This window comes from Ruminococcus sp. BSD2780120874_150323_B10 (assembly GCF_015553695.1).
Classification (GTDB): Bacteria; Bacillota; Clostridia; order Oscillospirales; family Acutalibacteraceae; genus Ruminococcoides; species Ruminococcoides intestinale_A.
The window spans coordinates 57,672-115,342 of sequence record NZ_JADNHD010000002.1; the positions used below are offsets into that span (position 1 = coordinate 57,672).

Annotated in this window: 57 protein-coding genes and 3 tRNA genes (2 of these 60 cut by a window edge); 9 read left to right on the top strand and 51 right to left on the bottom strand. The window is 39.0% G+C overall.

The genetic code is table 11. From position 1 onward, the window contains the following. From I2E21_RS01805 to infC, 44 genes are all read right to left on the bottom strand, one after another. Positions 1-454 carry the start of a membrane dipeptidase gene (locus I2E21_RS01805; RefSeq protein WP_195410236.1) on the bottom strand. 464 nt of this gene lie to the left of the window's left edge, so the window shows 454 of its 918 coding nt (coding positions 1-454); the start codon lies at positions 452-454; the stop codon falls past the left edge of the window. Then, positions 441-830 carry a YraN family protein gene (locus tag I2E21_RS01810; RefSeq protein ID WP_022234931.1) on the bottom strand — a complete coding sequence of 130 codons (390 nt, stop codon included), beginning with the start codon at positions 828-830 and terminating at the stop codon, positions 441-443. Before I2E21_RS01810 ends, I2E21_RS01805 begins: the two co-directional genes overlap by 14 nt. A 2-nt stretch (positions 831-832) precedes the next feature. After that, positions 833-1,432, bottom strand: a complete 600-nt coding sequence (locus tag I2E21_RS01815; protein ID WP_022234930.1) for a ribonuclease HII — start codon at positions 1,430-1,432, stop codon at positions 833-835. Positions 1,433-1,443: 11 nt separating this feature from the next. Then, on the bottom strand, positions 1,444-2,313 hold the full coding sequence (gene ylqF, locus I2E21_RS01820; RefSeq protein ID WP_022234929.1) for a ribosome biogenesis GTPase YlqF: 870 nt from the start codon (positions 2,311-2,313) through the stop codon (positions 1,444-1,446). A gap of 33 nt (positions 2,314-2,346) precedes the next feature. Continuing rightward, a complete protein-coding gene (gene lepB, locus I2E21_RS01825) occupies positions 2,347-2,922 on the bottom strand; it encodes a signal peptidase I (protein ID WP_195410237.1) in 576 nt (191 codons plus the stop codon). 77 nt (positions 2,923-2,999) lie between these two features. After that, entirely contained in the window at positions 3,000-3,701 is a 702-nt protein-coding gene (gene lepB, locus I2E21_RS01830; protein ID WP_195410238.1) for a signal peptidase I, read from the bottom strand. Positions 3,702-3,770: 69 nt separating this feature from the next. Next, positions 3,771-4,118 carry a 50S ribosomal protein L19 gene (rplS, locus tag I2E21_RS01835; protein WP_022234926.1) on the bottom strand — a complete coding sequence of 116 codons (348 nt, stop codon included), beginning with the start codon at positions 4,116-4,118 and terminating at the stop codon, positions 3,771-3,773. A gap of 176 nt (positions 4,119-4,294) precedes the next feature. Beyond that, positions 4,295-5,212: an RluA family pseudouridine synthase gene (locus I2E21_RS01840; protein WP_195410239.1), complete on the bottom strand. Its 918-nt coding sequence runs from the start codon at positions 5,210-5,212 to the stop codon at positions 4,295-4,297. Next, positions 5,199-5,675: a signal peptidase II gene (gene lspA / locus I2E21_RS01845; RefSeq protein WP_186934788.1), complete on the bottom strand. Its 477-nt coding sequence runs from the start codon at positions 5,673-5,675 to the stop codon at positions 5,199-5,201. Before lspA ends, I2E21_RS01840 begins: the two co-directional genes overlap by 14 nt. A gap of 69 nt (positions 5,676-5,744) precedes the next feature. Next, on the bottom strand, positions 5,745-8,510 hold the full coding sequence (gene ileS / locus I2E21_RS01850) for an isoleucine--tRNA ligase (protein ID WP_195410240.1): 2,766 nt from the start codon (positions 8,508-8,510) through the stop codon (positions 5,745-5,747). A gap of 56 nt (positions 8,511-8,566) precedes the next feature. Next, complete coding sequence (locus I2E21_RS01855) at positions 8,567-9,286, bottom strand: DivIVA domain-containing protein (RefSeq protein ID WP_195410241.1); 720 nt, start codon at positions 9,284-9,286, stop codon at positions 8,567-8,569. Positions 9,287-9,297: 11 nt separating this feature from the next. Next, positions 9,298-10,047, bottom strand: a complete 750-nt coding sequence (locus I2E21_RS01860; protein ID WP_195410242.1) for a YlmH/Sll1252 family protein — start codon at positions 10,045-10,047, stop codon at positions 9,298-9,300. Continuing rightward, complete coding sequence (locus tag I2E21_RS01865; RefSeq protein ID WP_022234920.1) at positions 10,034-10,501, bottom strand: cell division protein SepF; 468 nt, start codon at positions 10,499-10,501, stop codon at positions 10,034-10,036. The genes I2E21_RS01860 and I2E21_RS01865 overlap by 14 nt, the downstream gene beginning before the upstream one ends. Positions 10,502-10,521: 20 nt before the next feature. Further along, entirely contained in the window at positions 10,522-11,238 is a 717-nt protein-coding gene (locus I2E21_RS01870) for a YggS family pyridoxal phosphate-dependent enzyme (RefSeq protein WP_186934792.1), read from the bottom strand. After that, positions 11,216-12,499, bottom strand: a complete 1,284-nt coding sequence (locus I2E21_RS01875; protein WP_195410243.1) for an HlyD family efflux transporter periplasmic adaptor subunit — start codon at positions 12,497-12,499, stop codon at positions 11,216-11,218. Before I2E21_RS01875 ends, I2E21_RS01870 begins: the two co-directional genes overlap by 23 nt. Positions 12,500-12,502: 3 nt before the next feature. Then, complete coding sequence (miaA, locus tag I2E21_RS01880) at positions 12,503-13,444, bottom strand: tRNA (adenosine(37)-N6)-dimethylallyltransferase MiaA (protein ID WP_195410244.1); 942 nt, start codon at positions 13,442-13,444, stop codon at positions 12,503-12,505. A 4-nt stretch (positions 13,445-13,448) separates the two neighbouring features. After that, positions 13,449-15,560, bottom strand: a complete 2,112-nt coding sequence (mutL, locus tag I2E21_RS01885; RefSeq protein WP_195410245.1) for a DNA mismatch repair endonuclease MutL — start codon at positions 15,558-15,560, stop codon at positions 13,449-13,451. A gap of 30 nt (positions 15,561-15,590) precedes the next feature. Next, positions 15,591-18,173 (bottom strand): DNA mismatch repair protein MutS, encoded by a 2,583-nt coding sequence (gene mutS / locus I2E21_RS01890; RefSeq protein WP_195410246.1) that lies wholly within the window; start codon positions 18,171-18,173, stop codon positions 15,591-15,593. Positions 18,174-18,202: 29 nt separating this feature from the next. Further along, positions 18,203-18,610 (bottom strand): YlbF family regulator, encoded by a 408-nt coding sequence (locus I2E21_RS01895; RefSeq protein ID WP_022234914.1) that lies wholly within the window; start codon positions 18,608-18,610, stop codon positions 18,203-18,205. Between the two features lie 15 nt (positions 18,611-18,625). Next, positions 18,626-20,050 carry a tRNA (N6-isopentenyl adenosine(37)-C2)-methylthiotransferase MiaB gene (gene miaB / locus I2E21_RS01900; RefSeq protein ID WP_022234913.1) on the bottom strand — a complete coding sequence of 475 codons (1,425 nt, stop codon included), beginning with the start codon at positions 20,048-20,050 and terminating at the stop codon, positions 18,626-18,628. A gap of 99 nt (positions 20,051-20,149) precedes the next feature. After that, positions 20,150-20,797 (bottom strand): sporulation protein YunB, encoded by a 648-nt coding sequence (gene yunB, locus I2E21_RS01905; protein ID WP_022234912.1) that lies wholly within the window; start codon positions 20,795-20,797, stop codon positions 20,150-20,152. Between the two features lie 48 nt (positions 20,798-20,845). After that, complete coding sequence (locus tag I2E21_RS01910; protein WP_195410247.1) at positions 20,846-21,319, bottom strand: CD1247 N-terminal domain-containing protein; 474 nt, start codon at positions 21,317-21,319, stop codon at positions 20,846-20,848. 21 nt (positions 21,320-21,340) lie between these two features. Beyond that, entirely contained in the window at positions 21,341-21,898 is a 558-nt protein-coding gene (efp, locus tag I2E21_RS01915; RefSeq protein ID WP_195410248.1) for an elongation factor P, read from the bottom strand. Positions 21,899-21,998: 100 nt separating this feature from the next. Beyond that, complete coding sequence (locus I2E21_RS01920; protein ID WP_195410249.1) at positions 21,999-23,078, bottom strand: aminopeptidase P family protein; 1,080 nt, start codon at positions 23,076-23,078, stop codon at positions 21,999-22,001. Then, the gene (gene aroQ, locus I2E21_RS01925; RefSeq protein WP_195410250.1) at positions 23,078-23,512 is read right to left on the bottom strand and encodes a type II 3-dehydroquinate dehydratase; all 435 of its coding nucleotides are present in this window, start codon (positions 23,510-23,512) and stop codon (positions 23,078-23,080) included. The genes I2E21_RS01920 and aroQ overlap by 1 nt, the downstream gene beginning before the upstream one ends. Positions 23,513-23,579: 67 nt before the next feature. Continuing rightward, positions 23,580-23,756 carry a 30S ribosomal protein S21 gene (gene rpsU / locus I2E21_RS01930; protein WP_022234907.1) on the bottom strand — a complete coding sequence of 59 codons (177 nt, stop codon included), beginning with the start codon at positions 23,754-23,756 and terminating at the stop codon, positions 23,580-23,582. Between the two features lie 139 nt (positions 23,757-23,895). Continuing rightward, on the bottom strand, positions 23,896-26,307 hold the full coding sequence (gene leuS / locus I2E21_RS01935; RefSeq protein ID WP_195410251.1) for a leucine--tRNA ligase: 2,412 nt from the start codon (positions 26,305-26,307) through the stop codon (positions 23,896-23,898). Between the two features lie 23 nt (positions 26,308-26,330). Continuing rightward, complete coding sequence (rsfS, locus tag I2E21_RS01940; protein ID WP_022234905.1) at positions 26,331-26,684, bottom strand: ribosome silencing factor; 354 nt, start codon at positions 26,682-26,684, stop codon at positions 26,331-26,333. Next, a complete protein-coding gene (gene yqeK / locus I2E21_RS01945) occupies positions 26,681-27,265 on the bottom strand; it encodes a bis(5'-nucleosyl)-tetraphosphatase (symmetrical) YqeK (protein ID WP_186934803.1) in 585 nt (194 codons plus the stop codon). Before yqeK ends, rsfS begins: the two co-directional genes overlap by 4 nt. A gap of 4 nt (positions 27,266-27,269) precedes the next feature. Then, positions 27,270-27,875 (bottom strand): nicotinate (nicotinamide) nucleotide adenylyltransferase, encoded by a 606-nt coding sequence (gene nadD, locus I2E21_RS01950; RefSeq protein ID WP_195410252.1) that lies wholly within the window; start codon positions 27,873-27,875, stop codon positions 27,270-27,272. Continuing rightward, complete coding sequence (gene yhbY / locus I2E21_RS01955; protein WP_022234902.1) at positions 27,872-28,177, bottom strand: ribosome assembly RNA-binding protein YhbY; 306 nt, start codon at positions 28,175-28,177, stop codon at positions 27,872-27,874. Before yhbY ends, nadD begins: the two co-directional genes overlap by 4 nt. Before the next feature lie 30 nt (positions 28,178-28,207). Continuing rightward, positions 28,208-28,801 carry an RdgB/HAM1 family non-canonical purine NTP pyrophosphatase gene (gene rdgB / locus I2E21_RS01960; protein WP_186934805.1) on the bottom strand — a complete coding sequence of 198 codons (594 nt, stop codon included), beginning with the start codon at positions 28,799-28,801 and terminating at the stop codon, positions 28,208-28,210. A gap of 10 nt (positions 28,802-28,811) precedes the next feature. Further along, complete coding sequence (ftsY, locus tag I2E21_RS01965) at positions 28,812-29,723, bottom strand: signal recognition particle-docking protein FtsY (protein WP_195410253.1); 912 nt, start codon at positions 29,721-29,723, stop codon at positions 28,812-28,814. A gap of 15 nt (positions 29,724-29,738) precedes the next feature. Next, the gene (gene smc / locus I2E21_RS01970) at positions 29,739-33,314 is read right to left on the bottom strand and encodes a chromosome segregation protein SMC (RefSeq protein WP_195410254.1); all 3,576 of its coding nucleotides are present in this window, start codon (positions 33,312-33,314) and stop codon (positions 29,739-29,741) included. A 3-nt stretch (positions 33,315-33,317) separates the two neighbouring features. Beyond that, positions 33,318-34,304, bottom strand: coding sequence for a radical SAM protein (locus I2E21_RS12510; RefSeq protein WP_195410255.1), 987 nt, complete (start codon positions 34,302-34,304; stop codon positions 33,318-33,320). 10 nt (positions 34,305-34,314) lie between these two features. Next, the gene (rnc, locus tag I2E21_RS01980; protein WP_186934809.1) at positions 34,315-34,992 is read right to left on the bottom strand and encodes a ribonuclease III; all 678 of its coding nucleotides are present in this window, start codon (positions 34,990-34,992) and stop codon (positions 34,315-34,317) included. 5 nt (positions 34,993-34,997) lie between these two features. Further along, positions 34,998-35,993: a phosphate acyltransferase PlsX gene (plsX, locus tag I2E21_RS01985; protein ID WP_195410256.1), complete on the bottom strand. Its 996-nt coding sequence runs from the start codon at positions 35,991-35,993 to the stop codon at positions 34,998-35,000. A 2-nt stretch (positions 35,994-35,995) separates the two neighbouring features. Then, positions 35,996-37,324 carry a methylenetetrahydrofolate--tRNA-(uracil(54)-C(5))-methyltransferase (FADH(2)-oxidizing) TrmFO gene (gene trmFO, locus I2E21_RS01990; protein WP_195410257.1) on the bottom strand — a complete coding sequence of 443 codons (1,329 nt, stop codon included), beginning with the start codon at positions 37,322-37,324 and terminating at the stop codon, positions 35,996-35,998. A gap of 31 nt (positions 37,325-37,355) precedes the next feature. Beyond that, complete coding sequence (gene topA / locus I2E21_RS01995) at positions 37,356-39,449, bottom strand: type I DNA topoisomerase (protein WP_195410258.1); 2,094 nt, start codon at positions 39,447-39,449, stop codon at positions 37,356-37,358. A 13-nt stretch (positions 39,450-39,462) separates the two neighbouring features. Beyond that, positions 39,463-40,812 carry a DNA-processing protein DprA gene (gene dprA, locus I2E21_RS02000; protein WP_195410259.1) on the bottom strand — a complete coding sequence of 450 codons (1,350 nt, stop codon included), beginning with the start codon at positions 40,810-40,812 and terminating at the stop codon, positions 39,463-39,465. After that, a complete protein-coding gene (locus I2E21_RS02005) occupies positions 40,809-41,591 on the bottom strand; it encodes an RNA methyltransferase (protein ID WP_022234892.1) in 783 nt (260 codons plus the stop codon). The genes dprA and I2E21_RS02005 overlap by 4 nt, the downstream gene beginning before the upstream one ends. 60 nt (positions 41,592-41,651) lie before the next feature. After that, on the bottom strand, positions 41,652-42,002 hold the full coding sequence (rplT, locus tag I2E21_RS02010; protein ID WP_195410260.1) for a 50S ribosomal protein L20: 351 nt from the start codon (positions 42,000-42,002) through the stop codon (positions 41,652-41,654). A gap of 51 nt (positions 42,003-42,053) precedes the next feature. Further along, the gene (gene rpmI, locus I2E21_RS02015) at positions 42,054-42,251 is read right to left on the bottom strand and encodes a 50S ribosomal protein L35 (RefSeq protein ID WP_022234890.1); all 198 of its coding nucleotides are present in this window, start codon (positions 42,249-42,251) and stop codon (positions 42,054-42,056) included. A 24-nt stretch (positions 42,252-42,275) separates the two neighbouring features. After that, on the bottom strand, positions 42,276-42,848 hold the full coding sequence (infC, locus tag I2E21_RS02020) for a translation initiation factor IF-3 (protein ID WP_347708273.1): 573 nt from the start codon (positions 42,846-42,848) through the stop codon (positions 42,276-42,278). A 223-nt stretch (positions 42,849-43,071) separates the two neighbouring features. On the opposite strand from infC, the gene I2E21_RS02025 reads away from it, so the two are divergent. Continuing rightward, positions 43,072-44,145, top strand: a complete 1,074-nt coding sequence (locus I2E21_RS02025; RefSeq protein WP_195410261.1) for a type II CAAX endopeptidase family protein — start codon at positions 43,072-43,074, stop codon at positions 44,143-44,145. Then, the gene (locus tag I2E21_RS02030) at positions 44,142-44,591 is read left to right on the top strand and encodes a nucleoside deaminase (protein WP_195410262.1); all 450 of its coding nucleotides are present in this window, start codon (positions 44,142-44,144) and stop codon (positions 44,589-44,591) included. The genes I2E21_RS02025 and I2E21_RS02030 overlap by 4 nt, the downstream gene beginning before the upstream one ends. Positions 44,592-44,723: 132 nt before the next feature. Here the strand turns inward: I2E21_RS02030 and I2E21_RS02035 are convergent, their stop codons facing one another. Then, the gene (locus tag I2E21_RS02035; protein WP_195410263.1) at positions 44,724-45,479 is read right to left on the bottom strand and encodes a carboxymuconolactone decarboxylase family protein; all 756 of its coding nucleotides are present in this window, start codon (positions 45,477-45,479) and stop codon (positions 44,724-44,726) included. 673 nt (positions 45,480-46,152) lie between these two features. Beyond that, the gene (locus I2E21_RS02040) at positions 46,153-49,272 is read right to left on the bottom strand and encodes an alpha-amylase family glycosyl hydrolase (protein ID WP_195410264.1); all 3,120 of its coding nucleotides are present in this window, start codon (positions 49,270-49,272) and stop codon (positions 46,153-46,155) included. Between the two features lie 850 nt (positions 49,273-50,122). Here I2E21_RS02040 and I2E21_RS02045 point away from each other — a divergent pair. From I2E21_RS02045 to I2E21_RS02075, 7 genes are all read left to right on the top strand, one after another. After that, positions 50,123-51,190 (top strand): hypothetical protein, encoded by a 1,068-nt coding sequence (locus I2E21_RS02045; RefSeq protein ID WP_195410265.1) that lies wholly within the window; start codon positions 50,123-50,125, stop codon positions 51,188-51,190. A gap of 105 nt (positions 51,191-51,295) precedes the next feature. Further along, entirely contained in the window at positions 51,296-51,841 is a 546-nt protein-coding gene (locus I2E21_RS02050) for a hypothetical protein (protein WP_195410266.1), read from the top strand. Positions 51,842-51,874: 33 nt separating this feature from the next. Next, a complete protein-coding gene (locus I2E21_RS02055) occupies positions 51,875-52,204 on the top strand; it encodes a hypothetical protein (protein WP_195410267.1) in 330 nt (109 codons plus the stop codon). Positions 52,205-52,772: 568 nt separating this feature from the next. After that, entirely contained in the window at positions 52,773-53,075 is a 303-nt protein-coding gene (locus I2E21_RS12515; protein ID WP_195410268.1) for an RHS repeat-associated core domain-containing protein, read from the top strand. Between the two features lie 30 nt (positions 53,076-53,105). Further along, on the top strand, positions 53,106-53,615 hold the full coding sequence (locus tag I2E21_RS02065; RefSeq protein WP_195410269.1) for a hypothetical protein: 510 nt from the start codon (positions 53,106-53,108) through the stop codon (positions 53,613-53,615). A 302-nt stretch (positions 53,616-53,917) separates the two neighbouring features. Next, positions 53,918-54,982 (top strand): hypothetical protein, encoded by a 1,065-nt coding sequence (locus tag I2E21_RS02070; RefSeq protein WP_195410270.1) that lies wholly within the window; start codon positions 53,918-53,920, stop codon positions 54,980-54,982. Between the two features lie 177 nt (positions 54,983-55,159). Further along, positions 55,160-55,693, top strand: a complete 534-nt coding sequence (locus I2E21_RS02075) for a hypothetical protein (RefSeq protein ID WP_195410271.1) — start codon at positions 55,160-55,162, stop codon at positions 55,691-55,693. 467 nt (positions 55,694-56,160) lie between these two features. Here the strand turns inward: I2E21_RS02075 and I2E21_RS02080 are convergent. The 5 genes from I2E21_RS02080 to I2E21_RS02100 all read right to left on the bottom strand — a co-directional run. After that, positions 56,161-56,250: transfer RNA gene (locus I2E21_RS02080), tRNA-Ser, on the bottom strand. A gap of 32 nt (positions 56,251-56,282) precedes the next feature. Next, a tRNA-Ser gene (locus I2E21_RS02085) sits at positions 56,283-56,371 on the bottom strand. Positions 56,372-56,504: 133 nt separating this feature from the next. Beyond that, positions 56,505-56,593, bottom strand: a tRNA-Ser gene (locus tag I2E21_RS02090). A gap of 122 nt (positions 56,594-56,715) precedes the next feature. Continuing rightward, positions 56,716-57,324, bottom strand: coding sequence for an epoxyqueuosine reductase QueH (locus tag I2E21_RS02095; RefSeq protein WP_195410272.1), 609 nt, complete (start codon positions 57,322-57,324; stop codon positions 56,716-56,718). Between the two features lie 9 nt (positions 57,325-57,333). Further along, positions 57,334-57,671, bottom strand: the 3' portion of a protein-coding gene (locus tag I2E21_RS02100; RefSeq protein ID WP_022235119.1) for an HAD hydrolase-like protein. 322 nt of this gene lie beyond the right edge of the window; the window shows 338 of its 660 coding nt (coding positions 323-660); the start codon falls outside the window, past its right edge; it ends in the stop codon at positions 57,334-57,336.

Sequence of the window (57,671 nt, forward strand, 5' to 3'; positions counted from 1 at the left end):
CACATACCGCTTTTTTGCCAAACTCCGTTATGCCTGTCGGGTGCTCTGCCATTGCGCCGTCGCCGATACAGTTTGTATCGTTCCAAGTAAGGGTTGCTGTTTTTATGTTGCTGTCGGCAAGGTATTTTATATATGAAATATCATTGTCGATTATTTTGCAGTTTTCAAGTGTAAACATTGCAAGTTTGTTTTTTGTTGAATTATTAATTTCTTTAAAAGAATCAACAAGATTTATATTGTTGATTTTACATTCTTTCGGAAGTGTAATTTTGGCTTTTTCAAACAGTGCTCTGCCCTGTTTTATGCTTAAATCATCGGGAATCCATACCGCAAAGCACTGCAAATATTTTTCAAAATCCACATCTGTCTGAACTTCATAGTCGGAACAGGAAAAGCCGTGGCTCATAGTCACGGCTTTGTAAAGTGTATCACAATGTAAATCAAATACTTTCATAAGAAGCTCCTTCAAAAGCATTTTCAATATAGTTGATGTCAATTACTTTGCCGCTTTCAGGCTCGGTAAATACTTCGCTGACATCAAAGCGGAAATAAGCGTCAAGCTGTTTTTCGGCAATATACATTGCGGCGGTTTTTCTTATTCTTGAAATTTTCCTGCGGTCAACAGCCTCATACGGACGGGCAATAAAATTTGCCGCCCTTGTTTTTACTTCCGTAAATATAATATATTCGCCTTTTTGAGCAATTATATCAATCTCACCGCATTTTTGTCTGTAATTGCGTTCAAGAATTTTATAACCGTTTTTCTTTAGGTAACGCTCGGTAAATTTTTCGCCGATGTCGCCTTTCTGTTTTGTCGTAAATAACTTCATAATTATTTATACAGCTTTTTAAGAAAACTTTTGCGGTGGTACGGGCACGGACCGTATTTAAGAATAGCCTCTCTGTGTACCTTGGTTCCGTATCCTTTGTGTTTATCAAAACCGTACATGGGATATTCTTCGGCATACTTATATAAAAGTCTGTCCCTTGACACTTTTGCAAGGATAGATGCACAAGCAATCGACATAGATTTTGCATCACCTTTTACAATGCACTCGGCGTCAATGTCAATCGGCGGAATTTTATTTCCGTCAATCATTGCGTAGTCTGCCTTTATGTCAAGACCGTCAATTGCTCTGCGCATCGCAAGCATTGTTGCATTCAGTATATTGATTTCTTCGATTTCGTCAACCGTAGCGTAAGCTATTGAGTATGACAGCGCCTGTTCTCTTATAACATCAAACAAGGACTCACGCTTTTTCTCGCTTAATTTTTTTGAGTCGTTTACACCGTCAATAATTACGCCCTCGGGCAATATAACGGCGGCGGCGCAGACGGGACCTGCGAGAGGGCCTCTGCCTGCCTCATCAACTCCGCAAACCGATTTATAACCTTTTGCAAGCGCCTCTTTTTCAAATTCAAGCCAATCCATTGTTTCACCTTTTATCTTTCGGGCATTTCAAGAGTGATTCTGCCGAGTTTTCCGCTTCTGAATTCATCAAGAAGCATAATTGCGGCTCTCTCTGTATCTATTTCTCCTCCTGAAATGAGCATACCTCTTTTTTTGCCGATTACATTAAGCAATTCGTATGAATCGATTGCGTCAAGGTCAATATCCTCAAGTTTAAATCTTGCAATAAAATCAGCGGGTTTCAAGCTGCGCAAAAAGTCAAGAAGTCTTACGGCGAGAAGCTCCGTATCGAGAATTTGGTCTTTTACAGCACCTGTAAAAGCAAGTCTTTCGCCGACAATCTTATCGTCAAATTTAGGCCAAAGTACACCCGGAGTATCGAGCATTTCTATATTTTTAGCGATTGAATACCACTGATTGCCTCTTGTAACACCCGGTCTGTCCTCTACCTTTGCTCGATTCTGCTTTGCTACTCTGTTAATGAATGAAGATTTACCGACATTCGGGATACCTACAATCATAATTCTAAGCATCGGGTTTACCATACCCTTTGCCTTAAGTCTTTCTCTGCGTTCGGATAGCACATTGTTTACAGCAGGGGCAAATTTATTAAGTCCCTTACCGCTTTTGCAGTCAACCGCAATCGCTGTAATTCCCTGTGATGCATAGTAGTCTATCCATCTGCTTGTTGCGGTCTGATTAGCCATATCGCATTTATTCAAAAGCACAACCTTTGGTTTGTTCTGAATAAGCTTTTGTAAATCCGGATTTTTACTGCTTAAGGGTATTCTTGCGTCAAGAATTTCTGCCACTGCGTCTACAAGTTTTAAACTTGCCTGAATCTGTCTTTTGGTTTTGGTCATATGACCCGGAAACCACTGTATATTTTGCATTTCGCTCATTTTATTTTATCAATCCTTATAGTTGTTTATAAATCAGTAAAGATATTTGAAATGGTCAAACGGATAAATCACAAATTGTGCCTTGCCGAGTATCATCGATTTTGGAATAAGCTGAATACTGCCGCTTCTGCTGTCGAGTGATACGGAACGGTTATCACCCATTACGAACACATAGCCTTCGGGTATGGTGTCGGGAATATTCCAACCGACAGTCGGTCTTATTGTATCGGAGGCAACATATTCTTCGTCAAGTACAATTCCGTCAACTATAACTTTATTATTGTCATAGTCAATTTTTATTGTCTGTCCTTCGGTTGCGATAACTCGTTTTATAATGATTTTTCCGATTTGCTGGTCTGCGTCAACAGCCACAATATCTCCCACCTGCGGTGAGTAAAGAAAGTTTGTAAGTATCGCCCTGTCGCCGTCAAAAAGCGTGTCTTTCATAGATTCGCCGTCGATTGTGACATCTTTTATAAAAAATGTAAATACAACGCTTATAATTGCAAAAAGGAAAACAACCGTTTTGAAAATATCAAATATACAGTTAGGTAATTTTTCTTTGTTTATCTGTATTTTTGTTTTCGAGGTTTTGTTTTCAGATTTCATATATCCTCCAAAAAAATAAAAGCTTATTTCAATTATAAAACAGAAATAAGCTTTTATCAATAGGTCAAATAAAATTTTTAGTAAAGATATTTAAAGTCTGAAAACGGATAAACTACAAATTGAGCTTTTCCTATAACATTGTCTACGCTGATAAGACCGATTCTTGAGTCACGGCTGTCCATAGAAACTCCTCTGTTGTCGCCCATTACAAAAATCATACCGTCCGGAATAACCTCGGGGATTTCGTAATCTGCCTCAACATTACAGAATGTTGACACATCAAGATACGGTTCGTCAATTACAACACCGTCAACAAGGATTCTGTCGTTTTCATAATCAAGCTTAAGAGTCTGACCTGCGGTAGCAATAACACGCTTTACAATCGGTTCGGCGTACTCCTTACCGTGAGAAATTACTATGATGTCATTCGGCTTTGGAGTGTAATTAAAGTTGGTTACAATCAATTTATCACCGTTTTGCAGGGTTTCTACCATTGATGTACCTTTTACATCAACCAACCTGAAAAAGAAGTTAAGACAGAAAATAACTATTACAAGCGCAAATACAATTGATTTTACCCAATCGTAAAAGTTTGATGCGCCGCCGTCTGCCTTTGCCGCAACAAATTTGTTGCTCTTCTGCTTGTCTTTTTCGGGATTGCTGAAAGCAATGTAATCTCCGCTGTCCTCGACCTCGATATTCTGATTCTGTGTTTCGGCTGTTGTGTTTTCTACAACATTGTTTTCTGTTTCGTTAGTATTTGTTTTATTTTCGCTCAATTTATCCACCTGCTAACAATAAGTAAAGTAAAAAAGGGACTGTAAAAGTCCCTTTCCTTACATTTGAAATTACTTACGGATCTGCTCTTTAACCTTAGCAGCCTTACCAACTCTGTCACGGAGATAGTAGAGCTTGCTTCTGCGAACTTTACCATAACGAATTACCTGCACGTCCTTAACGTTCGGTGAATGGAGCGGGAACACTCTCTCAACACCTACGCCGTAAGCAACGCGTCTTACAGTAAATGTTTCAGCAACGCCACTGCCCTTTTTAGCAATAACTGTGCCCTCAAACATCTGAATTCTTTCTCTTTCGCCCTCACGGATGTTTACAGAAACCTTAACTGTGTCACCAACATTAAACTTTGGTGTGGTTTCCTTAACTGAACCGGCAGCAATAGCTTTTAATGCGTCCATTATAATTCCTCCTGTTTTTTCTGACATTCGTACCTTTTTAGTGCAGAGGAATGTCTGCTTCAAAATAACGGTTTTACCGCCATCTGAACCTCGTCATAGGTATGACGGTTTCAAATGCTTATATATATTACCACAAAAGAAAATAAATTGCAAGACTTTTTTCCGTTTATCGCAAATTATTTTGTTATTTTATCGAGCTTTTCAAGATAATTTCTGAAATATTCGGGCAGCTGCGATGTAAATTCAAGGTATTCGCCGCTCCTTGGATGAACAAAGCCGATTTTTCTTGCGTGCAGGCACTGACCTGTAAAATCAACTTTTTCGTTTTTAACTCCGTAAACCAAATCTCCCGATACAGGGTGACCGATGTACGCCATATGCACTCTTATCTGATGTGTTCGTCCCGTTTCAAGAATACATTTTATATGAGTGTAGCCCTTGTATCTTGCAATCACACGGTAATGTGTGACAGCGTGTTTGCTGTTTTTTTCGGTAACGCACATTTTTTTACGGTCATACTGACTTCTTCCTATCGGAGCATTCACTGTGCCCTCATCGTCTTTTAAATTGCCGTAAACAATTGCCTCGTATTCCCTTGTAAAAGAATGTTCCTTAATCTGCTCGGCAAGCGAAAAATGTGCAAAATCATTTTTCGCAACTATCAGAAGTCCGCTTGTATCTTTATCTATTCTGTGGACAATTCCGGGACGCATAACACCGTTTATGCCTGATAACGAATCTCCGCAATGATAAAGCAATGCGTTTACAAGTGTGCCGTCATAATTGCCTGCCGCCGGATGAACGACCATTCCTTTCGGCTTGTTAACAACAAGCAAATCGTTATCCTCGTAAATAATTTCCAAAGGAATGTTCTCGGGTTTTGCCTCGTAAGGTACGGGATCGGGAATTTCGAGAGTAATTCTGTCGCCGCTTTTGAGCTTATAGTTTTTACCGACAGAATTTTCATTTACAAAAACTTTGCCCTGCTCAATAAGTTTGGCAGCCGCAGTTCTTGTGAGTGACGGTTCATTGTCGGCAATGTATTTGTCTATTCTTATGTTGCCGTTTTCGGCAACAAATTCAAGTTTTGTCATTTTTCAATTCCTTTTTACCGACTTCTGAAAAAAAGAGTACATAAACCATAAGCAAGACCGTACCGACCGTTATGCAGTAATCCGCAAAATTGCATACGGGCGGAAAGAATGAAAGACTGATGTAGTCAATAACATAGCCGTAAAAAATTCTGTCTATAAGATTGCCTATTCCGCCGCCGACAACAAGCGCAACAGAGGCATAAAAAAGTTTGCTCTTTGGTTTCTTTTTAAACATATAAATTAAGATTGCGGCAATAAGTGCAGTTGTAAGCACTACAAAAATCCATCTGTTGCCTGCAAAACTGCCGAAAGCCACACCGTTGTTTTCCACATAGGTAAAAGAAAGCAGATTGTCAATAACAGACACACTTCCTATTTCTTTGAGATTTGTGCTGACAAAGAACTTTATAATTTGGTCTGCTATTGCCAAAACTATTCCGACCGCAACGGCTATATAAGGCATAAAATTCCCCCATAAAGCTAAATCGGTGCAGCAATACTGTTACACCGATTTAGTATTAAATTTAATTGATTATTTTAAAATGTTGCAGCAACGCTTGCAAAGATGCGGATGTTCGCTGTCTTTGCCGACAGTTTCGCTGATAATCCAACAACGCTCGCACTTTTCACCTATTGCTTTATCAACGGCAATCTCAAGCTCACCGTCATTTTCTGCGATTTCTACGGCAGATACGATGAATGCAGCCGCAAGTTCGGGTTCTGCTTTCTTAAGAAATTCAAACTTTTCGCCGCTTGCCTTAAGAGTAACCTTAGCCTCAAGTGAGCTCTTGATAGTTTTATCTTTAATAAGACCTTCAAGTGACTTCTTTACATCGTCACGAAGCTGATGAATTTCGTCCCAGAATGACATAAAGTCGGCATCGGTTTCGATTTCAACCTGATTTGGCATCTCATTGAAAATAACATTTTCGGCATTCTCATTTGATGAATGAGGCATATATTTCCAAATTTCATCAGATGTATATGCAAGAATCGGGCTGATCATTCTTGTCATAGCGTTAAGAATGATATAGATTGCAGTCTGTGCAGCCTTTCTTGACTTGCTGTCGCTTTTTTCTGTATATAATCTGTCCTTGAGTACATCAAGATAGAAGTTAGACATATCAATTACGCAGAAGTTTCTGATTGAATGATATACCTGGTGGAATTCGTAGTTATCATAAGCCTGCTTAACCTTTGCAATAAGCTCGTTAAGTTTTACGATTGCCCACTTATCCATAGGCATAAGCTCATTTACAGGAACAGAATCTGTATCAGGGTTAAAGTCATAAACATTACCGAGAATATAACGGGCAGTGTTTCTGATTTTTCTGTATGACTCTGAAATCTGCTTTAAAATTTCGTTAGAAATATGAACATCTGACTGATAGTCGGTTGATGAAACCCAAAGTCTTAATACATCAGCACCGTATTTTTCGGTAACATCCTGTGGACTGATACCGTTGCCGAGTGACTTACTCATCTTTCTCTTCTCTTCGTCAAGAATCATACCATGAGTAAGAACTGCCTTATACGGAGCTACACCCTCTGTAGCAACTGATGTAAGGAGTGATGACTGGAACCAACCTCTGTACTGGTCGTTACCCTCAAGGTAAAGGTCAGCAGGGAACTTAAGGTTATCACGCTTGCTTACAACGGCAGCGTGTGATGAACCGCTGTCAAACCAAACATCCATAATATCCTTTTCTTTTTCAAACTCTGTGCAGCCGCACTTTTTACACTTTGTGCCCTTAGGTAAAATTTCTGCAGCTGTATGGCTGTACCATGCGTTTGAACCCTCTTTTTCAAACAAATCTGCAACAGCCATCATTGCGTCATTGTCTATATGAGCCTCGCCGCATTCTTTACAGAAGAAAATCGGAATAGGTACGCCCCATTTTCTCTGACGGGAAATACACCAGTCTTTTCTTTCCTTAACCATATTTGTAATTCTGTCATGACCCCAAGCAGGAATCCACTTAACGCTGTCGATTGCCTCGCAAGCTTTATCCTTGAAGTCCTCAACAGAACAGAACCACTGGTCAGTAGCTCTGAAAAGGATAGGAGTTTTACATCTCCAACAGTGCGGATACTGGTGAATAATCTTCTTTAATGCAAAGAGGTAACCGTTTTCATCAAGATAAACGGCAATCTTTTTGTTTGCCTCATCAGTTGTAAGACCTGCAAACTGACCTGCCTCTTCGGTAAGTACGCCGTTTGAGTCAACAGGGCAGATAGTAGGAATTTCAGGATAATTCTGGCAAACATTAAAGTCGTCAACACCGTGACCGGGAGCTGTGTGAACGCAGCCTGTACCGCTTTCAAGTGTTACATGATCACCGACAATAACAAGTGACTCTCTGTCAAGGAATGGGTGTGCTGTCTTGATATACTCAAGGTCGCTGCCCTTAACTGTGGCAACTACTTCGTAATCTGTAATTTCGGCAGCCTCAAAAGCTGATTTATAAAGCTCTGTAGCCATAACAAGGTATTCGTCACCTGTTTTGATGATTGAATACTCATATCTCGGGCCAACGCAGATAGCTACATTTGCAGGCAATGTCCAAGTTGTTGTTGTCCAAATTACGAACTTAACTTTTGACGGGTCAAGACCGAGATTTGAGAACACACCCTTGTCATCTGTTACTGTAAATTTTACATAAATTGAATGGCACGGATCTTCCGCATACTCAATTTCAGCCTCGGCAAGAGCTGTTTTACATTCAGGGCACCAATAAACAGGCTTTAATCCCTTGTAAATATAACCCTTTGTAGCCATTTTTGCAAACACTCTGATCTGCTCTGCCTCAAATTCGTGCTTAAGTGTGATATAAGGGTTGTCCCACTCACCGATTACACCGAGTCTTTTGAACTGCGTACGCTGATCGTTAATGTATCCTGTAACAAATTCTTCGCACATTTTACGGAGCTCAACGATAGAAATTTCCGCAGAGTTACCGATACCAGCTTTTTTTCTTGCTTTAAGCTCTGTCGGAAGACCGTGAGTATCCCAACCCGGAACATAAGGAGCTTTAAAGCCTGCCATATTTTTATAGCGAACGATAAAGTCCTTTAAGATTTTGTTTAATGCGTGGCCGAGGTGAATATCGCCGTTTGCATATGGAGGACCGTCGTGGAGTACAAATAACGGTTTGCCCTCGTTTACCTCCATAAGCTTTTCATATACCTTATTATCTTCCCATGCCTTAAGAGTTACAGGCTCGCTCTTAGGAAGACCAGCTCTCATAGGAAAGTCGGTTTTTGGAAGATTAAGTGTAGAATTATAATCCTGAGACATTGGTTACACTCTCCATAATTTAAATTTCGATTTCCGATTAATTTCCGATTATAAAATTATTCGGCAGAAACATCATAGTTGTCGCCAAACTTTAAGTGACCGAACTTTGGTGCTTTTTTTTCTGTATTTTTTTCGTTTGCAGCAGCGTTTGCCGAAGAAAGAATTTCGTCTACAGTTTTGTCAGAAACGGCAGCGGTTTCGGCATCAGCCTTTTTTACTTCAACTGCAGCCGGCTTGGCAGGCTGTACTGTTTCCTGCGGCTTTTCCTCTATAACAGGTGCTGTCGGATACTTTTCGTTGAGTTCCTGCTTAGCTGCCTCTAATTCGGCAGCTGTAGGAAGGTCGTTAATCATCTGAATGTGCTTTTTGTAAAGCTCAATAAGCTCACCCTTAAGTTTTACAGCGTCTGACTGAAGAAGAAGGTAGTTTTCCTTCTCTGTTGCAGTCATTCTGTTTGTATCAACCAAAAGCTGCTGTGCCTTTGTTTCAGCCTCTCTTACAATCTTAGATGCCTTTTCTTTAGCCTCTCTGATGCAAGCGTCAGATACTTTCTGTGATGCGAGAAGAGCGTTTCTGACTGTTTCTTCATCTGCACGATACTGTTCTACTCTTGTTGCGAGAACATCAATTTTATGTACAAGGTTAGTTTTCTCTTTCTTTAACTGTTCAAAAGCTACAATGACTTCATCAATAAATGCATCAACATCTTCTGCCATATAGCCCTGGCGGCCGGCTTTTCTGAAACTAACATTCTTAATTTCATCAATAGTAATCATTTAAAGCACTCCTATCTGAAATGTATTACTGAAATTTTATGGCGCCCTTTTTTGGTTACACCCAAAATTTTATCTAACTTAAATTTCCCTTTACCCCGTATTGTAAAGGTATCTCCCTCTTTAACCGTACAGCTTACATTTTGAGTTACCGCAAAGTTAAGAGTTGTTTCTCCCGATAAAATCAGTTTTGCCGTTTTATCCCTCGAAAGTCCGCTTACTGCGGCGACAATGTTGTCGTATCGGAGAGATGAAACCGTAAGACTCATTTCCTCTGTGCCTCTTCCCTGCGGAAGAGAATTAAGATTTGGTTGGACAATTTTTACTCCCGCTCCGCCTACTTTAAAAATCTGCGATTCGATGTAATCTTTAAGCTCGCTTTTTACAAATACAACGGTTCTTCCGTTATCTACCAGAATATCTCCTACCGTGTCACGCTCAATGCCGAGTGACATAAGCGTGCCGAGAAAATCTCTGTGTGTAAGTTTATCGGAAGGTCGGTATTTGAATTCTATGGCAGAAACAGGAAAGGCTGACCGCTCGGGTTCATCATAAAACACCCCGAGCACCTTTCTTTCACTGCTCTCACTGCCGCCGAAGAAAACATAATTTTCAAAGTATATACTCTGCAATACCTTTTGTGCAAGTGCCTGCTGACTCTCGGTTAAAAACTGTGAGAAAACAGGTTTTTGACGGGTAAAGCAAAGTGAAGTCATATCCTCGATTTTGGAGCAGAAAAGCTCATCGTTATCAGAAGTAAACACCGCTGTTTTCTAATTCGTCAAGTAAATCGTCGCCGGTAAGGTCTACATTATTAGGAATGATAATGTATGTATTTGAAGCAACCTTTTTAATCTTACCGTCGTTTGCATAAGCAACACCGCTTAAGAAGTCAAGAATTCTTCTTGCCATATCCTTGTTGGTGTCCTCAAGGTTAAGCACAACTGTGTGTGATTTGATAAGGTCGTCAGCGATTGTGCGTGTTTCCTCGCCAAATCTTTCAGGCTTATAAATACCGACCTGAATCTTAGCCTTAGCGTTAATATTAACAACTTTATTTTTTGAAGTAGGAGCTGCTGCTCTCTCTCTTACAGGCTGCTGTTCCTCAACCTCTTCTTCCTCGTTTTCGTCGGCATAACCGTACTCGTCATACTCCTGCTGATACTCGTCATCCGGAGCATCCCACATACGCTTGAATTTATCCACAAAACCTGCCATTATATTATTTCCTCCTTGAATTATTTACTGTAATCTCTGGCACCAAAAAGTGACGAACCTACTCTTACCATAGTCGCACCTTCGAGTATTGCCTCATAATAATCAGCAGACATACCCATTGACAGTATAGTCATACTTATATTATCTAATTTTTTTGACGATATGTCAATAAAGATATTACGCATATTATCAAAATATTTTGAAATTTTATGTGTATTATCACAAATTGGCGGTATAGACATAAGTCCTTTGACCGAAATTCCCTCCAAATCAGCTATCTGACACAACAATTCATCAAGCTGTTCGGGAACAACACCCGATTTATTTTCTTCTCTGCCTATATTTACTTCAACAAGAACGTCTGTTTTTTTGCCGATTTTTAAAGACTGTTTGGAAATTTCCGACGCAAGCTTTAAAGAATCAACCGACTGTATCAAATCTACTTTGTCAACAATCTGACGCACCTTGTTTGTCTGTAAATGACCTATAAACTGCAAGGATGCGTGTGCAAGGTCATACTTTTCGTATTTTGAAAGCAATTCCTGAACCTTGTTTTCACCGATGTGGTCAAGTCCCAAAGAGATTGCGTAATTGATTACATCGGCGTCAACTGTTTTTGTTGCCGCAAGAAAAGTAATGTCTTCTCTTTTTCTGCCCGATTTTTCAGCTGCCTCGGCAATTCTTTCGTTAATAAGTTTGTAGTTGTATTCTACATCACTTAATGACCTTTCCGTCATACAAATCGTCCCCTTCCGTTATAATCTGATCATACAGCGAAATGGTTTCGCCGCTGAACAATGTACCGTCTGTAGGTGACGAATCGCATAAAACGTAATCGTTACCCGCGTAAACGATAGAAATTTCTTTAAATTGCACTTCACTGCCGTAAAGAACATAAACACCCTGAACCTTTTTGCTTTCCTTATGTTCATTGCCTTTATCGTCGTATGTGGTCTTTTCTACATAGTCATCGTGAATTGCTTTCTTGCTGACACGAAGTCCTGAGTAACTTCCCATACCGATTTCCACAGGCTCCTGACGGATTTCGGAAAGTGTAGTGTCCATATATGTACACTGTAAAATCACAAGTGCTTTATCTGAGTTATTGTACTGAACAATTTTATAAATCGAGGCAGGTACCGTATTTGATGATGCGTCGGAAAAATCCAGCGTAACATCGTCACCCCACAATGTAAGGTCTGTTGCCTCGTCAGCGGTAATTTCGCAAGCAATGTACCAGTTAAGACTGCTGATAACCTTGCCGATTGTATTATCAGGCACACTTGATTTTTTCATATTTTTAAGATTGTCAAGTGTGAGATTACCGATTTTAGAATAATCAAAGCAGTTTTCATAGCCGTCGCAGTTAGCAACAAAATAACCCGCTTTCGGAGCTTTAATGTCCGCAATGCTGTCACCCGATGATTTTTTGAGTTCATTTATTTGTGACTGCAAAGATGCAATTTCGGGTTTAAAACTTGAGGTCTTTCCTGTAAATGACTGGTAGTGATTTACAGAATTGATTATTGAATTGATATTTGAATCAAGTTTGCCGATGTTTGCATTATTTATGTTATACAAAAATGTTTCGATATTTGTTGTGATGTCATTGTTTACGGTTTCAATTCCCTCTGTATTTGAGCGCCTTGTCTGCTCAAGTTTTGTAAGCGCCTTCATACTGTCTTCGAGAGATGCGGCTTTTGTGCGGGCAACTGCGTCTTCTTCCGAAGAAAAAACGCTTGCTACACTGCCGCCCTTTTTAACCTCGTCGCCGTCGTCTACATTGTAAGAAACAACTCCGCCCGAAGTGTTTTTGACGTAGGTTTCATCACGAATAATGTAACCGTTTGAATAAATTTTGTCTGTTACCGTTACCTGCTCTGCGTTTTCGGTAGGAATTACATTGAAATTAGCACTCAGTAAGAGGTAAACAACATAAATAATTGCAAGTGCGGTAAGACCTGCAACCAAAATTCTTCTGAACAACAGCTTGTCCATATATCACAGTCCTTTGTCAATTATTGTTTCGGCATATTTTAAAATATCTTCAAATCCGTTGAATTTATCAACCAATATCCAATTTATATCTTTATCACGATTAAACCAAGTAAGTTGGCGCTTGGCGTATCGTCTTGTTTCTCTTTTTAAAATTTCCGTACATTCGTCAAGCGAGCGTTCACCCGAAAAATACGGAATAAGCTCTTTGTATCCTATCGCCATTTTTGAAGTGGAGCTTAAATCGTTTGAGAGCACCTGCTTTGCTTCGTTGACAAGACCTTTTTCAAGCATTATGTCAACTCTTAGATTGATTCTGTCGTAAAGTTTTTGCCTGTCCTCAAATTTAAGACCGATTTTTATCGGATTGTACGGTGAGCCTTTCAGTTTTGAATTTCTGTTGTGCTCGCTGATTGTTATGCCGGAGGTTTTATAGAACTCAATCGCTCTTATAATTCGCTTTACATTGCGCTGTTCTTTGAGATTTTCTGCTGATTCGCTGTCAAATTCAGCAAGCATATCAAGCAGATAATCAACTCCGTTTTGCTCGTAAAGAGCTAAAAGCTCATTAGAAATTTCTTCGTTTCTTTCCTGCTTTTCAAAAGAAATACCGTTTAAAAGCGAGTCAACATAAAGTCCCGTTCCGCCTGCTATAATCGGCATTTTCCCCCGTGACACAATATCTTCTATACAAGAAGCTGCGTCACTTACAAAATCGGCAACGGAATAAGTCTTGTCGCTTGGAAGAAAGTCTGTTAACCAATGCGGTATGCCCTGTTTTTCCTGTTCATCGGGCTTAGCGGTAGCTATGTTCATTCCTTTGTATATCTGCATTGAATCGGCGGAAATAATCTCTCCGTTATATTTCTTTGCAAGCTCAACTGCAAGCGCAGTTTTGCCTGATGCCGTAGGACCTACAACAGAAATAAGTTTGATAGGATAATCCAAAAAATCACAACCTGCCAAATTGTTTTTCAATTTCGTACTTTGTCATAACTATGCAGATCGGTCTGCCGTGCGGGCAATACTTTATCTGCGGATTTTTTTCTAAAGTCCAAGCAATATCCATCAGCTCCTGAACTGTACTTTTATTGCCTGCTTTTATTGCGGAACGACACGAAACATTGTGATAGAACCAATCCATTTTTTCGGTGTAAATATCTTTCTTTCCGCTTGCAATGTATCCGCTCATTTCTGTTATGCAGTCGGCAATTTCGGTTGCGGCAAGGTACTGCGGAGCAGAACGCACAAGCAGTGTGCCGTTGCCGAAGTCCTCTACATCAAACGAACACTTTGCAAACATATCAAGATTGCTTACAGCCGCATCATAGTCGATTTTATCAAGCGTAACTGTAATCGGTGTGAGCAGATATTGAACATTTGCTGAACCAGAATCCGCTTTCAACTTTTCGTAAATTATTCTTTCGTGCGCCGCATGTTTGTCGATTATTAAAACTTCGTTATCGTTCTTTTCAACGATTATATATGTATTAAATGCCTCACCCAAAAATCTGAGTTTTGTCTGCTCCTTTGGCAGTTCGGTAAGTGCATCGTTATTATCTGTTTTATTTTCAGAAATTTCTTTTAAAGGCTTAACTTCTTCTTTTGAAACTTCTGTTTCTATAGGAGTTTCTGTGTTTTCGGCAGTTAAATCGTCAACAGTGATTTCTTGTTTCGGTAAATTTTCTTCCTGTTGAGTTGCTTTTAAAATTAACTGCTCGGCTTTTTCAAGTTTTTGCTTGGAAAATTCAGCTTTCTTGTTTTCAAGTTCTGAATTTCTTTTAATTGCCTGCTTTGAATAAATATCAAACGGGTTTGACGAATCGGACATTTTTAAGTTGTCAATAGATACAGGCTTTGTTTTTTCGTCTTTTAAATCAAGTTCGTCAAACGGATTGTACGGTTTAGGTTCGGAATTTTTTAATACAGGCTCAATCCGTTCAATCGGTTTTATGGGTTTTTCCGCAGGTGTATTTTCGGCTTTTGCAAAAACTGCCTGCGCATTGTTAAACGGATTTACCTTTTTAATTTCATTAAAAGCGGTGTTTTCTTTAAAATGAATCTGTTTTCTTTCATCGCCTTGCTGTAAGGCTGTTTTTACCGCATGGTAAATTGCATCAAAAACAGGTCTTTCGTTTATAAAACGGACTTCGATTTTTGCAGGATGAACATTGACATCTATAATTTCATACGGTACGGTAAGCTGTAATACAGCGGACGGAAATTTACCGACCATTATCGAACCTTTGTAAGCCTCTTCGAGTGCCGCCATACCTGTTCGTGTTTTTACAAATCTTCCGTTTATAAAGAAGTTCTGCATATTTCGATTCGGTCTTGAATTAATCGGCTTTGAAATATAACCCTTTACGGTAACGGAATCGAGTGTGTAATCGACGGGAATAAGTCCCTTTGCAAAGTCTTTGCCGAATACGGAATAGATTGCCGACAAAAGTTTGCCGTCGCCGAAAGTGCGCAAAACCTGCTTGCCGTCCCTGATAAAAGTAAAGGCAACTTCCGGATGAGAAAGCACAATTTTATCCATAAGGGCAGAAACAGCATTTCCCTCGGCTACATCTTTTTTAAGGAACTTTGAGCGTGCGGGAATGTTGTAGAACAAATCTCTGATTACAAAGGTTGTGCCTGTCGGGCAACCCGCTTCCTCAAGCGAGATTTCATCTCCGCCCTCTATCTCATAGCAGCTGCCGATTTCTTCATTCTCGTTCTTGGTAATAACCTGTAACCTCGAAACTGCGCTGATAGATGCAAGCGCCTCTCCTCTGAAACCGAGGGTAGAAATCGTATCAAGGTCATTTGCTGTTTTCACCTTACTTGTTGCATGGCGCAGAAACGCTTTTTTAATGTCATCTCTGTAAATTCCGCAACCGTCGTCGGCAACACGCATAAAGGTTGTACCGCCGTTTTTTATTTCTACGGTTATGTTCTTCGCACCTGCGTCAATGGAATTTTCTACAAGTTCTTTTATAACGGACGACGGTCTTTCAACTACTTCGCCTGCCGCAATAAGTTCCGCTATATGTTTGTCAAGTACATTAATTACACCCATTTTTTCACCTGCCTTTATGTCTTTATACCATTATATCATACCTTTGAGTTCGTAAAGCAGATTAATAGCTTCTATAGGAGTTAAGGTATTTAAATCAACTTCCGAAAGTCGCTCTACAACGGCATTATCATTTGATATAAGCGACATCTGCATATCTTCACTTTTCTCTTTAATTACCGTCGGTGCATTTGAGCCTGACTCAAGCTCTTTTAAAATCTCTTTCGCACGATTAATAATTGAGTTTGGAAGACCCGCAAGTTTTGCAACTTCAATACCGAAGCTGTCATCTGCGCCGCCCGGTATAATTCTGCGTAAAAATGTAATATCATCGCCACGCTTTTTAACGGCAATGCTGTAGTTTTTTACACCGTCAAGCAAATCCTGCATAACGGTAAGTTCGTGGTAGTGAGTAGCAAACAATGTTTTTGCACCGAGTTTTTTGCGGTCGGCACAGTATTCGAGCACCGCTCTTGCAATGCTCATACCGTCAAAGGTTGATGTGCCTCTGCCGATTTCATCAAGAATTAATAAACTCTTTGAAGTTGCTGATTTAACAATGTTGGCTACTTCGCTCATCTCAACCATAAAAGTCGATTGACCCGAAGCAAGGTCATCGGAAGCGCCTACTCTTGTAAAAATACTGTCAACCACACCAATTGTTGCGCTTGACGCAGGCACAAAACTGCCCATTTGCGCCATAAGAACAATGAGTGCAACCTGTCGCATATAGGTAGATTTACCTGCCATATTCGGGCCTGTAATTATTGCCACTCTCTCGCCTGCACTGTCAAGGTAAACATCATTCGGAACAAACGGAGTGTCGTTAAGCAGTGCCTCAACCACGGGGTGTCGGCTGTCTTTAAGTCTTATAACAGTCGAGAGGTTCACCTCGGGGCGAACATATCTGTTGTCTGCCGCAACATTTGCAAGAGAAACAAGAACATCAAGCACGGCAATTGCCTTTGCGGTTTTCTGTATTCTATCAAGGTTGTCGGCAACCGTTTTTCTTACATTGTCGAACAGAGTGTATTCCATTGCTACCGAACGGTCTTTTGCACCTAAAATTCTGCCCTCAATATCCTTTAAATCCTGTGTGATATAGCGTTCGCAGTTTGTTAAAGTCTGCTTTCTTATGTAGGTTTCGGGTACAAGGTCTTTGTATGAATTGGTTACCTCAATATAGTAACCGAACACTTTATTGTAGCCGACCCTTAATTTCGGAATACCTGTCTTTTCCCTTTGCTCCGCTTCAATTCTTGCAAGTATGCCCTTTGAATCGTTCATATCGGTAAGCAAAATATCAAGGTCAGGGTTGTATCCTTTTTTAATCATTCCGCCCTCACGCACAGAGAATGGCGGTTCTTCGACTATGGCGGAATCTATCAGATTATAAATATCTTCAAGCAGGTCAATTTCTTTATATACCTTTTTAAGATATTTGGCACTGCAGTCAGCAACCAATTCCGAAAGCTGCGGTAATTTTTGCAGAGCTGCCGCAAGCGAACGGAGCTCCCTGCCGTTTGCCGAGCCGTAAACAATTCTTGTCATAAGTCGCTCAATATCAAAAATACCGCTCAATGCGTCCATAATATCAAGCCTTAGCATATTGTTGTTTACAAGTTCTTCAACCGCCGACTGTCGATTGTTGATAGCCGATACATTGAGCAGAGGATGCTCAAGCCACGAACGAATAAGTCGCTTTCCCATTGCGGTTTTGGTTTTGTCAAGCACCCACAAAAGCGAACCTCGCTTTTCTTTATTGAGCATTGTTGCGGTAAGCTCAAGATTACGCTGTGTGTTGTAATCAAGGTTCATATACTGCTTGTCGCTGTAAAGCTCAATTTTATTTATGCGTTCAAGTCCGTTTTTCTGGGTTTCTTTCAAATAATTTATAAGTGCGCCGATAGCGTTTATAAGCACCTGCGAATCGGCAATACACTGCATTTCTTCCCTAAACTGCATATTTACCGTATCGGTGCAAAGTTTATTGTCAAAACTCTCATCCCGGAGCATTTCAACTCCGGCTGAAAGTTTCGATTTTATAAATGCAGGCAAAGACTTGATTTTAACAATATCTCCGCCTATTAAAATTTCTCTCGGATTATAGCTTGCAAGCTGACTTGTAAGAGAATTTACCGAATCACTGCCCGATATTTCGGTTGCGTAAAGCTCGCCTGTTGAAATATCGCAAAAGCAGAGTCCGATTTTTTTGCTGTCAGAAAACATACAGCAAATGTAGTTGTTTCTGCCCTCGTCAAGCATACTCGACTCCATTACAGTACCGGGTGTGATAACTCTTATAATATCACGCTTTACAAGTCCTTTTGCCGTGGCAGGGTCTTCGGTCTGTTCACAGATTGCAACCTTGTAGCCTTTGGCGACAAGTCTTGCAATATATCCCTCACAGCTATGAAAGGGTACACCGCACATCGGTGCCCGTTCAGCCTGGCCGCAATCTCTGCCTGTGAGTGTAAGCTCAAGCTCCTTTGACGCAATTTTGGCGTCATCGTAAAACATCTCGTAGAAATCTCCCAGACGGAAGAAAAGAATACTGTCTTTATTCTGCTCTTTAATTTTAAAATACTGTTTCATCATAGGAGATAACTCTGCCAATGTTTTCACACCCTTTCAAGGAAAATCTATCAGCCGCAACCGCCGCAAGTGCTGCAGCTTCCGGAGCATGATGATGTCGAGTAATCGGCTGTTTCAGGGTCTGCGCCCTCTGCCGACTGCTGAACAATGGCAAGAACTCTGTTTGCAACCATATCAAAAGCGTCTTTTGCCTCGTTGTAAGCAATCATATTCTTGTTTGACATAATCTTAGAGTAGTCCTCTCTCATCTGGCTGTTAAGGAGTGCGAGCTTGTCGCTGTCTTTATCTTTTTTAGATGCCTCGTTGTTGATAGACATTCTCTTCATATTAAAATCGCCGATAAGGTTCTGAAGATCCATATCTGCGTCAGCGTCTGCCTGTGCTTTTTGAAGAGCAATATACGACTCTTCCTGCTGAATAAGTTTGCCAAGCTCTCTTGCCTTTTCAATAATATCCATAATTTTATCCTTTCCTTACACAAGTTCGCCTTTGAGTATCCAATTTCTCGCCTGTGTAATCTTAACATTCTGAAATGTGCCTATAAGGCTCTTATCGCCTTTAAGCTCCACTATTATATTGCCACTTGTTCTGCCGTTTAATTCACCGTTTTTGCCTGTTTCCGATTCAATAAGTACCTTTTCGGTGTTATTAACCATAGACGCACATCTTTTTGCTGCGATTTCTTCCTGAACATCAAGCAGTTCTCTGAACCATTTTGATTTTTCCTCTGCGGAAATCGGGTCATCCATCTTAGCGGCAGGTGTGCCCACTCTCGGTGAATAAATGAAAGTGAACAAAGATGTAAATTCCACTTCACGAATAAGTGAAAGTGTTTCTTTGAAATCCTCATAGGTTTCACCCGGGAAACCTACTATAATATCGCTTGTGAGCGATACTCCGTCAATTTTTTCTTTGGCATAATTTACAATATCAAGGTATTTTTTTCTGTCATAATGCCTGTTCATCGCTTTTAAAATTCTGTCCGAACCGCTCTGGAAAGGCAAATGCAGATGTTTACTGATATGTGTGCCGTTAGCAATTGTATCAATAAGTTCTTTTGAACAATCCTTTGGATGTGATGTCATAAATCTAAGCCAATAGTCGCCGTCAATAGAATCAATTTCGTGCAAAAGCTGAGCGAAAGTAGGCTTATCGGCAAGAGTTTTGCCGTAAGAGTTTACATTCTGACCAAGCAAAGTAATATCTTTGTAGCCTGCTGAAATCATCTGCCTTGCTTCATCAAGGATAAGCGACTTTTCACGACTGCGTTCTCTGCCTCTTACATAAGGCACAATGCAGTATGTGCAGAAATTGTTGCAGCCATACATAATTGAAAGCCAGCCCTTGAAAGTGCCGTCACGCTTGACAGGTATACCCTCATAAACCTTTTTGTCATCATTGTCACGCTCATATACACGCTTGCCGTCTGCAAGTGTATGATACAAAAGCTGTGGAAAACGGTGCAGAGAATGAGTACCGAAAACAAGACTTACAAACGGAAAGCTCTTATACATCTTGTTTGCGATATGCTCCTGCTCCATCATACAGCCGCACAAAGCAATGACAATCTGCGGATGTTTTCTCTTTAAAGACTTTAACGCACCGACATTTCCAAAAACTCTGTCCTCGGCGTGTTCTCTGATTGCGCAGGTATTAAAAAGAATAAAATCGGCGTCGTCCACGGTTTCGGAAAATTCAAAGCCCGCTATTTCAAGCATACCTTTAATTCTCTCACTGTCAGCAACATTCTGCTGACAGCCGTAGGTGCGTATATAAGCCACAGGCTTATCGCCACGCTTTCTATCCTGCATAATCTGAGAAATCAATCTCATATATTCAAACTGTTGGTCTGAAATAACATCAGAGGTAACATTACCAAGTATTGTGTTTTCAGGCAAAACAATGCACTCCTAATCCATTTTATTAACTAAAATATTGTATCACAAATTACGGCAATTTTCAATATTTTTCTTAAGTTTTTAATATTTATACAAGTATTATACAGATTTGTACCAATTGCCGTTGTATTCGGGAGTGGTGCCGACGATTATGTTTTGTGCTATTTCAAAATCGGTGGAAAATGTCATATTTCCCGAGTAGTCAAGAGATGTTGTCATAATTTTTGATGTAAGAATAAGACGGATATGGTGAATTGTCTGATTAATTCCCGCCGATTCAAAGGTGCTTACGATTTCAGAGGAAAAACTCCCCGTAAGGTTAAACGATACATTTACCATCGGCCCATAGTTTGAAAGCACGGTAATATCAGTGAAAGAACCGAGCGGTATGTCGATATCCACATCGTATATTTTTGCAATTTCCTGCTGTACGCTTAGCATTATATCTGCCTTAAGCTCATTGATTTTAAACGAATCGGTTGTTATTGCCTGTACTTTGCCGTCTTTGGAATATTGTATTTTTGCTAAATCGTCATAGTTATAATTAAAACTTCTTATACTGCTGTTTACAGCCTCGCAAACAGAGTTTACGGAGATAATTTCCGCCTGTATTCTGATGTATTCACATTTAAATTCCGCAAGCTGTTGTTCACAGAAAACTATAATTAAAACGAACACTAAAACTATAGACAAAAGAACACATTTAAGCCTTTTAAATTTTATCTTCTTTCTCTTGTAAAAAAGCAAAAAAACACCCCTCGATATTCTATACGAGAGGTGTAAATTTTGTTAATATTATTCTTCCGAAGAATTACAATTGCTGCCGCAACCCTCGCAGTCAGCCGGGTCACACTCTTCGCCGTCAAAGATGTCAGAGAAGTCAAACTCAAGAAGCTCACCGCAGTTAGGGCACTCAATTTCGCCCTCAAGGAGAACATCCTCGGATACATTAAGCTTTTGACCGCATGCATCACAAGTCACTTCATAAAAAACATCGTCTTCGTTTTCTTCGTCATCTTCATCGTCATCATAGTCAAAGTCATCATCTTCGCCGTAAAGCTCAGTTTCAGCCTCTGCAAGATCCTGGTCAATCTCATCAACCTGAGCCGAAAGCTCGTCATAGAGGTCTTCCATATCTGTTACAGAATATGACATATCGTCAAGAAGATCGATAATTGCGTTCATAACCTTAATTTCCGGTTTTGATTCATCAAGGTTTAAACCTTCGCAAAGTCCACGAATATAAGCAATTTTTTCTGTTAAATTCATAATAATTCCTCCGCAAAGCGATTAAGCTCTGCCCATATACTCACCGGTTCTTGTGTCGATCTGGATTATTTCGCCCTCGTCAATAAAGAGAGGAACCTTAATCTCAGCACCTGTTTCAAGAGTAGCAGGCTTTGTAGCGTTGGTTGCTGTATCACCCTTAAAGCCTGGGTCAGTCTTTGTAACCTTAAGCTCTACAAAGTTAGGCGGCTCTATACCGAATACGCTGCCCTTGTAAGAAAGAACCTTACAAACCATATTCTCTTTAACGAACTTGAAGTTGTCGCCGAGAACGCTCTTGTTAATCGGGATCTGCTCCCATGTTTCTGTATCCATAAAGTAATAAAGATCACCGTCTGAATAGCTGTACTCCATATCCTTTCTGTCAATAAATGCAGTAGGATATTTATCGTTAGGGTTAAAAGTCTTTTCAACAACCGCACCTGTAATAACATTTCTGATCTTTGTTCTTACGAAAGCGGCACCCTTACCTGGCTTTACATGCTGGAATTCGATGATTGATACAACCTGACCATCCATTTCAAATGTAACGCCGTTTCTGAAATCACCTGCTGATATCATAAGTAATACCTCCTAAAATATACATAATTACAGCAAAATAATCCTTGCCATTATGTGTCATATGCTATTATACATAAAAAATAAACAAATTGCAAGCATTTTAAAGAATTATTAGTTCTTTTGGCAAAGATACAAAGTTATTATATCCTTTTTCGGTGACATAAAGCATATCTTCAATTCTTACGCCGAACTTCTTTGGCAGGTAAATTCCGGGTTCGTCGGTAATTACCATACCCTCTTCAAGGATTATTTCTCCCCTCGGAGAAACATTTGGCAGCTCGTGAATTTCAAGTCCTACGCCGTGACCCGTCGAATGACCGAAACACTCTCCGTAGCCTGCCTCTGTTATAATATCTCTTGCAATTTTATCAATTTCAGAGCAAGTTTTGCCTGCCTTTACTTCATCTAACACGGCAAGTTGAGCCTTTAATACAATATTGTAAATCTCTCTTTGCTCATCTGTGGCAAAATTAACCGCTACGGTTCTTGTCGTGTCGGAGTGATAGCCGTCATATACAGCCCCGAAATCCATAGTAAACAAATCTCCCGATTTAACAGCATCGTCACTCGGTACGCCGTGTGGCAACGAAGTTTTACTGCCTGTGATTGTTATTAAATCAAAAGAAACTCTTTCCGCACCGTACTGCTTCATCAGATATTCAAATTCAACTGCGATTTTTCGCTCGCTGACACCGGGTTTGATGTAATTTAAAATTTCATTATATGCCTTTTCGGCAATCTGTTGAGCCTTTAAAATTTTGTCAAACTCCGATTTATCTTTAATAATTCTGATGTTTGAAACAGCCTTATCAAGCGCACTGTCACAGTAAAATTCAATTCCCTTTTCAGCAAAATGCTCTTTGTACAAATCATTTTCCGCAACGGTAAATGTATCTGCCTCTGCAACGATTTTTGTGACACATTCTTTTTTAAGAATTTCGCTTATATCCGCAATCAGCTTTTTAAAGCAGATTACTTCACAGCCGACTGCGAATTTCTGTGCCGCCTCAAAGTATCTGAAATCCACAAGCAAATATGCTTTGTCGCTTGTCAGTAAAAATACACCCTCGCTGTGATGAAAGCCGCTGAAATATCCGACATTGATTTCATTTTTTATTAAAACTGCGATGTCGGGTGATTTTATAAAAGCTCTTAACTTTTCTGTTCTCAAGCTGTTCATTACTTCATCAAGTCCTTTAAAGCTGTAATTGCAAGGAAGTAGCTGCTTTTGCCAAAGCCTGCAATCTGACCTGCGCATACAGGTGCAATTACAGATGTGTGTCTGAATTCTTCCCTTGCGTGGATATTTGACATATGCACCTCGACAAACGGAATCTTTACACAAGCAATAGCATCTCTTAATGCATAGCTATAATGTGTAAGAGCGCCCGCATTTATTACCGCACCGTCAAAGTTTTCTCTTGCGGCATGAATTTTATCGATAAGGTCGCCCTCGTGATTTGACTGATAAATCTCAACAGAAAAGCCCTGCTCGTTTGCAAATGCCTTAATCTGCTCGGAAATGCTTTGAGCGGTTTCCTCTCCGTAAATGCCTTTTTCTCTTACTCCTACCATATTAAGGTTAGGCCCTAAAATAACAAGAATTCTTTTCATTTTTATTCACCAAATTTCCTGATAAAATGACAAAAAGCGGACAGTAAAAACTGTCCGCTTATTTTGATTACCTGAATTTTCTCTTACGAGCTGCTTCGGACTTCTTTTTACGCTTTACAGAAGGCTTTTCATAAGCTTCTCTCTTGCGCACCTCAGCAATAACGCCAGCTCTTGCACACTGCTTTTTGAATCTTCTTAAAGCACTCTCAAGAGATTCGTTATCCTTAAGTCTGATTTCTGCCATCTATCTTCCCTCCCATCTGCCATTTGGCATGGGTAATTTGCATATGTTGCATTTGATATTATACAATAAACAATTCTTATTGTCAATAGAAATGTAGAAATTTAGGGAAAATTAAGTAAATTTATAAATAAAATAAAAATTATGGCTTAACTACAAGGTTTACAAGCTTATTGGGAACATAAATTTCTTTGATGATATTCATATTCTCTATAGCTTTAGCCACATTTGCGTCTGCCTTTGCCATATCAAGAACTGCGTTCTTTTCTGACTCAACAGGAATGTTAAGCTTTGTCTTAATTTTACCGTTTACCTGTACAACGATTTCTATTGTTTCGTCTTTGCACTTAGCCTCATCGTACTCAGGCCATTTCTGCTCTGCTACTATACCGTCGCCGAGTTTGCATATTTCAAATACTTCTTCTGTAACATGCGGTGCAAACGGGTTAAGGAGAATTGTGAAGATTCTAAGTTCCTCCTTAGTGATTGCGCCTGTAGCAGTAATATCATTGATAAGTGCCATAAGTGTTGCGATTGCGGTGTTGAACTTAATGTTCTCAATGTCATCGCCGACTTTTTTGATAGCCTTGTGGAATGATGATTCAAGTTCCGGACGGATGCCGTCTGCATCGTTAAGAATTGTCTGGAGGTTGTAATAACGCTCAATAAATCTGCGGCAGCCTCTGATGCTTGACTGGCTCCAAGGAGCGGCCTTTTCAAAGTCGCCGATAAACATTTCGTAAAGACGGAGTGTATCTGCACCGTATTCGTCTACGATTTCGTCAGGATTTACTACATTGCCTCTTGACTTACTCATCTTCTCGCCGTTTTCGCCGAGAATCATACCGTGTGATGTTCTCTTTGCATATGGCTCCGGAGTATTTACAACGCCGATGTCGTAGAGGAATTTATGCCAGAAACGGCTGTAAAGCAAGTGGAGTGTAGTGTGCTCCATACCGCCGTTGTACCAGTCAACAGGTGACCAATACTTGATAGCCTCTTTTGAAGCAAGTGCTTTGTCATTGTGCGGATCCATATATCTTAAGAAATACCATGATGAACCTGCCCACTGTGGCATTGTATCGGTTTCACGCATTGCCTTGCCGCCGCAGCACGGGCAAGTTGTTTCAAGCCAGTCTGTCATTTTAGCAAGCGGTGATTCGCCGTTATCTGTCGGCTCATATGATTCTACCATCGGAAGTTTGAGCGGGAGTTCACTTTCGTCAATCGGAACATATCCGCACTTGTCGCAGTGAACAATCGGAATAGGCTCGCCCCAATAACGCTGACGGGAGAATACCCAGTCACGGAGTTTGTAGTTTACCTTTGAGTGACCTTTACCCTCCGACTCAAGCCAGGAGATAATCTTTTTCTTAGCCTCGTCAACAGTAAGACCGTCAAGCATACGCGAATTAACCATAATACCTGTTGCACAGTCTGTATAAGCCTCTTCCTGCACATTGCCGCCCTTAACAACCTCAATGATAGGAAGGTCGAATTTCTTTGCAAATTCCCAGTCACGGGTATCGTGAGCAGGAACAGCCATAATAGCGCCCGTACCGTAAGATACAAGTACATAGTCGGAAATAAAGATAGGAATTTCCTTGTTGTTTACAGGGTTAATAGCCTTAACGCCCTCAACAAGAACACCTGTTTTATCCTTGGCAACCTCTGTTCTTTCAAAGTCGGACTTTCTTGCCGCAGCTGCCTGATATTCACGGATAGCGTCAATATTAGATAGCTTGTCTGCCCACTTTTCAATGAGAGGGTGTTCCGGAGAAATTACCATATATGTTGCACCATAAAGAGTATCTGCTCTTGTGGTGTAAATTGTAAGTGTGTCGCCTGTGGTTGTCTTGAAATCAACCTCTGCGCCCGTACTTCTGCCAATCCAGTTTTTCTGCTGTGCTTTAACTCTTTCAGGATAATTTACAAGGTCAAGGTCATTGATAAGTCTGTCTGCATAAGCTGTAATCTTAAGCATCCACTGTGACTTTACCTTATGAACAACCTCACTGCCGCAGCGCTCGCAAACGCCGTTTACAACCTCTTCGTTTGCAAGAACGCACTTACACGAAGTACACCAGTTTACATTCATTTCTTTTTTGTATGCAAGACCATGCTTGAAAAGCTGAATAAAAATCCACTGTGTCCACTTGTAGTAGTCAGGGTCGGTTGTGTTAATTTCACGGCTCCAGTCAAAAGAGATACCGAGTGATTGAATCTGCTTTTTAAAGCGGGCAATATTTTGCTTTGTAACGATTTCGGGATGAATATGGTTTTTGATTGCGTAGTTTTCGGTAGGAAGACCGAATGCGTCCCAGCCGATCGGATAAAGTACATTGTAGCCCTGAAGTCTGCGCTTTCTTGCTACGGTGTCAAGTGCCGTATAAGGTCTTGGATGGCCTACATGAAGTCCCTGTCCCGACGGATAAGGAAACTCAATAAGAGCATAGAATTTTTCTTTTTCAGAGTTGTCCTCTGCGTGGAAAACACCCTTATCTTCCCAAATTTTTTGCCATTTGCCCTCAATGGGCTTATGATTATATTTCAAAATTGAGTCCTCCTCAAGATTTATTAGTCAACAATATCGGAAATGTCAATTTCCTTACCGTCCTGCCAGAGTCTTTCAAGGTCGTAAAACTCTCTTGCCTCGTCTGAAAAAATATGAACGATAACATCGACATAGTCAAGCAATATCCATGAATTTGAACGGTAGCCCTCGATATGACTTACAGAAATGCCTGCCTCGTCAAGCTGATACTCAACCTCGTCCGCAATAGCTTTTACATGAGTTGAGCTTGTACCTGTCGCAATTACCATATAGTCTGCAAGCGAAGAAATATCGCCAATTTCGATTAACTTGATGTTAAGACCTTTTTTGCTGCTTATAGCCTTAGCTGTCAGAATTGATTGCTCGTAAGAATTCATTTGGCTGTTCCTTTCGTTGAATTATTTATTACAATTTCGTTGTAACAGGCAAGGGCGTCGGGGTGAATTATCATTGCCCTTTTAGACAAGTCTTTTAAAGTGAACTGCAATCCGTACAGCATTGCGTTTTCAAGAGATTTGCCTGCCTTTTTGCGCATTGTTTTTATGCCGTTATAATCTCTTTCGGCAGAAGTAAAATCCGCTATAAAAATTATTTTTTCAAGCAAAGACATACCTGCTCTGCCTGTGGTGTGGTATCTTACTGCGTTTAAAATATCTTCGTCTGTAATTTTAAGAATATCACGAATATACACACTTCCGCTTATACCGTGCCACAGCTTTGTCGATTTTTCCTGCACATTATCTAAAATTATACCACCATCTGTCATAATTTGCAACTGTTCTTCTTTAGGTGTTTCTTTGGTAATGTCGTGCAGTATGCCTGCAACGGCTGCTTTTTCGGTATCCGCACCGTATTTTTTTGCAAGTCTTACAGCCTCTTTAGAAACATTTACGCTGTGCGTATAGCGGTAATCGCTCATTCTTGATTTTATAAGTTTCTTATATTCGTCTGAATTCATAAAATCACACCCTGTATAAATTATTTTCCTTAATATAATTAAAAACCCTGCTGTCAATCAGATTTTCCAATACCGTGTCGTTGTCGATGTTGTCACGCACATAGGTTGACGAAACCGTTAAAACCGAGTGATTAAGTATAATCGCCTTTGCACCCATTTTTTTGAGAACATTATCGTAATGTTCTTTAAGTTCGGATACGCTGTCGTCATCTCTCGGAATGGCGATTACGGTAGCAAGCCTGAAAATTATTTCAGGATTTTTCCAATTTTGCATAGATAAAAACATATCTGCGCCGACGATAAAATAAAAATCATCGTTTTCGTTTTGACTTTTTAAAAGTTGCAATGTACGGTAAGTGTAACTTTTGCCCTCTAATTTTATTTCAAAATCGGATACTTCCGCATACGGAAGTTCGGCACTTGCAAGGCGGCACATATTAAGTCTGTGCTCGCACGAAACAAGGTTTGCGCTTTCTTTATGCGGCGGCACAAAAGTAGGCATAAGAATAACCTTATCGAGTTTTGCGGCATCGTGGCTGTACTTCGCCATTTGAATGTGACCGTTGTGTATTGGGTTAAAAGTACCGCCGAGTATTCCTATTCTACTCATTTTCTTCTGTTCTTAGGGAGAACAATTTTAGGCTCGTCCTCATTCTTTTTATAGAGAACAAATTTTGAACCGATAACCTGTACAACTTCCGCACCGCATTTTTCGGCGATAAGTTCGGCAGCTTCTCTTGAAGAATAACCGCTGTTCTCAAGCACTTTGCCCTTTATAAGCTCTCTTGCCTTGAGTGCGTCGTCTGCCTGCTTTACAATGTTATCTGTGATTTCACCCTTACCGATCATAAGGATAGTTTCAATAGGATTTGCAAGACCACGAAGGTATGCACGCTGTTTACTTGTGAGCATTTAACTGCTCCTTTCTGAAATTTATATAAATTATTTGTCAAATCTGTTTTTCAGTTCAGCCTGTAACTTGCGTAAAGCAATTCCTCTGTGACTGATTTTGTCTTTTTCTTCGGCTGTAAGTTCGGCAAAACTTTTTCCGTTGCAGTCAAAAATCGGGTCATATCCAAAACCGCCGTTGCCGTTCGGAGTATGAGAAATTGTACCGTTGCATATGCCGTCAACTTCAATTTTTTCTTTGTCGGATAAAATACAGCAGATTGCTGATGTAAAATGCGCTGTTCTCTTTTCGTCGGGTACACCCTGCATTTCTTCTAACAATTTAGTGTACTTTTCTTCGTCAGTGGCATTTTCTCCGCAGTATCTTGCGGAATACACACCCGGTCTGCCGTCAAGTGCGTCAACCGATAACCCTGAATCGTCGGCTATGGCAGGCATACCCGTTGCTTTGAAAGCGGCATTTGCTTTTATAAAAGCGTTTTCGGCAAAGGTTGTACCTGTTTCTTCAACTTCGCCGAGGTTTACACCTGCCTCTTTTGCGGAAACCGCATCTATGCCGAGGGGCTTTAAAATTCTTTCAAGTTCTTTTAATTTTTTTGCGTTATTGGTTGCAATGATAAATTTCATACCGCACCTCTTAATTCTGCGCAAAGAGAGCCTTTGCAAAGTCCTCTGAATCAAACGGCTGTAAATCGTCTATCTGCTCACCTACGCCGATGTATTTAACAGGAATACCGAGTCCCTCTTTGATTGCAAGGACAACACCGCCCTTTGCCGTACCATCAAGTTTAGTAAGAACAATGCCTGTAATTCCTGTTGCAAGGCTGAACTGCTCTGCCTGATTAACGGCATTTTGACCTGTGGTTGCATCAAGTACAAGTAACTTTTCTTTCGATGCGTCCGGCAGTTCTCTGTCTATAATTCTGTTGATTTTTGCAAGCTCGTCCATAAGGGGTTTTTTATTGTGAAGTCTGCCCGCCGTATCGCAGATAATAACATCTGCGTGTCTTGCCTTAGCGGCTGAAATGGCGTCATAAATTACAGCGGCAGGGTCGCTGCCCTCGTTCTGCTTTATTATTTCACAGTGACTTCTGTCTGCCCAAATTTCAAGCTGCTCGATAGCTGCGGCTCTGAATGTATCGCCTGCGGCAAGGATAACTTTTTTGCCCTGTTTTGTAAGGTGATTTGCAAGTTTTCCGATTGTGGTTGTTTTACCTACACCGTTTACACCTATGACAAGGATAATAGACGGTGTGGTTGAAAGGTCGAGTTCTTCTCCGCCTCTCAACATATCGGAAACCGTTTCTTCAAGAAGTCTGTGAATTTCATTAGGATTTTTAATACCCTCTTTTTTAACTCTCTTTTTAAGCTCTTCACATATTTTTTCGGCAGTCGGTACGCCTACATCGCCCATTACAAGCAACTCTTCGAGTTCTTCAAAAAGTTCATCGTCAATCTTGGTAAAAGATTTGAGCATTGAGTCAATCTGACCGATAACCGCATCTCTTGTCTTTTTTAAACCTTCTTTAATTTTATTAAAAAAGCCCATAAAATCATCCCTTCATTAGTTAGCCTTAATGCCGAGTTTTTCGGCAATCTCGGTAGAACGCAGTTCAAGCAGTTTGGATACACCCTCGTCCTGCATAGTAACACCGTACAGTACATCTGCTTCTTCCATTGTGCCTCGTCTGTGAGTAATACAGATAAACTGCGTTGTATGGGTTAAATTTCTCATATAGTTTGCAAAGCGGTCAACATTTACATCATCAAGCGCCGCCTCAATTTCGTCCATAACGCAGAAAGGTGCGGGTCTGACTTTCATAATTGCAAAGTAAAGCGCTATGGCTACAAGTGCTTTTTCACCGCCCGACAGTGCGTCAAGATGAACAACGATTTTTCCGGGCGGATGTACAATAATGTCGATGCCGCTGTTGAGAATATCCTCCGGCTCTGAAAGCGAAAGCGATGCGGTACCGCCGCCGAACAGTTCTTTGAATGTGAAAGTGAAGTTTTTATTGATTTCTTCAAAACTCTCTACAAACACTTCTTTCATCTGTTTGGTAAGGTCGGTGATAAGTCGCTCAATTTCTCGTTTTGACTTTTCCACATCATTTACCTGTGTGCTCATAAATTCAAAGCGTTCGGAAACCTCTTTGTATTCTTCAATTGCGGATACATTTACATTTCCGAGATTTTTAATTTTTTGCTTTAGCTCGTTAAGTCGTTTTTGAGCCGCATTGGAATCGGGAATTTCAATCGCCTGTTCTTCCGCTTCACGCTTGGTCAACTCATATTCTTCCCAAAGCTTGGAAATTATATTATCGTACTGATTTTGCAAGTTGATTTTTCTTTCTTCAAGTCTTGAAAGTTCTCTGCCCGATACCTCTCGTTCCGATGTTTTGTCACGCTCAAGCGTTCTTAATTCAACACTTCTCATTTCGTAAGTATCTTTTTCACAATTAATACTTGAAATCCTTGCGTTGTGCTCTGCAATTTTCTCTGACTTGTCTTTTATTTGAGCCTCAAGTTCGTCGATGTTTTTCTGAATCAAAGCATTTTTGTTTTTATAGTCCTCAATTTGTGCATTTAGTTCTCTCTGTTTTTCTCCGAAGTTATTTGATGAATTTTCCGCAAAAAGGATTTCGGAATTGAGTGCGTCAATATCCTTTTGAGCGGTTACAATTTCAAGTCGCACATTCTGTAATTGAGATGCAATTTCTTCTCGCTCCTCAATCATTTTGGCACGACTGCCCGTAATGCTGTTTACCTTTTCTTCTGCCTCGGAAATTCTGCGGTTAAGCTGTGCCAGCTGTTCGCCTGCATTTTTTCTGTCCTCTGATAGGATATTTACTTTATTTGTATATTCTTCAATCTGTTTATCAAAATTTTGCAAAGCAAGTTTTGAGTTTGAAAGCTCGTTTTCGCACGCTCTGCTTTCGGCTTCCATTCTTGCAAGGCTTTGTTTCTTGTTTGAAAGGTCTGCTCTTGTACCGAGCAATTCAGCCTCAACGGCGGCATAATCCTGCGCCGCCTCACTGCACAATCTCTGTGCCTGCGCAGACTTTTCTTCAATGGCTTTTGTCTGTTCTTTCAAATCTTTAATTTCACTTGCACGGCTTAGCAAACCTGTATTTCTGTTGAGCGAACCGCCTGTGAGCGAACCGCCCGCATTTACAACCTGTCCGTCAAGTGTAACGATTTTAAAACGGTACGAATATTTTTTGGCAATCTCGACTGCGGAATTAAGATTGTCTGCAATTACAATTTTGCCGAGCAAAGATGATAAAATATTTTTGAATTTGTTATCGCAGCTGCAAAGGTCGCTTGCAACACCGATAAAGCCATAGTTTGCTTCAAGTCCGTTTTCTCTAAGTTCTCTTGCCTTGATTGTATTAAGCGGCAGAAAAGTTGCTCGTCCGCCGTCCGATGATTTAAGATAAGCAATAGCCGATTTAGCGTCGTTTTCGGTTTCCGTAACAATGTTTTGCATTGCCGCTCCGAGTGCGGTTTCAATTGCAACGCCATACTTTTGCGGTACGGAAATTACTCGGGAAACAGGGCCGCACACACCTTTTAATCTTCCGCTTTTAGATGCGTTTACCACAACTTTAACGCTCTTTGAAAAACCTTCGAGGTTGCGTTCGAGATTTTCAAGGAAGTTGATTTTTCTTATATGTTCCTTGCTGTCAAGCAAAAGTCTGTCGCTTTCAGCCTTGTAGCTGTCACGCTTGTGTGCTTTTGACTGCAATTTAAGTTCAAGTCCCTGAATTGAATTTGTAATTGATGTAATTTCTTCCCGCAGATTTGTAAGATTTGTTGTGTATTCTTCGGAAATTTCTTCAAGCTCGTGTACTCTTGCAATTCCGTCTTTGTTTGCGGTTGTAAGGCTTTCGATTCTTTCTTCAAGGTCGGAAATCGAGCTTTCCGCCGTCATATCAATTACCCTTGCATCGGCAGACTTCGTTGTAAGCATAGAAAGTTCGGAAGTAAGCTGTTGCAGTTTGTCGCCGCTCTTGCCCGTATCAAGGTTGATAACATTCAGCTTTTCGGAAAGTGCGGTATATTCTTTCTGCTTTTCAATTATTTTTGTGTCAAGTTCAGCGATTTTCTCGTTCTTTTCCGCAATTTGTGTAGAAATAAGCTGTGAATTTTGCTGTGCGTTTTGAATTTCGTTTTCAACACGCTTTATGTTTTCTTCGTTATGAAGAATATCGTTCTTTGAAACCGAAAGCTGTGAACGCATATCGGAAATGAGTGCATCAAGCTCTGAAATAAGATGTCTTACTTCGTCGGATTTTACGGCAAGCTGTCCGTTTTTCAGATATATTTCTTCCGACTCTTTTTGAATCTGCTCGAGCATTTTTTCGGCATCATCATATTGTGCGTGAGCAATGGCGATTTTTTCGTCCTGTGTTTTAAGCGCCGCCTGACTTTTGTCAAGGGTAAGCAGCCAAAGCGCTATTTCAAGTCCACGCTTTTCTTCGGAGTATTTTAAAAATTCCTGTGCTTTTTCCGATTGCCTTTTAAGAGGACCGACACGCTCTTCGAGTTCTGTCACGATGTCACGCAGTCTTAAAAGGTTTTCCTCCGTGCTTTTCAGCTTTCGCTCCGCATCTGTTTTTCTGTAGCGATAGCGTGAAATACCTGCCGCCTCTTCAAAAATTTCTCGTCTGTCCTCGCCTTTTGAAGATACAATGCTGTCGATTTTACCCTGTCCTATCATAGAGTAACCGTCACGGCCAAGACCTGTATCCATAAAAAGCTCGTTAATGTCTTTTAGTCTGACCTGTGCTTTGTTAATGAGATATTCGCTCTCACCGCTTCGATAATAACGGCGAGTAATTGAAACTTCGTCGCCGTCGAATGCCAGCACTCTGTCTTTGTTTTCTATGTTAAGCGAAACTTCGGCATAGCCGAGTTTTTTTCTTTTGTCGGTTCCGTTAAAAACAACATCTTCCATCTTTGAACAGCGCAAGCTCTTTGGAGATTGCTCGCCGAGCACCCAACGGATAGCGTCACTGATGTTGCTTTTGCCTGAGCCGTTCGGACCTACAACAGCGGTAATGCCCTGCTCAAAAGATAATTTAGTTTTATCAGGAAAGGTTTTAAAGCCTTGAATTTCAAGTGATTTTAATCGCATTTATTACCTCTGTTTTATGTAGATTTCGTATTCGTCAAGACTTTGGTCTGTCTTGATTTTCAGCTTGTAACCCATATTGTTAAGTCTGATTATGTTTGATTTATTCTGTCCCGCAAGTTTTGAAACCGAATGAGGATTTACATATGCCTCAAAAAAATCAACCTCTTTGTCGGGATAATTTTTAATCAGTTTAGTTATTTTATCAAAAAAGATTTTGTTTTCGCAAAGTTCTTTAAATGCAGGGTGATAATTATTGCCGAGGCTGTTATTTTCAAGACTTTCGGAATAATGAAGTCCTAGCCTTATAATACGGATGTTTTCGCTTTTAAATTTTAAAATGAGCTTTGAGCAAAGTTCAACCGATTGCTCAAGTGTGTAAGGAATAAACTTTTTACTGTTATAAAGATTTGCAAGTTCGGTATCCTGCATAATAACAGTCGGATATATCCTTACAGTATCCGGTCTGAGCTTTATAAATTCATCGGCAGTATAAATGTCTTTATAAAAATCAGAACCGTACAGTCCCGTCATCATCTGCAGTCCGAGTGATATGCCGTAATTTTTTATAATGCGGCAGGCATTTCTTACATCATCCGCCGTATGTCCTCTTTCATTGAGTTTAAGCACTTCATCATCCATAGATTGAGCACCGAGTTCAATTGAAGTTACTTTATAGCTTTTCAAAAGACTTACAATTTCATCGTCAATGCAGTCGGGACGGGTAGATAACCGAATACCTTTAAAGCTGTTGATAAACGGCTTGGTCGCATCTAAAAGTTCGAGCATATATTCTCTGTCAATTGCTGTAAAACTGCCGCCGAAAAATGCAATCTCCGCCTCTTTGGTATTTTCTTTTAAAGAATCTACGGCGATTTTTACGGCATTTGTCACATCATCGGCATTTGGCTGATACGCTTGCCCCACAATGTTTCTTTGATTACAGAAAGTGCATTTGTGAGGGCATCCGTTGTGCGGTATAAAAAGCGCCACATTAGAATGTTTAATAACCCATCAACTCCAGTGCTTCTCTTGCCGCCTGCTGTTCAGCCTCTTTTTTGCTTTTTCCGCCGCCTTTGCCTATAACATTGCTGTTAAGGTGAACCTCTACGACAAAGTGCTTGTTGTGGTCGGGACCCGATTCGTCAACGAGTACATATTCGAGCAATTCCCCGGGATTTTTCTGAATAATCTCCTGCAAAGTTGTTTTGTAATCGTTTACGGGTCTTTTCTTTGATGCCTTAATCGCAGGGATTACAAAGTTAAGAATATGCTTAGATGCAGGCTCGATTCCGCCGTCAATATAAATAGCCGCAATAAGAGCCTCAAATGCATCCGAAAGTATTGACGGGCGTTCTGCACCACCGTTGTGGCGCTCGCCTTTGCTCAAAATAAGATACTTACCCAGTCCGAGTTGTTTTGCAAATACGAAAAGGCTCTTTTCACATACAAGCGAGGCTCTTAGTTTGGTAAGCTCGCCCTCCGGAAGCTCGGGGCAGTTTTTGAAAATGTAGTCAGAAACTACAATTGAAAGAACCGCATCACCTAAGAATTCAAGTCTTTCGTTATATTTGATATGTTTTGATTTGTGTTCGTTTGCATAAGAAGAATGTGTGAGTGCCTCTTCGAGTAAACTTATATCTTTAAATTTATAGCCGATTTTATTTTCAAGTTCCTGCACTTAAATCAGTCCTCCGAATTAATAACCTTTGAAATTTCACCGATCGCATCAGCAAGCACATAATCTCTTGAAAGTCTGATTGCGTTTTTAACGGTGACGGCTTTTGCACTGCCGTGCGCCTTGAACACAGGTTTTGATGCACCCAAAACAGGCGCACCGCCGTATGTGTTGTGGTCAAGTTTTTTCTTAAGCTTTTTTATATCGCCGAGCACGAGCGAAGCCGAAAGTTTGCCTTTAAGACTGCCTGTAAACAAGCTCTTGATCTCGTTCATAACAACCATTGCAACACCCTCATAGGTTTTTAAAATAAGATTGCCTGTAAAGCCGTCACACACTACTACATCGCAAACGCCCTGCGGAATATCTCTGCCCTCAACATTGCCGACAAAGTTTAAGTTGCTTTCTTTCAAAAGCTGATATGTAGTTTGATAAAGCTCTGTTCCTTTGTGATCTTCGGTGCCGACATTTGCAAGGCCTACCCTTGGGTTATCAATCTTCATAACTCTGTTCATATAAATTGAGCCCATTACCGCAAATTGAACGAGCATTTCGGGACGGCAATCTACATTTGCACCGCCGTCAACAAGCATAAAGAAACCGTTTGCGGACGGCATAACGGGAGAGAATGCAGGTCGTTTAATGCCTTTAATTCTCTTAACCGCAAGAGTTGCACCCATACAAAGAGCACCGCTGTTGCCTGCGGAAACAAAAGCGTCACCCTCGCCGTTTTTAAGCAAATTAAATCCTACAGCCATTGAGCTGTCTTTCTTTGATTTAAGAACTGCATCGGCATGGTCGTCCATAGTAATAACTTCTGTGCAGTGATGAATTTCTATTCTGTCAAGAGATATATTATTGTCATGTGCAACCTTAAGAATTTTACCCTCGTCGCCTGTGAGAATAATTGATAAATCGTCAAATTCCGCAACAGCCTCCGCACAACCCTTGATTATTTCAAGCGGTGCGTTATCTCCGCCGAAGGCATCTACTATAATTTTCATTTTTACACCTCTAAATTCATATGTGTAAGATAAGCCTCAAGGCTTTTAAGCGCTCTGTCCGAATATGCTTTTCCTCGCTCCTGCTTGTCACGGGGACGATTTTCGAGAGCAGGAAGTACACCGAAATTTGCGCCCATAGGCTGGAATTTCTCCACATATTTGTCGGATATATAGCCTGCAAGAGCGCCGAGCATTGTGTCAGTCGGTAAAGTCACAGGTTCTTGACTGTTTAATCTTCGCACTGCGTTTATGCCAGCAAGTATTCCCGAAGCCGCCGATTCCATATAGCCCTCAACACCTGTAAGCTGACCTGCAAAGAACAAGTTTTCATTTTCTCTCAAAGAAAAATCGGCATTGAGCAGTTTAGGTGAATTAATAAATGTGTTCCTGTGCATTACACCGTAGCGGTAAAATTCCGCTTTGTGCAATGCAGGAATCAGTGAAAATACCCTTTTCTGTTCACCGAATTTCAGATTTGTCTGAAATCCGACGAGGTTATACATTGTGCCCCCGCAATTTTCTTTCCTTAACTGCAGTACAGCCCACGGTCTGTGTCCCGTTTTTGGATTTACAAGACCGACAGGTTTCATCGGCCCGAATCGCAATGTGTTTTCACCACGCTGTGCCATAACTTCAACAGGCATACAGCCCTCGTACACCTTAGGATTGTTTACATCAAAGCTGTGCAAAGGTGCTCTTTCGGCGGTTACAAGTGCCTGATAAAAAGTTTCGTATTCTTCTTTATTCATCGGGCAATTTATATAATCGTCGCCACTGCCTTTATCGTATCTTGATGCATAGAAAGCATAATCCATATCAATGCTTTCGGCACTCACAATCGGAGCGGCGGCATCAAAGAAAGAAAGCGAAGTACCGAAGCGCTCTATTATTTTTTCGGCAAGAGCGTCCGAAGTAAGCGGACCCGTAGCAATAATTGTAATTGCATCATCGGGAATTTCTGTGATTTCTTCTTCAAAAACGGTTATGTTTTCATCGGCTCTTATTCCGTCGGTTACAAGTCTTGAAAAAATATCTCTGTCAACCGCAAGAGCACCGCCGGCAGGCACTTGGCACTTGTCTGCGCATTTCATAAGAAAAGAATCAAGTCTGCGCATTTCTTCCTTTAAAAGTCCTGCGGCGCTTTCTATTCGCATTGCCTTTAAGGAATTTGAGCACACAAGCTCGCCGAATAAATCGGAATGATGAGCCGGTGTTTTTTTCTTCGGTTTCATTTCATAAAGGTGAACCTTTATTCCGTGAGATGAGATCTGTTTAGCGGCTTCACAGCCTGCAAGACCCGCACCTATTACATTGATATAACCTTTTTCCAAAAAGTTCACCTTTCCTTTTCAGTCGTATTAATTATTCTCCGTCTTTCTCAACGAATTCCTTTTCAAATCCACAGCCCTCTGTTGCACAATAAAGTTTCGGCTTTTTACCCTTTTTCTTAAAGAGAATACCGCCGCACTGCGGACATCTTTCGTTTACGGGTTCGTTCCAGCTTACAAAATCACATTCCGGATAATTTGAACAGCCGTAGAACACACGCTTTTTCTTTGTATGCTTAACAATAACATCACCGTTGCATTTAGGGCATTTAACGCCTGTCTTTTCAACAAACTTAAGAACATTCTTACATTCGGGGTAACCCGGGCAGGCAATAAATTTGCCGTATCTGCCAACCTTAACAACCATCTGTCTGCCGCATTTGTCGCAGATAATGTCTGTCTGATCTTCTTTAAGCTGGAGTTTCACACCCTCCATCTCTTCCTTGGCTTTCTTGAGAGTTTTGTCAAAATCGGAGTAGAATTCGTCAAGCAATTCCACCCATTCTTCCTGACCGTGCTCAACCTCGTCAAGCTTTTCTTCCATTTGTGCGGTGAATTTATAGTTTACAATCTTCGGAAAGCGCTCTTTTAAAAGGTTTGTCATAACCTCGCCGAGCTCTGTCGGATACAAAGTTTTTGCCTCACGCTTTACATACTCACGGCTTGTAATTGTTGTAATTGTTGCCGCATAAGTTGACGGTCTGCCGATACCGTATTCCTCAAGTGCCTTAATTAACGATGCCTCGGTGTATCTTGCGGGCGGCTGTGTGAAGTGCTGATTCTTTTTAAGCTCCTTGCACTTTACAGGCATATCTTTTTCAAGCGGAGGGAGCTGTGTGGATTTTTCTTCTTCCGTATCTTTGCTTTCTACATACAAGGTTGTAAAGCCCTCAAAGTCAACATAGTATCCCGATGCCTTGAAAATATATTCTTTAGCCGAAATTTCAGCCTGTGTGGTTTTCTGAATACAATCAGACATCTGTGACGCCATAAATCTGTTCCAAATAAGATTGTACAGTTTAAACTGGTCGGATGTAAGGCTTGCCTTTACATCTTCCGGAGAAAGGCTCGGCATTGAAGGTCTTATAGCCTCGTGTCCGTCCTGTGCATTGCTCTTGGTTTTAAATACTCTCGGTTTTGCCGGCAGGAACTTTTCACCGAATCTGTTTAAAATATACTGTGCCGCCTCTTCCTTTGCCACATCTGAAATTCTTAAAGAGTCGGTTCTCATATATGTGATAAGACCCGTTGCACCCATTCCCTCAATGTCAACACCTTCGTACAGCTCCTGGGCAACTTTCATTGTTCTTCTTGACTGGAAGCCGAGTTTTCTTGACGCCTCCTGCTGTAATGTTGATGTGATGAAAGGCGGTGCGGGGGTTTTTCTTCTTGTGCCGTGCTTTACTTTTGTAATCATATATTCGGCATCTGCAAGATCCTCTTCAATCTTTTCTGCCTGTTCCTGATTTTCAATTTTTATCTTGCCGTTGGCATCGGAATAAAGAGAAGCCGAAAACGACTTTCTGCTGCCCTTAGGAATAAACTTAGCGTCAATAGTCCAATATTCTTCGGGCTTGAATTTTCTGATTTCTTCTTCTCTGTCAACAATAATTCTTACCGCAACAGACTGTACTCTGCCGGCTGAAAGTCCTCTTCTGATTTTTTGAGAAATGAAAGGACTTAACTTATAACCTACAAGTCTGTCGAGAATACGCCTTGCCTGTTGAGCGTTTACAAGGTCAATATTTATAGAACGGGGATGAGCCATACCGTTTGTTACGCCGTTTTTGGTAATCTCGTTAAATTCAACTCTGTTGTTGTCATCAAGCGGCAAGCCGAGAATATACGCAAGGTGCCAAGAAATTGCCTCTCCCTCTCTATCAGGGTCGGTTGCGAGGTAAATCTTGTCGCTTTTTTCTGCGAGCTCTTTAAGTTCTTCTACAAGTTTTTCTTTACCTTTGATGATTTCGTATTTTGGTGCAAATTTTTTCTTTATATCAACGCTGAGTCTGGCTTTAGGCAAATCTCTTACATGTCCCATAGACGCAATTACTTCGTAATTTCCGCCGAGGTATTTTTTGATTGTTTTAGCCTTAGCAGGTGACTCAACAATTACTAAATCTGACATTTACTGCCTCCGTTTATTTTAATACATACATTCTGCCCTGCATAGCCGTTACCAAACCTTTCATTTCAAGTTGAGTAAGGGCCGTAAGCACTTTAAATACAGGGATACCGAGTTCGCTTACTATTTTATCTATATGAACAGGCTTGTTGCCGATAGTACCGTAAACTGTTACGGCTGCATCGGACAAACCCAATGCTTTCAAATCTGAAATACTTTTCCGCACATCTGCGTTTTCTTTATTATTAACATCAGCTGAAACGCTGCTGCTTTTGCGTGCGACATTTTTAGTTTCTTTTACAGCCTTTTCGGGCTTTAAGGTTTTATCGGAAGATACGCTTGCATTAATCTTTTCAGGCTTTGCCTTATCTTTTTTATTTGTGCTGTTTTTTGATTTTGCAGTCTTTTTGCCTTTTACAGGCACTGCCTCAAGGTCGGTAAAACTTATATTATCAAAATCAAGTGTTTCGTCCTCAACATATAACCCTCTGTTTGAGTTAAACTCGCTCAAAACATCCATAAAATCAGTTACAGGGCAGGCAAGCCCGTTTTTTATAAGAGTATTCGAGCCCTCGTTCTGCGGACTGTTGTTTCCGAGCAGAGCAAAAACTTCTTTGCCCTGGTCGATTGCCATTCTTGCGGTAATCAGCGAACCGCTTTTTATTCCCGCCTCCATTACAACAAGACCGTCCGAAAGAGCGGATATGATTCTGTTGCGAGCGGGAAAATTATATCTTAGCGGCGGTTCATCGGGCGGATATTCGGATATAACCGCACCGTTTTGCGCAATTGCATTTCTCATACCCTCGTTTTCGGTAAGATATTTATAGTTGATACCGCAACCAAGCACGCATACGGTAATTCCGTTTGCAGAAAGTGCTCCTCGGTGCGACGCACAGTCAACACCGAGCGCACCTCCGCTTATAATAACAACGCTGTACTTAGCAAGAGCATATGCAAATTTGTATGAATTATCCGTACCGTATCTTGTTGCCCGCCTTGTGCCAACAATTGAAACGCTTAGGCGGTTGTCAAGCTCCGGAAGTTGTCCGTTCACATAAAGAACGGCAGGCGGAGTATCAATATTAATTAATTTTTGCGGGTAATGCTCGTCGTCAATCGCAATTACCGAATATTTCAGTTCGTTGCATTTGCTTAATATCTCATCCGCAACCGAAACCTTAGTGTTGTTAAGTTTTCGCATTTCGTTCGGCGTAAAGATACCGCAGTGTTTCCACTCTTTTTCTCCGCCGTGAACAAACTCGGCAATGTCATTGTAAAGTTTAAAAATTCTCTTTACCTTTATATTGTTATAACCGAGTGCTTTTGAAATCCATATCCAGTAACGAGCATTTTCAGAAATCATTTCATCATTTCCCACATCAGTATTGCAGCAGCCACAGATGCGTTGAGTGATTCTGCCTTGCCCTCCATATGTATGGTGATTTTGTTTTGGCAGGCTTTTTCTGTTTCTGCTTTTATTCCGTTGCCCTCGTTGCCTACAACGATTGCGCACGGAGTTTGAAATTTTACATCCGTAAGACTGACAGCGTCGCTGTTTACAACGGCAGCATACGAATTAATCTGCGGATTTTCGTTAAGGAAATCCTTAATTGAACTTTTGATTATAAAAGGTATTCTGAACACAGCGCCCATACTGCCTCTTACAACCTTTGGATTGTAAATATCGCAACAGTCACAGGAAAGTATAACTCCGCTGACATTAAATGCCTCTGCCGAGCGCAAAACAGTGCCGAGATTGCTTGGATCCTGCACATTATCAAGCGCCAAATATTTACTGTCACCCTTTATTGTATCAAACTCATTGGTTTTGTCAAGTGTTTTTATAACCGAAAGAAAGCCCTGTGGCGATTGAGTATCACTCATAAGGGCAAAAATGTTTTCATTTACACAGATTACATTCTTTGCTTTTTCTTCAAGTAAAGCAAAGTCCTCACCGTGCTTTTGCATAGCTTTTTCGGTTACAAATAATGTCTGAATTTCCGCACCGCTGAAAACTGCGTCCATACAGATTCTTAACCCCTCCGCTAAAAAAAGACCGCTCTTGCGGCGTTCTTTTGCGCTTGACTTGAGTTTTACGGCTTTTTTTACATTAGAATTGTCTTTGCTTGTAACAAACAGCATCTTTTTTCTCCTAAAATGCCAATTGCGTTTGGTGTTACCCAAACGCAATTACAGTTTAAATTAAGCGTTTTTAGCCTGCTCAACAAGAGCTGTAAAAGCCTTAGAATCAGCAATAGCAATCTCTGAAAGCATCTTACGGTTCAATGTAATGCCGGCCTTTTTAAGACCATTCATAAATGTTGAATAGTTTGTGCCGTTTGCCTTGCAAGCTGCAGAAATACGAGTAATCCAAAGACGACGGAAATCTCTCTTTCTCTGCTTACGGCCGATATATGCATAGTTGCCGGACTTCATAACAGCCTGTTTAGCCATTTTGAAATGTCTTGATTTAGAACCCCAGTAGCCCTTGGCAAGCTTTAATACCTTTTTTCTTCTTTTGCGAGTCATCATCGCACCCTTTACACGTGCCATTATATATTACCTCCGATTATTATTTAAATAAAAAGCAGTACAAGCGATAAATTATTTATAAGGAATTAAACGCTTGATCTGAGCTACATTTGTCTTATCTGTAACAGCAGTCTGGCGTAAACCTCTCTTACGCTTTGTTGTTTTCTTGTTAAGAATGTGGCTCTTGTTTGCGTGTGCACGGATTACATTACCGTTCTTAGAAAGTTTAAAACGCTTTTTAGCACCACTGTGAGTTTTAATTTTAGGCATAATAAATATCCTCCTTAGCTGTGATTACTTATTGGACTTTGGTGCAAGAAACATAAGCATATTGCGACCTTCAAGCTTTGCAGGCTTTTCTACCGAGGCAAACTCTGCACAAGCTTCAGCAAAGCGGTTCATAGTTTCAAGACCGATTTCAGGATGTCCCATTTCTCTTCCTCTAAAACGGATAGATACCTTAACTTTATCGCCGTGCTTAATAAACTTAGTAGCGTTGTTAAGTTTGGTGTTAAAGTCGTGTGTATCAATGTTTAAAGAGAGTCTAACTTCCTTAATATCAACAACATGCTGATTTTTTCTTGCTTCCTTTTCCCTTTTAGCCTGCTCAAAACGGTATTTGCCGTAGTCCATAATTTTACATACAGGCGGAACGCTCTGCGGAGCAATCTTAACAAGGTCAAGATTTTTTTGTTCTGCAAGTGCGAGAGCTTCCTTTGATGACATAATACCGAGCTGCTTTCCGTCCGAGCTGATTACTCTAAGCTCTTTATCACGGATTTCCTCGTTAATCTGAATATCTTTCTTGCTGATGGTTAAGCACCTCCAAAGTACCTTTTCAAAAAAATAATGCGGACAGAAATACACCGTCCGCATTGCAATACAAATAAACTATTATGTTTAAGGTATTGACCCGTGCAGACGACACCCCACAGGTGAAAGCATTTCTGCTTTGCTTTATTGTACTTACACATTATATAACCGATTACCTGAAAAGTCAAGGGATTTTTCATTATTTTTTCATTATCGGAAAATATTTCTTGAAATATATGTGTTACTATGCTAAAATTATACCATTGGAGTGATGAAAATGCAATACGCAAATTATCAGCCCTATCCTTATTATCAAAATCATATGCAAAGTCCGCAGGAAATCAAAAAAGCGCACGATTTAAAGACTTTGCAAAAAAAATCAAGCGGATTGGGCTTTTATATTCTTACTTATTTTTTATCAATGAATGTCATTGTAGTCGGTATAACATTTTTATTAACCGTGTCTACGATGCTGAATACGGATATTTCTAATTTCGATACCGAAACTTTAACGCAGTATATAATGAGCAAATTGACTTGTGGCCCTGTTTTTTATTATATGCAGATTTTCGCAGCAGCCGCCTCGGCGACAATCACCGGACTGATATATTTAAAACTAAGCAAAACGCATATTTCAGACTGCCTGTCGGTTAAATCCGTAAAACCCGCTATGCTTATCGCCCTCGTACTTATGGGTATGGGCGTTTCAATGGTTTCAAATGTTGCCGCCGACCTTGTAAGTTCCAACTTTTCGTTAATCGGCATTGAATACAGTCTGAATATGAATATGTCATCAAGGTCTGTATTTGAAAATATTTTATATGTTGTTGCCATAGCCGTTACCCCTGCATTTGCCGAGGAATTTGCTTTTCGAGGTATTTTAATGGGTTCGCTTAGAAAATACGGAAATTCATTTGCAATAATTGTATCTGCCGTTATGTTCGGCGCAATGCACGGAAATATTATTCAGATTCCGTTTGCGTTTATACTCGGACTTATTTTTGCTTATATTGACTGCAAGGCAAACTCAATTATTCCGTCAATAATTATTCACTTTATAAATAACTTCTACTCGGTAATTATGGATATTTTGCAAAGTCAGAACATTGTTACCACCCGTTCTTTCTATAAAATATACTATTCAATATTTACCGCAATGCTTGTGTTCGGAGTTTTGGCTTTCCTATATATAATGAAAAAGGATAAAAATTTCCTTAGCATAAGCGATACCTCGAATGTTGTTTCTCTCTCACTTAAAGAAAAGATAAAATGTTTCTTTACAAGTGCAGGTACAGCTACAATAGTTGTTATCTTGATTCTTGAAACTATCATTGCTTCTGTAGCGCTATGAGTGAATTTAATATAAAGTATATGGAAAAGGCGCTTGAGCTTGCAAGAGAGGCTTTTCAGGATGACGAAGTGCCTGTCGGTGCGGTGATTGTGCGTAATGGCGAAATCGTTGCTACAGGCAGGAACAGACGAGAAAAAGAAAAGAACGCACTTTTGCACGCAGAAACCGACGCAATTAACAATGCCTGTAAGGTGCTAGGCGGTTGGCGGCTTTGGAACTGCGATATATATGTAACCCTTGAGCCTTGTCCGATGTGCGCAGGCGCAATTATAAACGCTCATATTCCGAATGTGTATTTCGGTGCGTACGATTTCAAAAACGGTTCTTGCGGCACTATAACAAATCTTTTTGAAATGCCGTATAATTTCAAACCGAATTGTAAAGGCGGTATTATGCAGGAAGAGTGCGCCGAACTTCTAAAAAGCTTTTTCAAACGATTGAGATAGTTTTATTTGGAAAATATAATAACAAAAGCAAAACCGATAAGCAATTTTCAGCTTATCGGTTTTTTAGGTTCTTTAGTAAAACGGTTTTAATTACTTGATAAAGCAGTTTGCTAGACCATAATTCAATAATAATTATTTTAATTTAGAATAATCTTCATCACTTACAGGTTCAAGCCATTCGTTTGATGTATTTGTACCCGGAACTTCTACTGCAAGGTGTGAGAACCAACTGTCGGGTGCAGCACCGTGCCAATGCTTAATGCCTGTAGGAATATTTATTACATCACCCGGGTTTAACTCAACAGCCTCTTTGCCCCATTCCTGATAATATCCTCTGCCGCCTACGCAAACAAGTATCTGTCCGCCGCCATTTTCAGCATTATGAATATGCCAATTATTACGGCACTTCGGCTCGAAAGTTACATTATAAATACCGACCTGTGCTGTAGACAACGGTGCAAGATAGCTCTGACCGATAAAATATTTTGCAAATGCGTCATTAGGTGCGCCAATCGGGAAAAGAATTGACTGCTGATATTTTTCCTTTTCGCTCAAATCTTCCGCATCATCAGTCCATACTTCGGTAGCCATTCTGAATGCCGCCCAAGCCTTTGGCCAGCCGGCATAGAATGCGGCGTGTGTGAGAATTTCTGCAATTTCCGTTTTTGTAATACCGTTCTTTTTTGCTGACATAAGGTGATATTTAAAGGATGAGTCGGTCAATCCCTGTGCCATAAGTGCGGTTACTGTTACGAGTGAGCGGTCACGAAGTGAAAGTTTATCTTCTCTTGACCATACTTCACCGAAAAGTACATCGTCATTAAGTTCTGCAAATTTAGGTGCAAATTCTCCGAGCGAATCTCTGCCTGCGGTTTGTTTTACAGCCATAATCATACCTCCAAGTTTAAAATAAAAAGTATTATTTTACAGTGATATAAAATTATCACTTCTTTATCAGTATTATAATACTTAAAGCTGACTTTAAGTCAAGAGATAAATAAAAATTTTTGGTCTGTTTTTTAATATTGGAAAATTATGGTTTAGCTGATTGCTTTATCAAGCAATTATAGAAGTTTGGTCGACCTTTTCAAAGGTCGTGGGTTGTGGGCAAAGCCCACAAATACTTTCCGCTTACGCAATCTGACGATAGTCAAACAGCTCGCTGTTTGGCGGCTTGAACGCAACGGCGAATGCCCTTAAATGCGATAGCAACAAAAAAGCCATTCATTAAACAATAAATAAGCAAATTCTTTTCTAAAAGGCTACCGCCTGTTTTTTCAAACTCGGTGCAAGCACGCAAACAGCGTGGCTGTTTGCGCCTGATAAATTGTTGTATCGGAAGATTTTATGGGCGCTGCCCAAACCCGCAATTTTTGAAAAAAATTGAGTAAACTTTTTTGTTTTTGGGAGGATAATTTAGCGTTATCTAAATTTCAATGCTCGACCGACACTCCGCTAAACCATAATTTACCGCAATTTTTGATAAAAAACCAAAATTTTTACATAAAAAATGCGAGCATACTTTTGGTATGCCCGCAAAATTAGAATGTAAACTTTAAAATCACTCTTCGTAAGTGCCTGACCAAGCCTGTGCTTTTCCGTCATAAAGATTTTTACCTTCTACAACCTTTACATTCTTAGTCTTTTTAACCCAAGTGCTTTCTGTATTCTTAAAAAGGAAACTTTCTGTACCCGGATAAATAGGTTCGGGAAGTTCGTATTTCCAGATGTCTGTGCCCTCAATTTGAGTCATTTTATATGCCTCTTCGGAAAGACCGTTGCCCCAACCGTAAATATAAACTTCTCCCCACTTTGTTTTTGAATTATCAAAATATACTACATCAAGTGTCCATTCGGGAGCCTCTTCTTTTACATACGGACCGACTGTTGCAGTTGCTTTGTCTGTTGCTTCATCAACGCTTTCAAGGTTGTAGCAATTGTTTGTGCTGCTTACAGTTGCTGTCCAAGCGTTGTATACAGGGCCTGAACTTGACGCCTTTGTCATTTCGTCAACCATATCTAATGCTCTGTAGAAAGTAACACTTGTAAGTGTGTTTGCTACCTCTGCCTTAAATACATTCGGATAATCGTCGGTATCCTGCTCAAGCAGATAAGACTTCTTTGTATTGTTATCAAAAGCATAGAGATTTGTACCCATTGATGTCATCCAAGGAAGCTGTGTCTTTAAGTAAAGTGTGTAAGTAGAAGGTGTAGGAGCAGTTGTCGGCTGTGTAGAAGGCTTGGTTGCCTCTGTAGGTTTTGCAGGCTGTGTAGGCTTTGTAGGCTTAACAGGGTCATTATAAACCTGACCTGTAACGCCTGTACCCTCTGTATCGCCTGAAACATATACCTGAAGAATTGTTACATCTCTTACATCAACGATTGCGTCCTGATTGAGATCAGCTAAAGCATAGATAAGCTGAGATGGTTTAGTTGTCTCGGCTACAATAAGCTGAAGTGCTGTTACATCCTGAACATCAAACTTACCGTCTGTGTTAATATCGCCGTACTTATAAGCCTTATCACCTCTTACAACCTCAGTTGCAGGCTGTGATTCAACTGTAGGTACAAGTGTTGTTTCTTCCCATGAAGTTGTCTTTGTAAGACCGAAAATTCTAGAAGTTCCTTTTAATTTAAGGCCTTTTTCCGACGGATACTGACGAGGAGCAGAGTTTACATTTGAGCTGTCGCAGAAGATAACTCTTGTGTTTGGAGAGTGTGCAAGGTCAAAATTTGACTCAGACTCGTTTTCATCTGCATCTGTTGCAATACAGGTTGTAGGAACTTCTGCATAGTAATAACCTGTTGCCTTATCATAGTTCATCTTTGTACCAGGCCAGTTTGATGCCTTATAAGTTTCTTCCTTTGAAGATTCCTCGTCATAGATGTAAACATAGTAAGGAGCTTTCCATTTTGAGCTTGTTTCTCTTTTTTCAGAAGCAAAGAATACATACACACCTGAACTTGCAGATTTCTGCTTGGTGTATTTGTAAGTAGTGGTTGTTGTATTTTTGCCGTCTGTTGCTGTAAGAGTAAGGTTGATCGTTTCGCCGTAAGCGTAGTCTGAACCTACTCTGATTGCAATGTCACCTGTGTAAGCTACAGGCTTAGAATTGTCAATGCAGTATGTACCTGATGTTGCGTTGTCAAGACCGAGGTTGAGTGTAATTGTGTCACCCTTGAAATCACCGCTCTCTACAGAACAAGTATTTCTCGGAGTTGTTGTGCCGTTGTAAACAACAGCTACACCTGTTGAACCGATATTACCTGTAAGAACACCGTTAGCTACAGTGAATTTAGCGCCTGAAACTGTATCTGTGTAAGTACCGTTTGCAAGGCCTGTGCCTGAAATACTTACAGACTTTTCGTTGCCGTCGCAGTTAGCAAGAACTACACCGCTTGTGCCTCTTGCAACATAAGCTACATTGTCAACGGCACCGAGTTTTTCACTCTGACCAACAAAGAGGTTATGGAACTTATTAATTTCAGAAACAGCTGTGCTCTTATAAGTTATATCGCCTGCTGCCTCACCCATTAACGATGCACCCGGACGGGCAAAGTAAAGAGAAGTAGCGTCTTTTCTTGCGGCTATGATAGCCCATGCTTTAGTGATATTTTCGTCAGATACTTTAGCGGTATTGCTGATACCGCCTGCACCCGACTCGCCCTCGTATGTATCGTGCGACTCTGCCCAAAGAACTACATCGGAAGCGTCAACGCCTGACTTGTAGCTTGAGTTTGCGGCATTTGATGCCTTGCCTTTTACCACATTTGCGAGTACAGAGTCACCTGTTTTGTTATCTGTTACATTAATGTACTTTGTGTAAGAACTGTAACTTCTGCCGGAACCGCAGTTGTTAAGAATCTCACCGTAAATATAAAGATTGTCGCCTGTTTTTGCTTTGTAATATGAGCCTGCAGACTCTGTAATGTTCTTCCAATAATCAGAAGCATAGTCACCGTCATCGGGAGTTTCAATGTGTTTTGCCGCATCAAAACGGAAACCGTCAACACCGCAGTCGATACATTCCTTAAGGAGTGAGATAACCTTATCCTGAACAACTTTGCTGTTTGTTTTGAGGTCAGGGCAGGAAGTAACATGTCCCTGAACTACATTTTTTACACTGCTGTCTGATGCAACAATATCGTTGTTACGGAAGAAAGCACTTGCATTGTCGTAAATTTCAGGATCATATGTTTTAACCTGTGAGCTTACAACATTAGGTGTATCTTCGCTTTCATTTCCCATATGATTAGAAACAATGTCGCAAATAATTTTTATACCGTACTTTTCAGCCTCTGTACAAAGGTCTTTGAGTTCGTCTTTTGTACCGAACCATGCGTTTTTAGCTACAGAAAGGCTTACAGGCTGATAAAGTTTCCACCACTGACCTGTAACATCTCTTGATGTTGAGTAGTCTTTCGGCTGCTGAACAGGTGAAGTCTGAACTGTAGAATAACCGGCTGCTGCAATTGCAGGCAGGTTTTCCTTAATTGTTTTGTATGACCAGTTAAAAGCGTGTAAAATTACGCCGTCCTGAACATTTCTTTGCAGATTATTGTTCGCTGCGGAAACCGCATTATCATTTTCAACTGCGGATGCGGTCAATGCCATTGCAGATGCAGAAGAAACGATAGTTGCCGCAAGCACAATGCTTGTCAGCTTTTTAAGTTTACTCATAAACGAAATCCGTCCTTTCCAAGTATTTGATTTCCTTTTAATTATACCAAAATACTCCACAAAAATATATGTTTTATTTTAACAAATTAACCGCAGTATTTTTAGTTATTATAACAAAGAAACGCTTTATTATATACGCAAGAAACAAGCTTAGTAAATAAATTTATTTTTTATTTGAATCGGGCAAAAAATTCGGCTCACGCCGCAAGTTTCTCGTGGTAGTTATTTCTTGTCTGGTTGTATTCTTATTTTACTCTCCGTACATTTTCAAACGAAGTGCAGAGCAGAAATAGATGGTAAAACCTACAAAGCCGAGATTCAGTAAACTAATAACTATTTGGTATATATAAATGAAAGGACGGATTAATATGAAATTTAAAAGATTCTGCATAGCATTGATAATATAAAAAGGCTTGTGAAAAAATTAGATGTAAGCTATGATCATCTGTTTTTGCAGTTTCAAGATAAGAAAACAGTAAAAAAGATAAATGAAATTGTGAAAGATAAAATAAGATTTTAAAAGGCTGTTACAAAATTTGTAGCAGCCTAAAATATTGCACAATTAAAACAATAATACATAGTGTAATAAGATGAATTTATGCAAAATAATTAATTGTTGTTGCGTATTTATCTTTTATATGGTAGAATTATGCTGAGGTTAAATATGGAAATGTTACTGGTAAATTTCACGGAACCGTTAATAAACAAATTATTACGAATACAGCCTTATCTGTGTTTTGGCAGAATAAATTAAATTGTAGCTGTTATGAATTTGATATATTAAAAGTTTCAGCGTAATTAATACATAATGATTACTGTATTTGTAAATTTCTAAGGAGAAAGTGATATTATGAAAGTAAAAAAGAAATTGTCGCCGTTACTCATATGTTTAATTATATTATCTGCTTTGCTTTTGGTTATTGCTTTTTTTGTTTTGAGTAAAGAAAAAGTTGAACTTAAACCGGATAGCGATACCTCGTACTATAACAGCTATGAATACGGTTGTAACAGTATGCGTATTTATAACGGTAAAAGGTTTCCTATGTCAGATGATTATATGGTATATAAGGACGGCAATTTATATGTAAAAGACCCTATGTATTATAGGGCTGATATTTATTATTCTGACAGAAAAGAAAATGTTTCAACTTCAATTACTTCGCAAAGAATAGAGAATATTGAAGTTTATTGCGATGACGGCAGTTTGTATATGGAAAATCACGCAACACAAGAAAAGCAAAAATTAGATGAACAAAGCCAAATCCTTTTCTTTGATGGCGACAGGGTTTTATATTCAGTTGACAAAAAGAAACTTGTAATTGTTGATGCTAAGAATATAAACGACAGGAAAGAAATAGATTATATCGGTGAAATATTCTATATTTCTATAAACAGCAATACACTTAATGTTATTACAAAAAATGAATACAAATATGAAATTTTTCAATATGATGTGGATACATATTTGCAGAAATCACACTTCGAACATAGTACATTGAGTAACTTGGACGAGCCGGCTATTATTAATGATTACTTTTTATATTGCTGCAAAGATCTGATAAACACTTCTGAAGAATGTACTTTCTTAAAATACAATTTAAAAACCGGAGAAATATCACGAGCAGCCTTACATAATTATGTTCAATCAGTTACTTACAATAATAATAAAATTTATTTTTCGGCTGAAAAGTCAGAGTGGAATATAGTAAGAACAACCGTTGAGGATGAAAATAACGGTTTGTGGGAGGTCGATATAGAAACCGGAACTAAAAAGAAGCTTTCTGATGAATGTGTATTTGACGATTTGCTTGCAACAGAAAATTATCTTTATTGCTACAGAAAAGACTATTTACTGCCACGAGGAATGGATAACGCTCGGTATAAGGGATATATTTTAAAGCAAATTCCAATTAATTAGCAAAAATTACAACTTAAAATCAAAAATTTAACTAAAAAAAGCTTGTGTACCTAATTATATCTACAACGAATTAAAAAAACAAGCTAATGTTAAGAGGTGTTTTTAATGAATTATGTTTTTATGTTTGTTATGATTTGCTTTTTATTTTTAGCCATTTCTATTGCTATTAAATGTGTAACTTGTTTTATAACTTCAGAAATACTTTCAAATACTTTGTGTAAAAGCAACTTTACAAAAGAAATGAAAAAGAAGACTATAATTTGTGGCTTTATATCTGACTTATTATCTGTTGTTATTCTACCACTTATTTTGATTATTCAAAATCTGTTGGAATATGATAGTTTTTTGAAATTTGACGATATAACCATATATAATTGTATTTTTTATATTTTTTATATTGCAGTATATCCTGATTACTCAACTATTGCTTCTGATGTTGATTGGTATATTTATTCTGTTCAGCCTCTATTATACTTAATTATTCTTTCGGCTTTGATAGGATTACTAATTAATTACTTGTTTATATTTAAAAAATCTAATTTAAGCAAAATGCAAAAAATATGTTCTTTGGGTATATTGGCTATTACTACAGCTCCGTATTATTTTATGATTTCATTCGGACCATTAGTTGATCCATTAGCAAAAATTTAATTTTGTAAATGTGATTATAAAAAGTTAATAAAAATGTATTCTTGGTCAAATGCCAATAATCTAAAATTCACTTGCTACGAAAACGGTAAACGCATAGTAATTTATGATGTTTGTCAAATAGCCCGTGATTATAGGACTGGCAATGAATGGCTTAATGATTTACATATTACTAATTACGAATTAAATAGAGAATATGATTTAGATAGTTATAATTGTGTTCAATCTTCAATGGATATATTACTTCAAGGAACCTTTAGTAGTGAAAGTAAAAAATACAAGGATAAAATCAAAAGTATATATGGTAATGTATTTAAGCTTGATTTTTATCCCAATAAAGTTTACAACAAATTAATTGATTGTTAAAAGTTTAGAGGTGTTAAATATGATGCATTACATATACACTCCGATTATTACACTGTTTTTTATAATCGTTATAGCATTTTTGGAAACAATTTTAGCAAATTGCGTATCTGTATATATAATTAATTCCAAATTACCAAAGCCACTTCTAAGTAGTGAATACAATAATACAATTTGGAAAATTTTAGGCTGTTGCTTTTTAGCAGAATCGATTTCAATGGTTATTCTTTCGATATTATTTCCTTTAATTTTAGGTGAATCCATTAAATATGCAGTACAAAATTCCGTTATACTACTTATATATATGATAACAACAGGAACTAACTATTCAAATTTACAGAGTATATTATTTACTATTTCGACCATATTTTTATCATCTGTAATAATATTCTTACTTTGCAGATTTTTTATATTTAAAAATCTTGATTTATTAGAAAAAAAGAAACGATATTCATTACTTATTGCAATTATGTCGGCTCCATATTTTTTGTTAATTCCATTCGGAAATATTTTGGATTTTATTATTATGATATTATATAGTGTGTAAAAACTTTAAATTATTGACTCTGATATGACTAAAGCACATACCTCGGACTGTGATCTTGCAAATATAAATCCGTTCCGTTATCGAGGATATGTGTATGACAGTGAAACCGGTTTGTATTATCTCAAGAGCCGTTACTATGATCCGGTTACAGGCAGATTTTTAAATGCAGATATGTATTGTGACACTCAATCAAATATCTTTGGAACAAATATGTTTGCATACTGCAACAATAACCCTGTAAATCAAAGAGACCCTGAGGGTACAGACGCTTATTGGGTACAATTCGGTAATGCGGTTAGATTATTTGATACATCAATTACGAATTAAAAGGACTTTAAAAGTGAAGGTTATTTTACTATGGATATGATTTTATATATATTACCGGTTTTTCTCATAGTTTTGCTTTTGCCAAAATATTTTATGGTACTGTTGGCGAAATGCGTGGATAACGCTTTGTTTAGAGAAAAAATAATTGATAAAGAAATCAGGAGAAAACTTTACCGCAATGGAGTGTTTGCTGATCTGATAGCATCTTTTAGTATGATTGTGATAAGTTTTATTAAGAATTTGAGTGATTTGCCGAGTTATTTTTCAGGTTTTGAAAATTATGTTGTGTATTTTAGTATGAGTCTTTTCTCGTTTATGTATGCGCCTGATTATTCCCAACAGAATGCATTTTTCATTTCATTTATTTTTATTCTGGTGACAATTGCAATATCCGCACTTATCAGCTTGTTTTTTGATTATTTCACAATTTTCAGAAACCCGGATCTTACAAAAAAGCAAAAAATCTGTACTCTGATTATTTTTGTGTTAATGACTGCTCCATACTATTTCCTGATTTCTCCTACTTTATTTTATAATTGATATATAATAAAATCCTTTTTATAAATACAATTTGATAACCGAGGTTTTTCACGAATAGTTGAACATAATTATCTTACTAAGAGCAGAGGAAAACAAGGTTATGATGAAGAAGATATATTTACACTAATGATGGTTTATGCTTCCAAAAAATGGTATTGATGAAAGTTTAAACCTTTGGGAATGGTGCCAAATATAGTCTTTAGTGAATTAGCAGTATATATAAAAACCGGAAAACAAATTCGGTGCAAGATAGATAAAGCTTTAGAAATCATTCGTGGTAATAAATATAGGTGGGTGATTTTATGAAAAAGTACAAAAAGAAATTATTGTTGATTTCGGTTATATTATCTCTTATAATAATAATTTTATTGCTAACTTTTTATAATTCAGGTGATAATTTTAAACCGGATTCAGATCATAGCTTTTATAAATCCGAATATATGGTTTATTCTGACGGAATGATCACTATAAAAAATCCAAACAATTACGAATTTGATATATATAAATTAGGTGAGAGCAAGCATAGTTATAAATGCAAAGAACTTTCTGATATTTCTAAATATGCAGCTGAAGCAAAAGGTAATTATGTTATTTATGATGATCAAGGACTAACAATATACGATAATGGAAAGAAAAGTGAACATCTGATAGCTAATAATTATGATATATCAGAATTAGGAAATAATTGCGTTTATTATACTAAGAATAATCAGATTTATTGCTATAATATTTTAAATGAAGATACTTGTATAATAAATGATGTTCCGTATGAAGATATAAATTCATTAGTTTTTGCCGATAAATATTTATTAGTGTATTATAATGATAATCATTTTCGGAAAATAAATATTTATGATGAAAATAATAAATTAATATCAGATTTTAAACTACATTCCGACTCTTTAGATTTTCATGATTTTGATGATGTTTATATAGATTTAATCAAAGAGCAAATAATTGTTTATCCGGGCCCGGGAGAGAATACTGAAGTGCTTTTTTATACTTTTAATGGTGAAAAATATCAGAATGAATATTTTAATTATTATTTTAATAATACCATTCGGAGTGTAGACCGGAGTGTAGACCATAGCTGTTTTCAAGGAAAATATGTTGCTTACAGCTTGAGAAATAGCAAAGAAACTGTTATTTATGACAAGACAATAAGAAGTCAGGATAATGGTTTGTATATTGAAAATTTAGAAACGGGTGAAACAAAAAAATTATCAGAAAAATGCGAGTTTGATGATATTTTAGTGACTGATAATTATGTTTATTGTTATAAGATTAATTATTTCATTCCTAAGTCTATTCTGTATGTAAAAGATTTAACTGTAGGCTATGAACTTACTCAGATACCGATTCAATAATGTCTTGATTATAATCTTTTTGATTATAATTGCGTACAGGTATCAATGCAAACTTTATTGAGGGGGAATTTTTATAACTACTATGAACATCTAAGAAATATACTTAATGAAAATAAAAATGGATTTATTCCTAATTATGTTTACGAAAAGCTAAAATCAAATTAAGTAGGTGATTTAATGAATATTACATTTATGGTAGTAACAACATTTTTATTTTTCTTTGGATTAATATTTTTAGGCAAGCTTATAATTTCCGGCTATGTTACATACCTCCTTTCGGTTAAGTTTGGCGATGAATACATAACTTCTCAGATGAAGAGAGATACCTATATATTTGGCATTGTGGCTGACTTAGCAGCGATTGGCATTGTTTCTTTAGTTTTAATAATTTTAAGCAATACTACAAATATCTCTGTAATTCAAATTGATGATATAACATTTCTGCAGTATTACTTCTGTCTGTTCTTCTATGCCATTTATCCTGAATATTCATACTTGGGCGTTAACAATCAAGCATTTGCTGAGGGCTTTTACATTATTCTTGCCTTGATTGCGGTTTCTCTCATAGCAAGCTGTATTATGTATTACTTTTTCGTGTTCAGAAAATCCGAATTAAGCAAGCCAAAAAAATTCTATTCGGTTTTTATTTTAACTATTACAACTGCACCGTATTATTTCCTAATTTCATTTGCAAGTTTTGGAAGCTTATAAGTCATAGAACAGTAGATTAATATCAGCGGATAATAGTTGTTATAAGGAATATTGTTTAAAGCAAATTCCAATTAATTAGCAAAAATTACAACTTAAAATTAAAAATTCAACTAAGAAAAGGCTGTTACAAAATTTGTAACAGCCTTTAATACTATAATAATAATTAAAACCCGACTTTTCTACATAAAGTCTAAAAGTGTGATACAATACAAAATAATGTGAGCCTGACAAAAGTGTGAAGGAATAGAGATAAAAAGACTCTATTCGAGCCAACTTGTGAAAGTTCGCATAAACCGCCAATAGAACAATCACCCTGTCGGGAGATAGTGTGACATAGACTGTAGAGTATGAAAGCGTTAAATACCTACACCTGTTCATTGTCGAGGAAAGTTTTTCCTGAACGCCAAAAAAACTTTTATTAGTTAATAAAAAGGATAGTCTGAAGTATAAAACCTCAGACTATCCTTTGGCGGAGGACAAGGGATTTGAACCCTCGCGCCGCGTTAGCGACCTACTCCCTTAGCAGGGGAGCCTCTTAACCACTTGAGTAATCCTCCGTGTAGTTAAACTACAAAAAATATTGAATAAATGGCGGAGAGAAAGGGATTCGAACCCTTGGTCCCTTGCGGGATCACTAGTTTTCAAGACTAGCTCCTTAAACCACTCGGACATCTCTCCGTATTGAATGTTATCACAACTCAACGATATTTATTATATCACTTTGTGATATATTTGTCAACAGTTAAAATAAATTTTTATATAAAATATTTTAAACCGTATATATAAAGCGATAAGAAAATCGGCAATCAAGTGGCGGAGAGAAAGGGATTCGAACCCTTGGTCCCTTGCGGGATCACTAGTTTTCAAGACTAGCTCCTTAAACCACTCGGACATCTCTCCGTATTGCCGATTATCTTACGCAACGATATATTTTATACCATTTTTTCAGCCGTTTGTCAAGATTTTTTTGAATTTTTTTCAAACTTTTTCAAAATTCTGTAAATTTATTCTTTTTCCGCCGCCTATCGCTTTGAAAAAACACAGCCGCAGTAATTTTGTCTGTACAAATTATGCTCGGCAGAAAGTACGATTGAGCGTTTGTAACCCTCTTTTTTCTTAAAATCACTGTTTAACCACTTTACATCGTAAACATCAGCGAAACGCTCGCCTATTTGATTCAGTAACGGTGCGTTTTTCAGCGGACTTATCGTCAAAGTGGTTGTAAAGTAATCGAAATTCATTTCCCGGGCAATGCGGGCGGTCTTTTCAAGGCGCAGTTCAAAGCATTTTTTACACCTTTCCCCTCCCTCGGGTTCGTTTTCAAGACCTTTTACGGCAGAAAAATATTCTAAAGGAGAATATTCGCCCTCAATAATATTTACGGGATACTTAAAATTCATTTCGGAAATAAAGCGTTTTTCTTCGTTTAATCTGTGCTGATATTCAGCCCTTTCAGAAATATTGGGATTATAAAAGAAAACCGTGATTTTAAAATACTGCGACAAATACTCAAGACAATAGCTTGAACAAGGCGCACAACAGACATGCAAAAGCAGTGTCGGAACAGTATTTGTCTTTTGAAGATTTGAGATTATTCCGTCAAGAATTTTCTGATAATTTACCTTGTTCATCGCTCGTCCTTATTTCTGTGCCAAAATCATATTCAAAAGTTCGTCGGCGGTTGCGGCAACCTGCGGAGCGCCTGCCTCCGTAAGCTCTTTCCTGCCTCTGAATCCCCATTCAACGCCAAGCATACTTACGCCTGCATTCTTTGCGGTGAACACATCAACATCGCTGTCGCCGATATAAATACACTCGCTCTGCTTTACATTGTGCTTGCTCAAAATTGCGTTTAAAGCCTCGCCGTCGGGTTTGCACTTATATTCCTTTTTGTTGCCCCAAGCCTCGGTGAACTTATGGTTCGGGAACACTTTTGCAAGGATAGCGCCTACAAATTCATCGGGTTTGTTTGAAAGTA

Coding starts and splice junctions, on each gene's coding strand:
- aroQ (WP_195410250.1), bottom strand. CDS start 23,512: ATGAAAAGAATTCTTGTTATTTTAGGGCCTAACCTTAATATGGTAGGA.
- I2E21_RS01840 (WP_195410239.1), bottom strand. CDS start 5,212: ATGACAAAACTTGAATTTGTTGCCGAAAACGGCAACATAAGAATAGAC.
- I2E21_RS02065 (WP_195410269.1), top strand. CDS start 53,106: ATGGATATGATTTTATATATATTACCGGTTTTTCTCATAGTTTTGCTT.
- nadD (WP_195410252.1), bottom strand. CDS start 27,875: ATGAGTAGAATAGGAATACTCGGCGGTACTTTTAACCCAATACACAAC.
- I2E21_RS02095 (WP_195410272.1), bottom strand. CDS start 57,324: ATGAACAAGGTAAATTATCAGAAAATTCTTGACGGAATAATCTCAAAT.
- I2E21_RS02035 (WP_195410263.1), bottom strand. CDS start 45,479: ATGGCTGTAAAACAAACCGCAGGCAGAGATTCGCTCGGAGAATTTGCA.
- I2E21_RS01910 (WP_195410247.1), bottom strand. CDS start 21,319: ATGAATTTAACAGAAAAAATTGCTTATATTCGTGGACTTTGCGAAGGT.
- I2E21_RS02025 (WP_195410261.1), top strand. CDS start 43,072: ATGCAATACGCAAATTATCAGCCCTATCCTTATTATCAAAATCATATG.
- lepB (WP_195410237.1), bottom strand. CDS start 2,922: ATGAAATCTGAAAACAAAACCTCGAAAACAAAAATACAGATAAACAAA.
- I2E21_RS01875 (WP_195410243.1), bottom strand. CDS start 12,499: ATGGACAAGCTGTTGTTCAGAAGAATTTTGGTTGCAGGTCTTACCGCA.
- ileS (WP_195410240.1), bottom strand. CDS start 8,510: ATGTCTCAGGATTATAATTCTACACTTAATCTTCCAAAAACCGACTTT.
- I2E21_RS01855 (WP_195410241.1), bottom strand. CDS start 9,286: ATGATTACTATTGATGAAATTAAGAATGTTAGTTTCAGAAAAGCCGGC.
- ftsY (WP_195410253.1), bottom strand. CDS start 29,723: ATGGGCTTTTTTAATAAAATTAAAGAAGGTTTAAAAAAGACAAGAGAT.
- ylqF (WP_022234929.1), bottom strand. CDS start 2,313: ATGAGCGAAATGCAAAATATACAGTGGTTTCCGGGTCATATGACCAAA.
- I2E21_RS01870 (WP_186934792.1), bottom strand. CDS start 11,238: ATGACGGAAAGGTCATTAAGTGATGTAGAATACAACTACAAACTTATT.
- yqeK (WP_186934803.1), bottom strand. CDS start 27,265: ATGAATTCAGACGAATATAAGAAACTTATAAAATCAAGAATGAGCGAT.
- I2E21_RS01815 (WP_022234930.1), bottom strand. CDS start 1,432: ATGGATTGGCTTGAATTTGAAAAAGAGGCGCTTGCAAAAGGTTATAAA.
- rsfS (WP_022234905.1), bottom strand. CDS start 26,684: ATGAATTCTTACGAGCAATCAATTCTGACAGCTAAGGCTATAAGCAGC.
- I2E21_RS01865 (WP_022234920.1), bottom strand. CDS start 10,501: ATGGCAGGTTTTGTGGATAAATTCAAGCGTATGTGGGATGCTCCGGAT.
- I2E21_RS02040 (WP_195410264.1), bottom strand. CDS start 49,272: ATGAGTAAACTTAAAAAGCTGACAAGCATTGTGCTTGCGGCAACTATC.
- I2E21_RS01895 (WP_022234914.1), bottom strand. CDS start 18,610: ATGGATATTATTGAAAAGGCAAGAGAGCTTGGCAAACTTATTCAGCAG.
- I2E21_RS01810 (WP_022234931.1), bottom strand. CDS start 830: ATGAAGTTATTTACGACAAAACAGAAAGGCGACATCGGCGAAAAATTT.
- I2E21_RS02075 (WP_195410271.1), top strand. CDS start 55,160: ATGAATATTACATTTATGGTAGTAACAACATTTTTATTTTTCTTTGGA.
- yhbY (WP_022234902.1), bottom strand. CDS start 28,177: ATGCTCACAAGTAAACAGCGTGCATACCTTCGTGGTCTTGCAAATCCT.
- I2E21_RS02030 (WP_195410262.1), top strand. CDS start 44,142: ATGAGTGAATTTAATATAAAGTATATGGAAAAGGCGCTTGAGCTTGCA.
- rpsU (WP_022234907.1), bottom strand. CDS start 23,756: ATGGCAGAAATCAGACTTAAGGATAACGAATCTCTTGAGAGTGCTTTA.
- mutL (WP_195410245.1), bottom strand. CDS start 15,560: ATGGGTGTAATTAATGTACTTGACAAACATATAGCGGAACTTATTGCG.
- lspA (WP_186934788.1), bottom strand. CDS start 5,675: ATGCCTTATATAGCCGTTGCGGTCGGAATAGTTTTGGCAATAGCAGAC.
- I2E21_RS02005 (WP_022234892.1), bottom strand. CDS start 41,591: ATGCTGTTTGTTACAAGCAAAGACAATTCTAATGTAAAAAAAGCCGTA.
- smc (WP_195410254.1), bottom strand. CDS start 33,314: ATGCGATTAAAATCACTTGAAATTCAAGGCTTTAAAACCTTTCCTGAT.
- rpmI (WP_022234890.1), bottom strand. CDS start 42,251: ATGCCTAAAATTAAAACTCACAGTGGTGCTAAAAAGCGTTTTAAACTT.
- rplS (WP_022234926.1), bottom strand. CDS start 4,118: ATGGACGCATTAAAAGCTATTGCTGCCGGTTCAGTTAAGGAAACCACA.
- I2E21_RS02055 (WP_195410267.1), top strand. CDS start 51,875: ATGTATTCTTGGTCAAATGCCAATAATCTAAAATTCACTTGCTACGAA.
- dprA (WP_195410259.1), bottom strand. CDS start 40,812: ATGATTTCTGAAAATGCTCGTTACTGGATATGGATTTCAAAAGCACTC.
- topA (WP_195410258.1), bottom strand. CDS start 39,449: ATGTCAGATTTAGTAATTGTTGAGTCACCTGCTAAGGCTAAAACAATC.
- rdgB (WP_186934805.1), bottom strand. CDS start 28,801: ATGAAATTTATCATTGCAACCAATAACGCAAAAAAATTAAAAGAACTT.
- efp (WP_195410248.1), bottom strand. CDS start 21,898: ATGATATCAGCAGGTGATTTCAGAAACGGCGTTACATTTGAAATGGAT.
- rplT (WP_195410260.1), bottom strand. CDS start 42,002: ATGGCACGTGTAAAGGGTGCGATGATGACTCGCAAAAGAAGAAAAAAG.
- I2E21_RS02070 (WP_195410270.1), top strand. CDS start 53,918: ATGAAAAAGTACAAAAAGAAATTATTGTTGATTTCGGTTATATTATCT.
- I2E21_RS02050 (WP_195410266.1), top strand. CDS start 51,296: ATGAATTATGTTTTTATGTTTGTTATGATTTGCTTTTTATTTTTAGCC.
- I2E21_RS12515 (WP_195410268.1), top strand. CDS start 52,773: ATGACTAAAGCACATACCTCGGACTGTGATCTTGCAAATATAAATCCG.
- I2E21_RS01920 (WP_195410249.1), bottom strand. CDS start 23,078: ATGAACAGCTTGAGAACAGAAAAGTTAAGAGCTTTTATAAAATCACCC.
- I2E21_RS02045 (WP_195410265.1), top strand. CDS start 50,123: ATGAAAGTAAAAAAGAAATTGTCGCCGTTACTCATATGTTTAATTATA.
- plsX (WP_195410256.1), bottom strand. CDS start 35,993: ATGAAAATTATAGTAGATGCCTTCGGCGGAGATAACGCACCGCTTGAA.